The following is a 57,119-nucleotide window of genomic DNA, read 5'->3' on the forward strand; positions in this document are numbered from 1 at the left end:
CTTGTGGGTCCGAAATCGCTCTTCCCAAACAACCCTCCCCAGGGCAGGGCCCCCCCCCCCCCCCCCCCCGGGACTCCACGTCCCGGACGCCCCTCGGTCATGCCGGCCCGAGCCGGCGCTCAGGCGGTGCTCAGCCGGTGCAGTACTGCTGCTCCTTGCCGATGGAGCGATACATGCAATCCGCGTTCTCCAGCAGCTGCAGCACCGCGTCACGGTTACGGCTCGTCTCGCGCTCGATCACCTCGTCGGGCGGGTAGAAACCGCCGCCCGCGAAGCCCCTCGGATACATCTCGAAGGTGTACGCGAAGATCTTCTGGTTGCCCCACAGCCAGTCGTCGATCGACCCGTCCGTGATGTAGAGGTCGCTGGACTGCTCGGCCGTGTAGCCGTTGCTCGCGGCCATCTTCTGGCCGACGGTGGCGAAGGCGTCGCGGTCGTCCTGGGTCAGGCCCGGGGCGGTGTTGGACGTGGTGTAGCCGTACGGCCACAGGACCAGCTCGCTGTAGGTGTGGAAGTCGATGCCGGCCTTGATCTGCTGCTTCCCGCCGACGACGCGGGAGCGTACGAAGTCGGCGACCACCTTCACCTCGGGGGCGGACTCGGCGGACCGGCCACGGTACGTCTCCGAGCCGGGGGAGCCGGAGGAGCCGCCGCAGCAGCCCCACTTGAAGTTCCAGTTGCGGTTCATGTCCGTGCCGACGTACGAAGAACCGGAGTTGGGCTGCCGGTTCTTGCGCCAGCTGCGGTAGGAGCCGGTGGCGATGTCGTACTCGCCGCCGTCCGGGTTGAGGTCCGGGACGATCCAGATCTCGCGGCCGTTGACGGCGTTGGTGACCCGGGAGTCGGTGCCGTAGTCGTCGCCGAGCTCACGCAGCAGATAGAGAGCCATCTCGACGGTGAGGTGCTCGCGGGCGTGCTGGTGGTGGGTGAAGAGGACCTCGGGCTCGTTCTCGTCCGTGGCGACGTTGTCGCTGACCTTGATGGCGACGATGTCCCGGCCCTGGTACGACTTGCCGATCACCCGTTTGCTCATGATGTTCGAGTGGGCCGCGATGCGCTGGTCGATCTCCGCGTTCATCTCGGCGTAGTTGTGGTAGCGCGCGTCGGCGGACGGGAAGTCGAACGGCTTGGCGGCCGTACCCGCCGCCCTGCGCGACGGCGGCGCGGGCAGGGCTTCGAGTACGTGGCCGAGTGCGCGGAGCCGCTTCGCCTGGGCGGCGTTGGCGCTGACGACGACGGTGTGGTCGTGGGCCTCGTCGATCGACACGCCGGTCGCGGCGATGGCATTGCGTTCGGCGACGGTGGACGGGCCGTGGATCTCGTACTGCCTGGTCGGCTCCTCGGTCTCGGCGGAGGCCGTGGGGGCCGTGGGCTCCGGCGCGGGGGAGGCGGTCGCGGTGAAGGGGACCGCCACGGCGAGGGCGAGCAGGGTCGCGAGGGCGGCGGACCGGGTGACGGACCTGCGGCCGCTGCCGCGTTTGCGAAGTCGCATGCTGTCTCCTGGGTAGGGAGTGTGGGGGTGGCTCAGTGCGACGTGAACGGCGTGCTTGTGGTGCGGATGTGACGGGCACATGGTGGGGGTGTGGCATGCACTGGTCAAGGGCGCACTTCGGCCACGAGTTCGATGATGAGGGGAAAGGCGGCCACAACCATGACAGACACGACGGAAGAAGACACAGGATCAGAAAAAGGGACAGTCATGTCCCCGCCCCGCAAGGCGAGCTGGCGGCACATCGGCCCGGGCATCGTCGTAGCAGCGACCGGTGTCGGCGCCGGTGACCTCGTCGCGACGCTGATCGCGGGCAGCAAGTTCGGATACACCCTGCTGTGGGCGGCCGTCATCGGCTGCCTCGTCAAGATCTCGCTGGCCGAGGCGGCCGGCCGCTGGCATCTCGCCACCGGCCGCACCCTCTTCGACGGCTGGCGCAGCCTCGGCTCCTGGACCACGGTCTACTTCGTCGGTTACGTCGTCGTCTGGGGCTTCGTCTACGGCGCCGCCGCCATGTCCTCCAGCGCCCTTCCGCTCGACGCCCTCTTCCCGGACGTCATGGACCTCAAGTGGTGGGCCGTCGCCTGCGGCCTCGTCGGTCTCGTCTTCGTCTGGTTCAACCGCTACGCCGTCTTCGAGAAGGTCATGACGGTCCTGGTCGGCGTGATGTTCGTGGTCACCGTCTATCTGGCGGTCCGCGTCACGCCGCATCTCGGCGACGCCCTCGCCGGCCTCGCGCCCGTCCTCCCCGACGGCTCGCTCGTCTACACCCTCGGCCTGATCGGCGGCGTCGGCGGCACCATCACGCTCGCCGCGTACGGCTACTGGGTCAACGCCAAGGGCTGGACGGACGCGGGCTGGATGAAGGTCATGCGGCTCGACAACCGCGTCGCGTACATCACCACCGGCATCTTCGTCGTCGCGATGCTCTTCGTCGGTGCCGAGCTGCTGCACTCCTCGGGCATCGCGCTCGCCAAGGGCGACAAGGGCCTGCTGGACCTCGGCACGATCCTGGAGGACCGCTACGGCGCCACCACCGCCAAGCTCTTCCTGGTCGGCTTCTTCGCCACGTCCTTCACCTCGCTGATCGGCGTCTGGCACGGAGTGAGCCTGTTGTTCGCGGACTTCGTCGGCCACTACCGGCCGTCCCTCGCCCCGGCCGGGACCGCCCGCGAGAAGTCACCGGCGTTCCGGATGTACCTGCTCTGGCTGACCTTCCCGCCGATCGCCCTGCTCTTCCTCGACCAGCCTTTCGGGCTCGTCATCGTGTACGGCGTGATCGGCGCGTTCTTCATGCCGTTCCTGGCGCTGACGCTGGTGTGGCTGCTCAACTCGTCCCGTACGCCGGCCCAGTGGCGCAACGGCCTGCTGAGCAATGTGATGCTGGCCGCGGCCGGACTGCTGTTCGTCGTGCTCTGCGTGCAGCAGGTGCGCGATCTTCCGTGGTGACGGGCCCGTCATACTGGTGGACATGACATACGGAGGCCATCCCGACCAGCACAGCCAGGGCGCGGCACCGCCCCCGCCTCCCGGCTTCGGCCCCCCGCCTCCGGGCTTCGGTCCTCCGGCACCTGTGCCGGTACAGCCCCCGTACGGCGGACCGGTACAGCCCCCGTACGGCGGGCCGGCGCAGGCCCCGTACGACGGGCCGGAGTTCCTGGTGCACGACCGGGTCAACTCCGTCATCGTCGACGTGAACGGTGTGGCCCTGGAGGTCCAGGGCCACACCATGGAATTCCCCTGGTCGGTGATCCGGACCGTCCACCACGCCCCTGCACCGCACGGCACGGTGCTCATGGTGGCCGTGGCCCATGCCGACGGCATGCTCTACGAGTGCCGGGTCGCCGCCCGCCGCCAGGCCGTGCTGCACCAGTGGCTCGGAGAGCTCGGCTCCGTCCTTCAGTTCTATCTCGCGAACCGCCCGCCGGCGTACTGAGCACCTGCCGGGCAGCACGGCGGCAGCGCCGCCGGTGGGGGCGGCGACGCTGCCTGTCCGTGGATGGTCAGGGCCGGTCGGTCAGGACCGGTCGATCAGGACCGGTCGATCAAGGCCGGTCGGTCACGGCTGGTTGCTCGCGGCCGGTCGGTCACGGCAGGTTGTGGACGTGCGGGCCGACCGCGTTGGACCAGGCGTTGCCGGCCGTCGCGTCCCAGTTCGTCGACCAGGTCATCGCACCGCGCAGGTTCGGGTACGTGCGCGAGGGCTTGAACGAACCGCAGTTGGTCCCGCGAGCCAGACAGTCCAGCGCGTTCTTCACGATCTGCGGATCGACGTAGCCGCTGCCGGCGCCGCGGGTGGACGCCGGGACCCCGAGGCCGACCTGCGACGCGTCGAGGCCGCCCTCCAGCTGGATGCAGGCGAGCGCGGTGAGGAAGTCCACCGAGCCCTGGGAGTAGACCTTCTGGTCGCAGCCGAGCATCGAACCGCTGTTGTAGTACTGCATGTTGACGACCGTCAGGATGTCCTTCACCGCGAGCGCGGTCTTGAAGTACTCGGTGCCGGTGCTCTGCATGTCGATGGTCTGCGGAGCCATCGTCAGGACCAGTGAGGAGCCCGCCTTCTGCGAGAGCCGGCGCAGCGCCTTCGACAGATACGTCGAGTTGATGCCGTGCTCCAGGTCGATGTCGACACCGGTGAAGCCGTACTGCTGCATCAGGGAGTACGCGCTGTCGGCGAAGGCGGTCGCGGAGGCGTCACTGTTGATCGTGACGTTGCCCTTCTCGCCGCCGACCGAGATGATCACGGACTTCCCGGCGCTCTTCTTGGCGCTGATGTCGCTCTTGAACTCGTCCACCGAGCCGTAGCCGACGGCCGGGTCCAGGTTGAAGGTGATCTCGCCGGGCGTCGCGGTCGAGTCGGCGAACGAGACCGCGATGATGTCGTACTGCGACTGAACATCGCGCAGCTTCTGCACGGTGGCGCCGTTGTTGAAGTTCTGCCAGTAGCCGGTCAGTGCGTGCTTCGGCACGGCCGGGTTGCCCGGGTTGCCGGTGCTGGACGTCGTCCCGGTCACCGCCGCGGACTTCGGCGACTCGCCCGCCGCGTTGGTCGCGGTCACCTGGAACTGGTACGAGGTCGACGCGGCCAGGCCGGTCACGGTGGCCGAGGTCCCGGTCACCGACTGGACCTTGGTGCCGTCCCGGTACACGTTGTACCCGGTCGCCCCGGAGGCCCCGTTCCAGCTCAGCGCCACGGACGACGAGGTGACCGCCCCGACGGCGAGCCCGGCCGGAGCCGGCGGAACCACCGGGTCGGGGTCACCGCCGCCGCCCCCGTCCGGCCCGAACACCGAGATGTCGTCGGCGTAGTAGGCGGCCTGGCCGTACCAGCCGTGTGTATAGACGGTCACCGAGGTCGTACTGGCGCCCGTCGTGAAGCTGGTGCTCAGCTGCGACCACGTGGAACCCCCGGGCGTCCAGGTCGACACGTCAGTGGTCCCGGTCCCGCTCGCCCCGAGGTACACGTACGAGCCCTGCACCCAGGCGCTCAGCTGATACGTCGAGTTGGGCTTGACGGCCACGGTCTGCGAACACTTCGCGTTGTCCTGGCCGGCGGGCGTGCCCTTGAGCGCGCCGGCCCCGCCGTGCACGGGCGACGACACGATGGCCCCGGACCCGCCGGAACACGTCCAGTTGGCGAGCCCCGACTCGAACCCGGCGTTCTTCGCCACGTTCACGTCCGCGGCCTGCGCGGTGCCGGCCCCGCCGGCGATCCCGAGCCCGACGCCGACGGCCAGCGCCAGGGCCCCGCCGAGCCATCTTCGTACGCCTGTGGTGCGGTCCACTTGCTGCCTCCGGTAGGGGAGTTGACGGTGTGTGGGGGGAGAAGCTTCGGAGTGCTGGAACGGTGGCCACCGCTGGGCGTACAAGCTGGTCCAGACCAATCAGGTTGTCAAGACCTCTGGGGGGAGGCTGTATACGGAAGGGCCCGGTCCGCACCCGGACCGGGCCCTTCCAACGCTGAGCACACCCCGTCCCGCTCAGCCGTCCTCCTGCAGCCTGTCGGCTGAGAATCCCGCGACGCACCCCACCACCAGCACCGCGTTCGACATCAGTAGGCCCTCGGCGGCGAGGTGCCCCCACTGCACCGCCATGTTCAGCATCTGCGCCGCCACCGGGACGGCGATCGCCGCCGTCAGATGCTGCGGACGGGACTCCCGGTACGGCTCGCGATGGAGCCGGGCCGCGGCCCATGCGGCGAGCGCGATGCACACCACGTTCGGCAGATGGACCAGGAACAGGCGGCCCCCGAAAGTCTCCATCCGTGACGGCGTCGCCACGTAGTCGTAGACGACCGTGGCCTGCAGATACTCGGTGATGAGCAGGACGACGATCCCGGCCGCCCAGGCGCGCATGAGTGCGAACACCGCCGCTCCGCGTCCTTCGTCCCGCCGGGCGGACGCCCCCGGGTAGCCGTACCTCGTCATCGCCACTCGCCTCCGATCGGATCGGTCAGTTCTCCGCGAACAGGAACAGTGCTGTGAAGACGGCCGTGGCCATGCCGCAGCCGGTCACCAGGACCACGCACTGCACCACCGGGGACCAGCTGCCGCGCCCCGCGATCGTCGCCGTGCGCTCGGGGGCCGCCGGGTCGTAGGCCACCATGACCCGCGTACCGGTCCTCATCGACCAGCCCGCCAGGTCCTCGAACTCGATGTCCCGGCCGTCCCGGGTGCGGAAGGCGAAGAAGTGCCGGTAGGCGTCCGAGTCGGTGCCCGGCTCCGACTCGATCCGTACGCACTCGCCCTCCGCGCGCTCACCCCGGCGCACCGAGTGCGCCACGGTGACCAGACGGCGGGCGTACTTCACCGTCAGCCAGCCGAACAGCGCGATCATGCCGCCGAAGAAGATGTAGTGCCCACCCGGGACCTCCATGCCGGCCCCTAACCCTTCAGGACCGTGACCGAGTCGATGATCTTGCTGAGATCGCCGTCGTCGAGCCGGCCCTTCACCGCGTCGATCCGCACCGCGTACGCCTTCTTCTGCGCGTCGAGACCGGCGATGATCACACCCTTGACCCGGTCGCCCTTCTCGGTGAACTCGAAGTCGACACGGCGGGCCTCCTGCTTGCCGTTCGGGCCTGCGACCTGGATCTCCTTCTGGCCCTTGAGGGTGGAACCGAGCGCCACCCCGGCCTCGGCGCCGATCGCGGCCTCCTCGACCGAGTCGGCGTTGGTGAAGTCCAGCTGGACCGTGATGATGCCGACGGTTTTGCCACCCTCGCTCAGCGCTGCGGCGGCTGCGTTGTGCTTGTTGCGGTCGGCGTCGCTCTGCTCCTTGAAGGCGGGAGGGTGGGCGACGGTGACGGAGGGAGTCTTCAAGGTCCCCCAGCCTTCGGGTGTCGTACCGGCCTGGGTGTCCGAACCGCAGCCGGCGGTGGCCAGCACGGCCACGGACGCGATCAGCCAGTGCAACGGCTTCGTCTTGCTGCTCATGGCGTGTGTGCTCCTGTCCCCGGGATCAGTTCGCACAGTAGCTGTACGGGACATAGCTGCGGCTGTCTCCCTGCGGCGCTCCGAGGAATTCGGCGTCATTGAGAATTTCCTCCTTCTTCTCGGTGGAGACCGAGAAGCCGAGGCTCAGTCCCAGGTTGAGCTCGAAGCCGTACTCCGCCGCCTCGGTCTGGCCGGTGTACGTCGTCCGGCTCGACAGCCCCTCGTCGAAGAGCAGCTGCCCGAACTTGTCGTCGTTCCCGGGCCGCTTCGTGGGCGCGTGATCGTCGAACATGTAGGTGAAGGGCGTCCCGTACTGTCCGTTTCCGTCGAGCCATTCCTGCGCGATCGCGCGCTGCTTGGCGCCTTCGTCGCCCGGCGGAATCACGATCGAGTTGGTGATGACCTCGATGCCGGTCTCCTGGTCGCTGCCCTTGACCCCGCCGTTGCCGCCGCGCTTGTCGTCCTTCTCCTTGCCGTTGTCGCCGCCGACCTTGACGCCGTCCTTGGTGGCGCCCTTCTCGACCGTGCGCGTCATGTCGATCCGGAGCAGCTCACCGGTCTTCTTGTCGTGGGTGACGGTGATGGTCCCGGTCTGGGTGGTGGACGCGGACGACTCCCCGCTGATGGGCCCGGCCTCGTAACCGACCTTCGAGCCGTACTCGATGGACGCGCTGTACGTGTACGACTTGGTGCCCTTGTAGTTGTTGTCGGTCCAGGTCCCCTCGGGCGAGAACTTGAAGTTTCCGCCGAGCGTGGCGCTGAGCTTCTTCTCGTCCGCGGCGGAGAGCTTGAGACCGGCTGCCGCGCTCACTTCGAGTCCGACCTTGCCGTAGCTGATGTGCCGGTTTCCGAGCTTCTCGTCGATGCGGTTGCGCAGCTTCTCCTCCTCGGCCATGGGGCCCTTGCCGAAGAGGTAGAGGATGCTGTTCCCGAGCCCGCCGCCCTGGGCGTTGCTGTGCCGGTTGGTCAGCTCGTACGTCTTGAGCAGCTCGATGTCGTCGCGGAAGGCCTTCGCGTCGGCCTCGCTGTCGAACACCCAGGTGTCCCCGTTGGTCACTTTGATGCCGGCGCCCAGCTCGACCTTGTCGGAGCCGAACTTCCCGACTTTGGCGCCCGGCTTCCAGTCCTTCTTGGCGGCGATGGAGGCGGCGTCGGTAAAGGTCATGAAGACCTGCTGGTCGTTCTCGTCGACCTTGCCGTCCTTGTTGATGTCAGTCTTGGCCTGGAAGGTCTGCTGCTGGAAGCCGTACTCCTCGCCCCATTCGATGAAGAGCAGCTTGCCCTTGGCGCCCGCCTTGTCGCTGATCGAGGAGATCTGGCAGAGCGGGGGCTCGTAGTCGGCGTCGGTCTTGGGAGCGGCCTGGTTGCCGCCCGGGGTGCCGCAGGAGCCGCCGAACGTGACCAGGCAGCGCAGCTTGTCGGCGATCGTGCCGTCGATGCCGGTGGTCACGATCGCACCGATGACCGCGGCGGAGACGACGATGACTCCGACGTACTCGGTGGCGGTGGCGCCCCGGTCGCCCGCACCACGGCGGCGCTTCGTCGGTGGTGGCGATATTCGCCCTGCCTGTCTCATCTCGTCCCCCTCGGACCGTCGAGCCCGGTGCTGTCCCTGACCGGATCCGGACGTTACGGAAGGGCAGGCGGTGCGGCGTGGGCCCTGGGGCCCCATTTCGGGCCCAGAAGGCCAGTTGGGCCCCGGGTGGCCAATCGGAGTCCGGGCCCAAAGAGTTGTTATGGGCTCTGGACTGCACCGGAAGGTTTCTGTCCGGCAAGAAACGGAGGGGCGAATACCGAAATCTGGTCGGTGATACAGGAGTTAACCTCTGGAAGATTCGTCCGATTTGATCCGTGAGTATTGCGTGAGGGTTGGGGCACTGCTCCTCGAAAGCTGTTCTCTGCTCTGTAGGACGTGGATAAAGTGCTGGTGCAGGAGGAGCACGGAGCAGTAGGGATCTGCGGTCGCCGCACGTTGCGGCGACCGGAGCTGAACGGGGAATCAGCGTGCCGACCGCAATTGCCGTGACCAGCGCCGACATGGTGCTGCCGCCGACCGACCGGCAGACGCCCACCGCGGCGCTGCTGCATCCGCCGGATGTCCAGCCGCTGGATGCGGCGCTCGCAGACATGCAGGTCCTGGTGGAGCAGAACGGCTACGTGATCGCCCTCTATCCCGCCTCGATCCCGACCGCCCATGAACGCAGACTGCACACGGTCCGCTCCGTACTGGAGAGCGACCGCATCGCCCTGCTGAAGCTCGATCTGCCGCCCCTCGGCGTGTCTGTGCTGGTCCGCCAGCTGCGGCAGCTGTCGATCTGCGACTTCAGCGCCGGCGTCATCGCTTCGGCCGCGCGGCTGCTCTCCCACTACATCTACTCCGGGGCGCTGCTGAACTCGGTCACCAAGCTCGACCGTGTACCGGTCAGCCTCAAGTCCCACGCCAAGTCCTGGGTGCCGGGCTCGCAGTTCGGCGTGGTGGCCAACCCGACCCCCCAGCTGATCAAGATCGGCAGTGGCGAGCTCGCCGGACCCGAGTTCATAACGCAGCTTCTGGTGGCAAAAGGTCAGCTGCAGTCGGAATGGGTGAATTCGACCCTCGCTCCCGCCTGGCGGGTTCAGGGAATGCAGGAGACGGCGCTGCCGGCCGAATCGCCACGGTGGTGGGGCACGGCACGGATGATCGAATTCGCTGCCTTCCTCCCGGACATCTCTGTTATCTATCAACTGGTTTCGTCCGTGAGACGGGAGGTGTGTACCTGGTGCGGCATCGAACTCATCGGTGACCGTTGCGGGTTCTGCTCGGCGCCGCTCGCACTTGCCGAGAACCGAACGCACGCCTCCGGTGTCCTGAATGAAGGAACACCGATGAATCACGGGTCGTAATGCGCCGCCGGGCGGTACGCATGGACCGATGGCGTGCCCGGCCGTACCCGACGCAACCCACCGCACGTACCAGTCCGCTCGTCAGCCCACGTCTCCCACGAGGTTGCCCAGCTCATGAATTCACGCCAACGCCGCGGCGTCATCCTTCTGCTCCTCTCGGTCCTCTGCGCCTTCGGTGCGTTCGCCGGTGTGCTCTCGGTGATCAGCGATGTGAATTCCAAGGTCGGCCCCGAGGTGGACGCCTACCAGGTCAACGTCGATGTGGCTCCGTATCAGGCGCTGCAGCCGAACCAGTTCAAGAAGATCAAGATGCCCAAACGCTGGCTCTCCGAGAACGCGGTGACCGATGTCTCGGTCGTCGACGGCAAGGTGGCCGTCACCCAGCTCAAGAAGGGCTCGCTGCTCCAGGAGGACATGTTCGTCAAGCGGCCCGCCCTCGACACGGACGAGCAGGAGATAGCCATCATGATCGACGCCGCCACGGGTGTGGCGGGCAAGATCAGGGCGGGTGACTCCGTCAACATCTACGCCACGTTCGCCGCGGAGAACGAGGGAGCGAAGGCCCAGTCCCGGGTCATCGTCCCCAACGCCCGGGTGATCGACGTGGGCCGCCTGACCGCGCTGGAGCCCAAGGAGGACGACCGGCGGGGCACGCTGCGCGAAGCCGTGCCGATCACCTTCGCGCTGAAGACCAAGGACGCTCAGCGTGTCGCGTACGCGGAGTCGTTCGCGGTCAACGTGCGACTCGCTCTGCTCGCCGCCGGCGGATCGACGCAGCTGCGGCCCGGAGAGGGCACCTACACCCTCGAAGGAGACAAGTGAGGGCCGAATGACGACCAGAATCCTCCCGGCCGTCGGTGATGCCGACGCCGCCCGATCCATCACCACCCTGCTGAGCCAGCTCCCGGACGCGGAGCCGGCGGGGCCGGTCGGTGACTCGACCTCGCTGATCGACACGCTGGCGCGGCTTGCGACCGAGTCGATCGACGAGCTCCCGGAGGTCGTCCTCGTCCACGAGCGGATCGGGCCGGTACCGGCACTCGAAGTCATCCGGGAGGTGGCCCTCCGCTTTCCCGCGGTCGGCGTCGTTCTGGTCACCGCCGACGCGAGCCCGGGCCTGTACTCGGCGGCCATGGACTCGGGTGCCCGCGGCCTGGTCGGCCTCCCGCTCTCGTACGAGGAGCTGGTGCAGCGCGTACAGGCGGCGGCCACCTGGTCCGTCGGCGTGCGCCGCCATCTCGGCCAGGGCGGGGACGTCTTCACCGGTCCCGGCGGCACCGTCGTCACGGTCAGCGGCGCCAAGGGCGGCGTCGGCACCACCCTCACAGCGGTGCAGCTGGCCCTGGCTGCCAAGGCGTCGGGCATGACCGTCGCCCTTGCCGACCTCGACCTCCAGTCCGGCGATGTCGCCTCGTACCTGGATGTGCAGTTCCGTCGCTCCATCGTCGATCTGGCGGGCATCCAGGACATCTCGCCGCGGGTGCTCCAGGACGCGGTCTACAACCATGACGTCGGGATCGGACTGCTGCTCGCGCCCGGCGAGGGCGAGCGCGGCGAAGAGGTCACCGACCGGTCGGTGCGCCAGATCGTCAGCGCCCTGCGTAACCGGTACGAAGTCGTCGTCATCGACTGCGGCAGCTACATGAACGGCGCCAACGCGGCAGCGATCGAAATGGCCGACACCACGCTGCTGATCACGACACCGGACGTCGTCGCGGTCCGCGCGGCCAAGCGCATGGTCCGGCTCTGGGACCGCCTCCAGATCCGCAAGGCCGAGGAGACGGTGACCGTCGTCAACCGGTACATACGCAATACGGAGATACAGCCTCCGCTGATCGAGCGGATCACGTCCACCCGGGTCTCCCGGGTGGTGATCCCCGCCAACTTCAAGGAACTGCACGCGCTGGTCGACGCCGGCCGGCTGCAGGACCTGGAGGCCAAGTCCTCGGTCAAGCAGGCACTGTGGGGCCTCGCCGGGGAGCTGGGTTTGGTGAAGACGACAGAACCAGCGCAGAAACAGGGCAAGTTGAAGAGCGACCGGGGTGCGCTGGGTATCCGGCGCCGTGGCTGAACGACGAAACGAGGGGGCGAGTTGAAGCGATGGGCATCGCGGCAGTTACCAACTGGAGAGACGACCGCGGACAGACCGCCGTCGAGTTCACCGGGATGGTGCCGATCATCCTGGCGACGCTGATCCTGCTCTGGCAGGCGGCACTGGTCGGATACACGTTCTCGCTGGCGGGGAACTCGGCGGACGAAGGAGCGCGGGCGGGAGCCGCCGCGCGCTGGAACCCCGGGCTGGCCTGCCGTCAGGCGGCGCGCGAGAACCTCCCCGACGCCTGGCAGGTGACGAGGCTCGACTGCGGTGAGGAGGGCGGCCTGTACAAGGTGGAACTCGATCTGAAGGTTCCGGTCCTCTATCCCGGCTTCGTCGACTTCCCGCTGACCGTCCCCGGTCGCGCCTCCGCCACGTGGGAGGGCTGAGCCATGCAGAAGCGCACCTTCCGCAAGCACGGTGACCGGGGCCAGACTGCGATCGAGTACCTCGGCTGGATCCCCATCCTCCTCCTCATCGCGCTCGTCGCGATCCAGCTGGGCATCGCCGCGTACGCCGTGCAGCAGGCGGGCACGGGCGCGCGGGCCGCGGCCCGTACGGCTTCGATCGGGAACGGCGACCCCGTACAGGCGGGCAGGGCGGCGATGAGCGACTGGCTGGCCGACGACGCCATCGTCCAGCCCCGCGGCGACTTCGGCGACGAGGTCACGGTGACCGTCCGTGTCGCGATTCCCTCCCTCGTGCCCGGAGTCGAGTTCGACAGGGCTGTCCGTTCCGCGACCATGCCCGTCACCGACTGACCGGCGACCGACCAGCGACCGATTCACATCCGTAAGGAGTCGAGTACATGAGCCTCCGGGCGCGCATCAGCAATCCCGAGCCGAACAACGAGCAGGGCTCGGACAGCCAGCTCGTCGGGATCTACCGCGCGAAGCTCCTGGAGGAGATCGACCTCGCCGAGATGTCGGCACTGCAGGCCGCGGAGCGCCGCGCCCGCCTGGAGCGGGTCCTCGGGCACATCATCAGCCGCGAGGGGCCGGTCCTCTCCTCGGTCGAGCGCTCGCAGCTCATCCGCCGGGTCGTCGACGAAGCCCTCGGACTCGGCATCCTGGAGCCCCTGCTCGAGGACGCGTCCATCAGCGAGATCATGGTGAACGGCCCCGAGCAGGTCTTCGTCGAGCGCCGCGGCCGGCTGGAGCTGCTGCCGATGCGCTTCAGCTCCAACGAGCAGCTGATGCAGACCATCGAGCGCATCGTCTCCACCGTCAACCGCCGTGTCGACGAGGCGAATCCGATGGTGGACGCCCGGCTGCCCAGCGGTGAGCGTGTCAACGTGATCATTCCGCCGCTCTCCCTGAGCGGCCCGATCCTCACCATCCGGCGCTTCCCCCGCGCCTTCACACTGCGCGAGATGATCGAACTCGGCTCGCTCGACGAGCAGATGACCGTGCTGCTCTCCGGGCTCGTGCGCGCGAAGTTCAACGTGATCGTCTCCGGCGCCACCGGCACCGGAAAGACGACGCTGCTCAACGCCCTGTCCGGGCTCATCCCCGACGGCGAGCGCATCGTCACCATCGAGGACTCGGCGGAGCTCCAGCTCCAGCAGAACCATGTGATCACGCTGGAGAGCCGCCCGGCCAACGTCGAGGGCAAGGGCCAGATCACTATCCGCGACCTGGTGCGCAACTCGCTGCGTATGCGTCCGGACCGCATCATCGTCGGTGAGGTCCGTGGCGGCGAGACGCTTGACATGCTCCAGGCAATGTCGACCGGTCACGACGGCTCGCTCGCCACCGTCCACGCCAACAGCGCCGAGGACGCGCTGATGCGACTGCAGACCCTGGGCTCCATGTCGGAGGTCGAGATCCCGTTCGTGGCGATCAAGGACCAGATCAACAGCGCCGTCGACGTCATCGTCCAGCTCACCCGGCACGCCGACGGATCCCGCCGGATCACCGAGATCGCCATCGTCGACTCCCACGGCCGGGAGGAGTACCGGATCGTGAGCGTCTGCCGGTTCAACGCCCAGCCCATGTCCGCCGACGGCCGGATCCACGGCGAATTCGAATACCTTCCGCTGCCGCGCCGGGTCGCCGAGCGCCTCTACATGAAGAGCGAACCGATCCCGCCCGCCTTCGGGGTGGCCCAGTCGGAGGAACAGCTCGCCCTGCGGAAGGCCGCCGCATGAGCCGCATCAGCTGCGTCAGCCGCATGGGCCGCACGACAGTGACCGTCCCGGCCCCGACCAGGATTCCCGTCCGACGAGAAGGTTCAGCCCGTGGCTAATCTCCCGCTCCTGACGATCGGCGTCACCCTGCTCGCCTGCGTCCTCGGCGTCATCGGCCTGCACATCTACTCCTCGGGGCAGGCCGCGCGGCAGGCGCTCGTCGACCGTATGTCGCAGACCGGTCAGATCGCCGTCCCCGCCGGCCGACGACGCCGCTTCCGACGCGTGGACCGCCGGCTCCGCGGGACCGGCATCGGCAAGCGCATCGAGCGCAAGATCGCCACGACCGGCCTGGACCTGTCCCCGGGCGAGTACTTCGTCTATGTGGTCCTGGCCCTGCTCGCCATCTACTTCACCATCGGCGCGATCTTCGCCCCCTTCTTCGGGGTCCTGGGCGCCGTCGTCGGGCTGTGGGGCGCGAACGCGTTCCTCAACTGGCAGCGCGCCAAGCGCACCGAGGCGTTCATCAACCAACTGCCCGAGTTCACCCGTGTCCTCGCCAACGCCACCCAGGCCGGACTCGCCATGCGGACCGCACTCGCCATGGCGGCCGAGGAGCTCGACGACCCGGCCGGCGAGGAGCTCATGCGCGTCGCCGACCAGCTCGCCGTCGGCCACACGCTGGACGATGCCCTGGGAGAGCTCGCCGATCGGCTGCCGTCCCGCGAACTCGTCGTACTCGTCACCACCCTCGTCCTCTCCAACCGGGCCGGCGGTCAGGTCGTCAGCTCGCTGCGCAACCTCACCGAGACGCTGGAGGAGCGCAAGGAGACCCGCCGAGAGGTGACCACCCTGCTCTCCCAGGTCAAGGTCACCGCACTCGCCGTGCCACTGCTCGGTCTCAGCTTCCTGCTGATGATCAACGCCATGCGCCCGGGTGCGCTGGACAAGATGACCGGCTCGGTGGTCGGCCAGGGCGCCGTCGTCATCGCCTTCGGCATGTACGCCGTCGGCTTCGTCCTCATCCGTCGTATGTCCCGGATCCGGGTCTGAGGCCGAGGACGAGGGGAAGAGGGGAACACACCATGGGACTTCTGCTCGCAGCCGCTTTCGGCCTCGCGGTGTACGGCGCCTTCCACGGCATCCGTATGTACCGGGCCGACGCCAAGCTCCCCGGTGACCTGGCGGTCGCACTCGAAGTGGGCTCCACCCGCACCACCGCCGTAGGCTCCGGCATCGACCGCATGGGCATGCGCTTCGCCCCGACCGTCCTGTCCATGATGGGCCCCAAGCGGGTCGACGCCCTGCGCCGCAGGCTCGACATGGCGGGCAACCCCGGCGGTATGACCGTCGACCGCTACGCCGCACGCCGCGCGGTCTACGGCATCCTCGGCGGCGCTGCCGCCTTCTCCCTCATCGTGCGCGGGCAGACGGTGATCGCGGTGATCGCCCTGCTGTACGGACTCGTCTGGACGGACGTCATCATCCGTGCCGCCATACGCCGCCGCCGGGACGACATCGAACGCACACTCCCCGACTTCCTCGACGTACTCGCCGTCGTCGTCTCCGCCGGCCTCGGCTTCCGCCAGGCCCTGGAGCGCGTCGCGGAGAAGTACAAGGGCCCGTGGTCGGACGAACTGCGGATCACGCTGCGCCAGATGGACATGGGCGTCAGTCGCCGCGAGGCCTTCGAGCAGCTGCGCAAGCGGAACGCCTCGGAGCAGGTGTCGATGTTCGTCACCGCCCTCCAGCAGGGCGAGGAGCTTGGCGCGCCGATCGTCGACACGCTGATCCAGATCGCCACCGACATGCGGCGCACGGACGCGCAGAACGCCCGGCGCTCCGCCTCCAAGGCCGTTCCCAAGACGACGCTCGTCGTCACCATGGTCATGCTCCCCGCGACCATGATCCTCATCGTCATGAGCTTCTACTACGGCTCCGGCGTCGACTTCGGAAACATCCTCAACGGCGGCTGATCCCCGGCAGAGCGACCCGAACAGGAGGTGACCCACATGGCCCCGAGAATCCCCGCCCTCGCCGGCGGAGCCACCAACGGAATCACCGGCGGAATCGGCGACGGACTACCCGGGCAGACGGCAGCCGCGCCCCAGCATGTGCCGTCGCTGCCGATCCAGGTCAACGCCCTGCAGGCACTGTGCAGGCAGGTCTTCGGCTTCCGGCTGGCGGTGATCGCCCTGGCCGCGCCGTTCGCCCTGGACCGCACCGCGTCGGGGCCGGCGACCTGGCTCGTGGGCGCCGCCGTCGTCGTGACGTTCATGGTGTCGTACGTCCTGCTGCGGGACTGGGAGCGTTTCGGGCCCATCCTGCTGCGGCATCCGACACTGCTCGCGGCGGACTCGTTCTTCGGCTCGCTGCTGTTGGCCACGGCCTCCCCGGAATCCATCCTCGCGTACGTCACCCTCTGCACGCCGCTGCTCGCCGGGCTGGTCTACAGCTGGCGCGGCGCCGCGGCCTTCGCCGTGCTCCAGTCACTGATCATCGGCGGGGCGTACGCGGTGAATCCCAACGTGAACGCGGACGTCGGCGATCTGCTCCTCCCCGGCCTGTGCGTCATCGCCGGCGCCGTCGGCAGCACCCTGCGCAACCTCATGCTCGGCTTCGGCACCGCCACGCAGGCCCTCACCGAGGCCCGCGCCCGGCTCGCCGTCAACGAGGCGGTCGAGGAGGAGCGCGCCCGTCTCGCCAGGGAGATGCACGATTCGGTCGCCAAGACCCTGCACGGGCTGGCCCTGGCGGCGGACGGTCTGGCCGGTACGGCCGACCGCATGGACCCCCTCACCATCAAGCACCAGGCGGAGCTGGTGGCCCGCTCCGCACGGCGCGCCGCCGCCGAGTCGCGGGAGCTGCTGTCGGACCTGCGGCGGCAGTCAGGTTTCGACGGCGGATTCGACCTCATCTCCGAACTGTCCGCCCGCACCGAGGACTTCGCACGACGGCACGGCCTGGAGGCGGGCTTCCGCCGCCTGGGCCAGGGCCCCGTCCCCGCAGTACCCCAGATCGTCGCCCGTCAGGCCCTGACCATCGCCTCGGAAGCCATGGAGAACGCCCACCGCCACGCCCAGCCGGGCTACCTCGACGTCTCGGCGGGCGTCGTCGGCGACGTACTGCGCATCAGCGTGTACGACGACGGAAAGGGCCTGCCGCCCGGCACCACCCTGGAAGACCTCCGACGCGCCGGACACTTCGGCCTCGTCGGCATGGTCGAGCGCGCCGCCTCCATCGGAGCCCGCATCCGGATCGGGCGCGGCCGTCACGCGCGCGGTACGGAGGTCAGGCTCGAATTACCGCTGATGGCCATCGCTCCACCGCCACTGAGCGCGGTGCCCCGGCAGCAGCCGGCACCGCTCCTGAACTGATCGCGCTCCACCGTCCCCATCTCCGACCCCGACTCACTCCGAGAGGAGGCCGCAACCATGCCGGACGACATCTCCCGAAGCTCAGGGCAGCAGTGGACGCAGCAGTCCCATGTGTCACAGCACACGTCCTCGCATGCCACACCGCTCACATCCGACCACTCCTCGGGGCCCGCCGGCTCTTCCACCGCCCACGTACCGGCGGCATCCGGTGAATTCCCCGCTCTGCCCATGCCGACGGCACCCGTCCCGACGCTCAGGGTCGTGGTCGCCGACGACAACCCGGTCGTACGAGCAGGCCTGACCGTGCTGCTTCAGGGCCGTCAGGACATCCAGGTCGTCGCCGAGGCCGCCGACGGGCGCGAGGCCTATGACGCGGCCGTCCAGCACAGGCCGGACGTCATCCTGCTGGATGTGCGCATGCCCGGAGTGGACGGCATCTCCGCACTGCCGCACCTCGTACGGCTCGCACCCGTGCTGATGATGACGTACAGCCGCGAGAGCGAAATCGTCCACGAAGCGCTGCGGCGCGGTGCGGGCGGCTACCTGGTGCACGGCGAGTTCACGGCCGACCAGCTCGTGGCGGCCGTCCGGGACATCAAGGAAGGCCGTGCGTCCTTCACGGCCTCGGCGTCCAGCGCACTGCTGGCCGGCGTGCGGGGCGGAGCCGCGCCCGACCAGGGCACGCCACCGCTGCCGGAGGGCCTCGGCACGGCACTCCCCGGACCCGGCTACCAAACCGGGGCGTCTGCAACCGCACACGACACGGGCCATGACTCTTCTTGCGTTCCGTCAATAAACCCGCAGGTGAGCGGGGTTCGGGCGATGCCAGGTCTGCAACAATTCGCGGAAGTCCCTTCGCTTTCGCAAGCGAATATGGCACATTCGTCTACAGGATCGGGCACTCCCGGAGCCGGGGGACTGCTGACCGAGCTGAGCCAACGGGAGGTGGAAGTGATGGACTTGATCGCCTCGGGCATGACCAATCAGCAGATCGCGGCCACCTGCTTCATCAGCCAGAAGACCGTCAAGAACCACATCAACCGCATCTTCGCCAAGCTCAACGCGGGCAGCCGCGGTGAGGCCATCGCCATCTGGCACGCTCTGCCGCGAGGGGGAGTGGCGGGCCATGACTGAGCGAGTCGTACGGGCCGTGGGCCCGATGCGGGCGAGGGCCCAATCTCCGGAATGGGCCCGTGGTTGGGTCCTGAGGCCCATGCTGACGGGACTTGTCCGGGCGTACGTTTCTCATGTCGCCAGCGAGACCGGCCGGGAGGAAGCCGGAAGCGCGAGTGACACCAAAGACTCGTACAAGTCGGCCGGCAAGCGGCCGGCCGAACCCGGAGGGGAACACCATGTCGAACATCACGCTGAAGGCCGCCGCTACGACTCGCGTCTACGTCGGTTCGTGGGCCAAGACGACCGTCGAGGCGATCCAGCGCCGGGGCGACAAGGGTCAGGGTGCCGTCGAGTACGTGGGTGTGATCGTCCTGGTCGCGCTGATCATCGCGGCGCTGGTCGGGTCGGGCGTGGCGGACACCATTGCTCAGGGCCTGACGGACAAGGTCGGCGAGATTCTGGGCGGCTGATGTCGCGCAGCGCTCGCGAGAAAGGGCAGGCCGCTCCCGCCTACGTGGTGGTGGTAGCGGGCCTGCTCTTTCTCGCGCTCGCGTTCTTCGCGGTCGGCCAGGCCGGTGCCACACGTAACGGCGCGCAGACAGGTGCCGACGCCGCCGCACTTGCGGCGGCCAAGGAGTCCCGGGACAAGTTCGCAACGCTGGAACTGCCTGCCAAGCTCAACCCCGCCTTCCTGACGGCGATCTTCAACCTCGGTCAGATCGGCAGCTTCTTCGGATGTCACGCAGCCTTCCCCATGGCGCAGCAGAACGACGCCGTGGTGGATGTGACTGCGTTCGGGGGAGGCTGCAGCCTCACCTTCGACGGACGCTGGGCCTTCCAGGTCCACGTGAAGTCGGAGAAGCCGGTGGGCGACACCGTCCTGCCGGGGACCGAAACGAAGAGGGCCAAGGCGCAGGCGACGGCAGAACTTCAATCCCGGTGCGTCTACACGCCGGTTCCCAAACCCTTGGGGACGCTGACTTGCAAGGGGATCGCTCCGTGGGTGGTGGGTGAAGGTCCGCCGCCGCAGGGTACGGACCTCTTCGACATCCGGCTGGCTGAGAACTGACCGCGAACGAACACAAAGGGAATGACACGCATGGTTATCCGGTACGCAGTGACGACTCGTAGGGCGGGGACCGCCGCTCTCCTGGCGACAACGCTGACACTTTCGCTCACCGCGTGTGGTGGGGACGACGGAGGATCGGCGAAGGACAAGGGGAGCAGTTCCGCCCCCGCTGCCACTGGGAACGGCAAGCCCCAGGACGATGGCGGAAACACCGTGCCGGATACCAGCAAAACGTTGGCCACCATCAACGGCTCCAATGGCTTCCAGTTCGTCATCCACTCCGCTGCTCGTGAGGAAGGCGGCTTCCTCACCGTCACAGGTGTCATCAACAACACCAGTGGCAAGCGGCTGAGTGGTCGTGTCGAGTGGAGCGGGCAGGAGAACCAGGTGAAGCGCACCGGCCCCTCGCTGGCCGGTGTCACTCTGGTGGCGAAGGCGGAGAAGAAGCGCTACTACGTATTGCGGGACACTGAGGGATATCCGCTGACCACCACCGGGATCACGAGCGTCGATGATGGTGAAAAGGTCGCCTTCTTCGCGCAGTTCCCCGCGCCCCAGGAGTCGACGAATCAGGTCGACATCGCTGTGCCGGGCATGCCCGTCGCCACGATTGAGATCTCCTGATGAGGGCCGCCACGAAGCCCCGTACACAGAGGGCAGCAACGTCGGTCCTCGCTGCGGCCGTGCTCATCGTCGGCATGCAGTTCACCGTGGCGGGCGGCGCATGGGCCGATGAGACTCCGGGTGTCCCGCCAGGTACCGAGTCGACGTCACCACCACCCAAGGTCGACGGAAACTCGCAAGGCCTCAAGATCCGTGACGGGGCGACCCTCGCCCCCGCCAAGGTGCTCGACATCGTCTCCGTCGTCGAGTCCGAGGGCGGCGAGGAGCGGCGTGAGGAGACCAGCTCCAACCTGAAGTTCGCGCTCCAGGCCGAGGTCCTCTTCGGCAAGGACAGTGCCAAGCTCTCCGGCGCTGCCAACGCCCGCATCGCCGAAATCGCCGCCGAGATCAAGAAGCAGGGCGCCAAGAAGGTCCGCGTCTTCGGCTTCACCGACAATCTCGGATCCGCGGCGCACGGCGATGTCCTCTCCAAGCAGCGGGCCGACGCCGTGCACAAGGTGCTCTCGCAGCAGCTTTCTGGCGCCGGGATCAGCTACGAGATCCGCGGCTACGGCGAGCAGTACCCCATCGCCGACAACAGCACCGAGGAAGGCCGCAAGAAGAACCGCCGCGTGGAGGTCTCCTTCCCGCGCGCCGAGGGCGGAGGCACGCAGAGCTGACGCCCCCGTCCATCACTTGGGCCGGACCGCAGTTTCCTTGCGGTTCGGCCCTTTTGTGGGCGCAGGTGGCCAGCGTCCACAGGATCGGCAACCGGACCTTGCCGGCGCAACGGTGAGACATCAAACGCAGGTTGGGCCCGAGTTGACGAAAGTTGGGTCCGAGGGCCCAAGCCGCGGCTGGGGTTCCACTCCTACCGTGGGGCTGAATTGCCGTCGGAGCACGGGGGGTTGCGGTCCGCATGTCTTCCATAGGCAGCACACCCGCGTTCGGGGGAGCGTGGCAGCCACCTGCGTCCGGACCGAGAAGCATGCCGCAACTGCTGAACGTGGCACGCATCCTCGTCCATGTCCTGTTCGCCATGACCGTGTTCGGTGGTGTGGGCCTCCTGGTGTCGGCGGCGTCCGTCGGCGCCGTCGACGGGGGTCTGCTCGCGCTGCTGGCGTACGGGGCTGCCCCCGGCGTCATCGGGTGGTTCCTGGCGCGCCAGGTCCGGACCGGTGGCGTGTGGGTGTGGCGGGGGCTCGTCGCCGTACAGGCCTGGCTGGTGCTCGGCGCGTTCTCAAGCATTCAGGAGGGGTCGTTCCGGGGGCTCACCCAGCTTGTCCTGCCCGTGACGATTCTGGTCTTCCTGGCCCGGACGGAGAGCCGCGAATGGTTCCGGCTGGACGTGCGGGAGCGCACGACGCCCCGTGGTCGGCCGCCGTTCTCGCTGTCCCGGATGATCAAGTGGCGACAGGACCGCGCGCAGTCGTCGTTGGAGTACGTCGGTCTGATCACCCTGGTCGCGGCGATCATCGTCGCACTCGTACTCAGCGGCGTAGGCGGCCAGATATCCAACGGCCTCCAGTCGGCGGTGTGCTCGATCACGGGGACCGCCTGCCCGGCGGCAGGGGACGACGGTCAGACGGTCGAGGCCGGCGACGAGGGTACGGACGGGCCGGGTGGGGCCGACACCGGTGGTACGGGCGAGACCGGTGGCACGGACGGGGCCGACGGTGGCACTGGGACCGGCGGGACCGGCGGCCCGGGAGACGGCAGCGGCGACGAGGCCGGCGGCCCCATCGTCACTGTCGGGGATGAGACCGAGGGCGACAAGAACGAGGCCGCCGAGGACGAAGGCGGCTGGGAAGAGGACGAGCAGGCGGCCGAGGAGGGCGACGACGGGGACGGCGGCGGTGACGACGAGGGCTGCTTCTCCGGCTTCGGAGCGTTCTTCGGCTGCGCGGGCGACCAGATCTCGCAGGTCGGTGAGGGCCTTGTTGTCGACGGCATCGGGGGAGACCTCGCCGGTATCTGGGACACGGTCACGGACCTTCCCGGCACCTGGGAAGGGCTCAAGGACTACGGCAGCTCCCTGGGCGATCAGTGGTCTCAGGACTCCAAGGACGCCGGAGACAAGTGGGCGAAGGGCGACTACTTCGACGCGCTGACCGACTGGGGCGGCGCCTCGCTGAACACCGGCGTCACCGTTCTCGACGACATGTTCATCGGCGACGAGGTCCGGGAGCAGTGGAACAACGGCGAGGAGACGCGCGCGGTCAGCAACGTCATCTGGAACGTCGGGTCCCTGTTCATTCCGGGCTACAACGGCGCCAAGTTCGCCGGGAAGCTCGGGAAACTCGGCAAGTTGGGCAAGCTCGGCAAGCTGGGTGAGGCCGCTCAGAAGGCGAGTAAGGCGACCGAGCGGGCGCGCAAGGCCGCCGAGAAGGGCGATGTCGACGGCGCCCAGAAGGCCGCGGAGGAGGCGCAGCAGCACGCCGACGACGCGGCGAAGAAGCTGGCGGAGAAGGGCTGTGTGATCAGCTCCGGACCGCTCCCGGGCCGGCTGCGCCCGCTGCCGCTCGGCGACGGTCCCTCGTACGGCGACAGCCCCTCCGACAGCGGCGGTCCCTCGTACTCCGGCGGCGTGAATGCGGCGGCCCCGTCCAGGACGGTCTATCGCGTCAACGGCGCGCCCGTCCTCCTCATCGCGGCCAAGAAGTGCGAGGACGTCAGCCAGGAAGAGATCGACGCCGCCGAGCAGGCCCAGAAGGACGCCGACGCGGCCAAGGCGGCGGCGAAGGAGGCCGGCCGCAAAAGCGTCGCCAAGTGGAAGAAGCCGTCCTGGTACGGGGATCTGAAGAATCCGCGCAAGGGCTCCAAGGACCTGGGTGACGGCGTCTGGAAGTCGAAGAAGTCGGTCGCGTACGGGCCGCACATGGAGCGCTGGATGCGCTACCAGGAGCAGGTGTCCGGGGTGAAACGCGGCAAGGAGTACGCCGTGAAGGATCCGCAGACGGGTCGGGACGTCGACTTCGACGGCTGGGACTCGGCCAGTCAGACGTACAAAGAGGCTAAGTTCGGGTACGGCAAGAAAGTCCGTGAGGATGGAACTCTCGAGCCGGCGCAGGCGGCGAAGTTCGTCGAGCAGGCGCGTCGGCAGCAGCGAGCCGCCGGCGACAAGCCGGTGGAATGGAACTTCTCCAACCAGAAGGTGGCCGATGCGGCACAGAAGGCATTCGACGACGCCGATGTCGATGTGATCGTGAAGTACAACCCGGTGAAGAAGTGACAGTCGCCCTGCGCCGATGGCGGTAGCGCCGGCAGCGGTAGAAGTACGGAAGTGAAGAGGCAGCGATGTCGAGCGAAGTCGTGGTGAAGGTTTCCTGGGGCCCTCGGCCCGAGTCGCCCCAAGAGCTGGCCGAGCGCTGGCTGGCGCTGCTCGGCCGGCTGGCGGAGCTGTCAGCCGCTGAGCCGGTGGCATGGCACTGGGACGAGGACGGCCGAGCGGTTGGGGAGGGCGCGCCCGTCCCGACGAATTCCGAAGCCTTCGCCGCCGCCATCGAAGTGGGCAACCAGCAGGATGACGTCGACATCGTCGGGCGGACGTCGTTCGTCGTCGGCGCGTGGCGGGACGGTGGCTACGTCCGCATCCGGGCCACGGCCGGCGGGACGGACGGGTACACGCCGTTCACCGCGACGCTCCAGCTGTTCCCGCCTGCCGGGGCGACCACGGTCCCGCTGGCCGACCGCCTGCCCGAGGTGCTCAAGGTCCTGGCCGAGGCCTGGGATGCGGACACGGGGCTCACGTACGACCGGGAGCTGTTCACCGCCGTCAAGGCCGCGTACGGCCTGCGTAACTCCTACCCGCGCTGCGGCTGGGCTCTGTACCTCTCGCACAAGCGCGCGGAGGTGGTTCCGGAGGAGTTCGCCGCACGGCGCATTCCCGCTGCGCACGGTGGTCTCGTCCTGGAGATCGGCGACACCACCGAGGCGGTCGTCGCCGCGCAGAAGGTGCTTGTCGAGGCAGGAGCGCTGAAGCCCCTGCCGGTTCCGGCCGACCGGCCCACATGGTGAAGGAGCCGCTGGAGTTCAAAGCGGCCGTCGACGGCTGTCTCGCGGCAATCGAGGCCCTGCGCACGGGCCCTTACACCCCGCCCTGGGAGGGCTGCGCGGACCAGGGGCGTTCGGCCTCCGGCGACGACTTCGCCATCGTCGCGCTGCGCGTCAGCCAGGACTTCTACGAGGACGACGGGGAAGCCCTGGACGCCGTGAACGAAGAGTTCGCGACCGAATGCTGGGGTGTCGTGCTCGCACTGGACGAGCGGTGGGGGAAACACGGCACGCTGTCCATGGAGGAGTACGCCGATCGCCAGGCGGAGGGTCGGCCCATGCCCCCCTTCTTCTCCGCGCTGTGCGAACTCGGCTACTTCGGCGATCTGCAGGTGTGGGACGTCGGGGAGCGCCGTGTCGCCGTCGGTGTCGGCCAGATGGACCAGGAGGAACCGGTCGTACTGTTCGCCGCCGTGACCGGTTCCCCCGTCGGCTGAGGCAGGACGAGAGATACCTTTGTGCCGGACATCGAGTCTTGTCCTCGACGCCAACAGACGCCTGTGGTCGGCCGGTTCGCTGGAGCCGCTGCCTGTGCCCTTCGACCGGTACACGTGGTGAGGTCGGCAGACGTGCCCTTCGGGATTTGAGCCCGTGTTTGGGCCCGCGGGCCCACGACCGGCCACCCCCGCGAGGGCTAGCGTCGCGAGCATGTCAGCAACGGGGGTCGCGCGCAGGGTTCGCCGATGGGCGCGAGGAGTCGTACCGCGTACGGACGCACGGCTGCTGGGGCTGCGCAAGCCGAATTCGCAGTCGGGGCAGTCGGCACTGGAGTACGTCGGTCTGGTCGTGGTCGTGGCGGCGATCATCGGTGCCCTGGTGGGTACGGGAGTGGGCCCGCAACTGGCCGAGGGGCTCAGTACGCAGGTCTGTCGTATCACCGGAGGAGGCGACTGCGGCGGGGGCGGCGACGACGCCCAGGCGCAGGACGACCAGGGTGGTACCAGCGACGGACAGCCCGCGTCCGACAACGGCGGCAGCACCGGCGAGGACGGCGACGCCCCCAAGTCGCAGGAACAGCTCGACTACGAGAAGGCGCTGAAGGAGCTCCAGGACGCCCAGGCGGCGGAGAAGTCCGACTCCGACAAGGCGAAAGAAGCTGCCAAGGAGCTCGGGAAGATCCTCGCCGAGGAACTCGGTATCACCGACGCCCTGAAGTGCATCACCGAGGGCGACATGGGCGCCTGTACCGAGACGCTCATCAATGTGCTGCTCAGCCTCATCGGTGGTGCGGTGGGCAAGCTCGCCGCGAAGTACGGGGCGCCGTGGAAGTGGAAGAAGGCCTACGAGCTCATCAAGAAGCTCAAGAAGCACGGCGGGGATCTGTACGACGGCCTGAAGGGGCTGTTGAAGAACCGCAAACGGGTCAAGGACGCGGAGAAGGCGCTCGAAGACGCCAAGAAGAAGTGGGATCCGGAGAAACAGAAGAAGCCGGACGAGAAGAAACCGGACGACAAGCCGACCACCTGCCCCGTCCGCCACAGCTTCCTGCCGGGTACTCCGGTCCTGCTCGCCGACGGCCGGCGCGTCGCCATCGAGACCGTACGGCCCGGAACGCGGGTCACGGCCACCGACCCGAGCACTGGGGAGACCGGTCCGCGGCTCGTCACCAGGACGTTCACCACGTACGACGACAAGGACTTCACGCGTCTGACCGTGCGGACCGGATCCGGTACGGCGGTGATCACGGCCACCGACACGCACCCGTTCTGGCTCACCGACCAGCGGCGCTGGGTGGACGCCGGAGACGTGCGGCCCGGAGCCGTGCTGCGCACCGCGACGGGCACTGGCCTGACGGTCCTCGTGGCACGCCACTACACGCAGCTCCGGACGACGCACGACCTCGCCGTCGACGCAGTGCACACCTACTTCGTGGGTGTCGGCGCGGCCAGCGCGCTGGTGCACAACAACGACTGCGACATGTCAGCGGACGAGGTCGAGGCGGCCAGGAATCCGAGTGTCGGCCAGGGCGACCCGAAGAAGTTCAAGGATCACTTCCTGCGTCACAAGAAGCTCATCGAAGACGCCCTGGGCACCAAGTACAAGAAGCTGAAGGAGGACGGCCCGCGCTTCCGGGAGGACATCGCGAAGGCCATCAAGGACGGCACGTTCGAGCTCGTCGGCAAGGGCACGCTGAAACCGAACGAACCGGAGGGCCTGATCTATCGTGGCAAGGGCGTGACGATCGTCCTGCGGGAGAACGGTGACTTCTGGACCGCCCTCACGTCAGGCGAGGGCCTCGACAAGGCGATCCAGATCACCAAGAAGGTGCCGAAGAAGAAGGGCTAGCGGGATGGCCGGGACGGTGGGTACGGCTGGTACGCCGGGGACGAGCGCATGGCAGATCGTGGCCGCGGCGCTCCGGGAACACCGTGTCCGCGACGTCCTCCTCCCGGGCTGGCTCGACCGCGACGACGAGATCCCCGAGTTCCGGCCGCAGCCGCTGGTGCTGTGGCTGCGGCTGGACAACGGGAATCTGCTGAGATTCGTCTCGGTCGGGCAGTACGACCACCTGGCCGCGGAGCCGGTCGCGAAGGCCGACTGGGCGGACGTCGAGCTGCTGCGGGAAGCCGAGGACGAGGTTGTCGTCGCGTCCTGGGGTGAGCAGCTCTTCGGGGACGGACGGGACGAGCTGCGCTGCACGGCCGTACGCGGATACGTGGCCGGCAAAGGTGCGAGTGGCGAAGGCGGCCAGACCACATGCCTGGCCCTCGACTTCGAAGGCGGCCACACGCTCTTTCTCGATCCGACGTGGACCTTCGGCATCAGGACGGGCAACGGGGCCGACGAGAAGCGATGGGTGGAGCAGTACGGCAGTGGTGGCGCCATGGAGAGCGTGGAGCTGTAGGCCGACATGGCGCCGACCGGACTGCTGAACGGGATCGTGCGCGACTTCGCCGACGAGGTGGGAGGCCCTCCGACGCTCGGTGAGCTTCTGGAGATCCTCGGCTGGGCCGTCCCCGCCGAGCTCGCGTCGACAGCGGTGCCCGTACCGCTCAGGTTCCGGGCCCAACTGCTGGGCGATCGGCGCTACGAGAGCCGTCGGCGGTCCCGTACCGGCGAACTGAACGACGGGGTCTTCGTCGCGGCGTCCGACCTGCTCACCGAGGTGGCGGAGACCGCGGCGGCACGCGACGGCATCCCGCTGTCGGTGGTCCGGCTGGGAGCGGAGCTCACGGATCTGCTGCACACGTCGCGGGTGCTGCTCGATGACGTGACGTCCGCGGAGGTCGAGTCGCTGGCAGCCGTCCTGCCGGGGGGCGCACCGCCCCTGCCGGGGCGCGGCGAACTGCTGGCGATCCCGGCCACGGCGGGCGGCTGGCACCTAGCCCTGGTCCTGGAACGAAACCGCTTCGGTACGGCGCTGGGCCTGCTGCGCGGAACAAGGGCCGTCCCCAGGGTGGCTGAGGGCGAGCGGCCGGACGCGATCACCCGGCCCGTCTTCCACACGGACGACGCGCGGACGGTGGCGGGAGTCTGGCGGCCGGCCGGTCGCGCCGATCACCTGCTCGGCCTGTTCCCGGCAGAAGCGGAGATCTATCACGGCACGGAGTTCGACTGGCCGGGCGTCGACCTCGGTGAGTTCGGTGTCGCGGAGACAGCGGAGGGCGGCGGGCTGCGGCTCATCGGGCAGGACGAGGCAAGGGAGGTGGGCCTCCTGGACGGCACCTACCGGCAGTCCTGGATGAGCGAGCACCTTCAGGAACTGCTCGACGAGGGGGCGTCGCCCTGTCCACCTCATACAACTTCCTGACCGTGCACCGGCCCGCACCGGAGGCGATGGCGGCCGCCCTGGCCCGGGTCGTGGGAGTGCCGCTGCCGGCGGTCGACGTCGCCGACCAGGACGGCGACCAGAACGGCCGTGATTGGGAGGCGCCGGTGCTCTGCGGGTACGAAGTGATGCCCGGTGACCTGGCGCTGGCCTGGGACGTCTGGGTCTCGGACGCCGTGGCGGAGCCGCCGGACGAGGCGACGGCGGCGCTGCGGCTCGCGGCTGCCACCGGGACGACCGTGCTGTACCCGGCGCTTGACCTGCAGAACCCCTCGGCGTACTGGGCCGCCACCCCCGAGGGGGTGGTGACCCGCGCGCGCGTGTACGAGTCGGACGACGACGAACCGGGCTGCACCGTCGACGCCGTCCAGGCGCCCACCCCGCAGCTCCCGGGCGCCCGGGTGGAGCTGTTCCCCGAGGTCTTCTACGCCGAGAGGATCGCCATCCCCGCCACCGAGGCCTTCGTGGCGGCCACGGATCCGGACGGCATCGCGCCCGCGCAGAGCCAGGCCGATCGGGCCCGGGAGGTGCTGATGCTCTGGGAGAGACTGGTGCGGCGGGTGGAGGCCGGCTGGGGGCCGTCGGGCCGCTACCCCGAGGGGCTGTACCTGGAGGATCTGCGGACCCGCGACGACCTGGCCGAGCGGCTGGCGGCGGCGCCGCCGGGCCTGCGAGAACCGTTCGCCCGCGCCGCCGGCGAACTCGACGACGTGTTCCGCGCCCACACGGTCGAGGACGGCGGGGAGTGGCTGGGCCGCCTGACCAGGTCGGGGGCGGCGGTGAAGGACCGCGGCTGGTGGTGGCGGCGCCGGCCGGTCCGGCTGCCCTGGGACTGAGCACGGCATCCGCCCGTGCGCGCGTGCGCCGCGCTCCCCGGCGCGCGGTCGCCCGGCCCCTGCCACTCCGAGATCGCCCGGACAGGGCCTCGGCGGCCAGCGGCCATAATCGACCGCATGTCCCAGCCCCCCACCCCCCACCGACAGAGACTCCCGGCCGCCACGCCCGCACTGCTCGGGTACGCGGCCGTACGGCTGGCAGGGATGGCCGTCCTCGCGGTCGTCGCGGCCGTACAGGGGAAGGACGCGCTGCACCGGCTCGACCGGCGCTGGGACTCGGTCTGGTACGTCCGGATCGCGGAGAACGGATACGGGTACGAGGTGACCCTCCCCGACGGGAGCGTCCACTCCGATCTCGCATTCTTCCCGCTGCTGCCCGCGCTGGAACGGGGCGTCTCGGAGGTCCTGCCCGTCGATGCGGCGACGGCGGGGCTGGTGATCGGATGGGTGGCGGCGTTCGCCGCCGCGTGGGGGATCTACGCCGTCGGGACACGGATCGCCGGGCGGCGGGCCGGGGTGCTGCTGGCGGTGTTGTGGGGGGTGTACCCGACCGCGTTCGTCCAGTCGATGGCGTACACGGAGACCCTGTTCACCGCGCTCGCCGCGTGGTCGCTGTACGCCGTGCTGACCGACCGCTGGATCGTCGCCGGAGCGCTGTGCGCGGCCGCCGGGCTCACCAGGCCATCGGCGGCGGCGCTGGTCGCGGCCCTGGGGATCACCGCGGTGGTGAGCGTCTTCAGGAACGGCCGGGACGCGCTGCGGTGGCGGATGGTCGTGGGCGTGCTGCTCGCGCCGCTGGGCTGGTTCGGGTACGTGTGCTTCGTCGCCGTACGCGAAGGAAGCCCCACCGCGTACTTCGAGGTCCAGGCGGCCTGGGGGAACAACATCGACGGCGGGCTCGCGCTCGCCCGCTTCGTCGGCGAACAGCTGACCGGGCCGAACCCGCTCGCCGGAATCGGGCTGATCGCCGCGCTCGGGCTGCTGTTCTGGGTGGTGTGGCTGTGCGTCGAGCGGCGGCAGCCGTTGCCCGTGCTGGTCTACACGATCGCGGTCGTCGTCATCTCGCTGATCGGGGCCGCGTACTTCGGTTCCCGCCCTCGCCTGATCATGCCGGCCTTTCCGCTGCTGCTGCCCGCGGCGGTGGCGCTGGCGCGGTGGCGGGAGCGGTGGGCGGTGCTCGCCGTCGGGCTGCTCGCCCTCGCCTCGGGGCTCTACGGGGCGTTCACGCTGCTCGGCTCGGGTCCGCCGTAGCCCGCGCGGAATGGGCCCGTGGGCCCATGCGCCCTGTGGAACGCCGTTGTTAGCGTGCCCGGAACGACACGATCGAGGTGGGGGGCGGGATGACCACGCGCACCGCGGGTACGGCACGGCGCATCGCGATGGCCGCGACGGCCGCCGCCCTGACGATGGGGCTCGCCACGGCCTGCGAAGGCGACGACGACGGCGACGCGAAGAAGCCCGCCCGGTCGGAGGCGCCCACGAAAGCCGCGCCCGCGGAGACCGCGGAACCCACGCAAACCACAGAACCCGCCGCCCCGCCCGCCCCCGCCACGCCCAGCAGCGGCAAGACGCTCACCAAGGCGGAGCTGACGAAGGTCGTGCTGGCGACCGGTGACGTGCCGGACTATGCGGTCACCCCGATGCAGGGCGGTGAGGAGCCCGGCTCCGAGCAGGCGGACGAGCCGGAGTGCCGGCCGCTGGCCGCGATCATCAACGGGGCACCCGAGCCGGCCGCCACCGCCACCGTGTACCGCACGATCGTGGACAGTACGGAGGAGGGCAAGGAGACCCAGACGGTCCTCACCGAGATCCTCACCTCCCACACGAAGAGCGACGCGGACGGTGTGCTCAAGTCCGTACGTACCGCCGTGGCGGCCTGCGCGGGCGGCTTCACCACCCGAGGCGGCGAGGGCGCCTCGACCTACACCGAGGTGAAGAAGCTGCCGACGCCGCGGGCGGGCGACGACGCCCTCGCGTATCAGGTGACGGGCTCCGTGGACGGGGCCAAGGTGCCGCTCGTCTTCCACGTCGTACGCAGGGGCGCCACGGTCGCCACCTTCTACGCCCCCAACTTCATCGACGCGAAGACACCCGAGGTCCCCGCTGTCCTGATCGGCAAGCAGGTCGCGAAGCTGCCGTAGGGGGTGTCTTGCGGATCAGGCCGGGCTCGAAAGGCCCTGGCCCCGCGCCCGCTCAGCCGACGGCCCGGGTCTCGATCGACAGCCGTACGCCCGGCCGCAGGCCCCACTCCGCCATCGCCCCCGCCTCCGCCTCCAGCACATGGCGGGAGCGCAGGCGCAGCATGCCCAGCCGCCCCGGCTTCATCGTCCGCACGTCGAGGACGCGCAACTCCTTGTCCAGGTAGGCCACATCGATGGTGAAGCGCATCCTGAAGGTGTGGACGCTGTTGCAGGGGGTCAGCATGATCGCGCCGTCGATGCCGTCACGGCCCAGCAAACCGCGGGTCCGTGCCCGGTACGAGGCGGCTATCAGCAGGTCCACCGGATCGTCGCGGCCCGGGATCGTCAACGCGCCCTTGCCGTCGTGCCATCTGCCCATGGGCCAAGACCGTAGCGGCAGGGGAACGGCCACGGGCGGGAGTCGCGACTCTATGGGCCCTGGGGCTCGGAGAGTGGGCCCCTGGACCCATGACCGGAAGTCCGGACGGTCCTAGGGTCGGGCCGTGGACTATGGGTACGTCGCGCTGATCGCCGTCGCCGCCGTATGGGGGGCCGCCGCCGGGGTGCTCGTGCCGCGCGCCGCCTACCGGCTGTCCGTGGAGCCGGAGGAGGGGTGGCGGGACGCGTGTCCGGCCGGGCATCCGATCAACGGACCGGCGCGCGGCTGGCTGGGGGGCGCACGGTGTGCGAGCTGTGCGCTGTCGGTCCCGGTCGCTGCGCCCGCGCCCGTGCCCGCCGGGGATCCGCCGGCCGGTGCCCCGGAGGGGGACGGCCCCGGCGAGCCCGTCCCGTACCGGCCCTCGTTCCTCGTCCCCGCCGTCACCGCGCTCGTCTGCGCCGCGCTCGCGGCGGCGGCCGGACCGCGGCCCGAGCTCGCCGTATGGGTGCTGCTCGCACCCGTCGCCGTGCTGCTCGCGCTCGTCGACCGCAATGTCCACCGCCTGCCGGACCAGTTGACCCTGCCGCTCGCCGGTGCGGCCGCGGTCCTGCTCGGGGGCGCGGCGCTGGTACCCGGCGCCGCCGGGTCCTGGCCGACGGCGCTGCTCGGCGGGCTCGCGCTCGGTGCCGCGTACTTCGTGCTCTTTCTGATCAACCCGAACGGCATGGGCTTCGGCGATGTGAAGCTCGCTCTCTCGCTCGGTGTGGTCCTCGGCTGGTACGGCTGGCTGGTGCTGTTCGTCGGAGCCTTCGCCGGGTTCGTGCTGGGGTCGGTGTACGGGCTCGGGCTGGTCGTCCTGCGCAGGGCCGGGCGCAAGTCGGCGATCCCGTTCGGCCCGTTCATGATCTCGGGGGCGCTGCTCGGGCTGCTGCTGGGAGCACTCGCGGCGTAGGACCGTCCGGGCGTACGGATGCACGCCCGTACGCGCCCGCCCGCACCCGCGTACAAGACACCTCACCCGCGCCGCGCGCACACTCGGGCCATGGACACCGAGCCCGTCAATCTCACCGAAGCACTGGCCTCCTTCGACGACGTCTACAGTCCGCGGATCGTGGCCCGGATGAACGACTACGACGTGCGCGTCGCGCACACCGCGGGGGAGCACGTATGGCACGTCCACGAGGACACCGACGAGTTCTTCCTCGTCCTCGACGGCCGTTTCGACATCGCGCTGCGCGACGCCGACGGCACGGAGACGACGGTCGAGCTCCACAAGGGCGACACCTTCGTGGTACCCAAGGGCACCGAGCACAAGCCGTCGTCGCCGGGCGGCTCGATCCTGATGTTCGAGCCGACCGGGACGAAGTCGACCGGAGACCGCCACGAGGGGGAGATCCCCGGTCATGTGGACAGCACCACCGGTCACTCCCTCTAACATGCGGACGTATGCGGACATTTATTGGCAGTGTGGCGGTACCGCGTACGGAGACGAAGACGATTCCGGCCCCTGCTGACCGCTCCGCCGCCCTCCTCTCCTGGGGATGGGCGGCGGGGCTGTTCCTCCTCTATGCCACCGTCGCCGTACGCCGTCACCAGCTCCTCCGCACCGCCGGCTACGACCTGGGCATCTTCGAGCAGGCCGTACGCGCCTACGCGCAACTCGAGCCGCCCGTCGTCCCGTTGCGCGGGGAGGGCTTCATCCTCCTCGGCGACCACTTCCACCCCCTCATCGCCGTCCTCGCCCCCCTCTACCGGCTCTGGCCGTCCCCGCTCGCCCTGCTCCTCGCCCAGTCGGCGCTCCTCGCCGTCGCCGTCGTACCGCTGGCCGGCTGGGCCGCCCGGGCGCTCGGCCGCCGCGCCGCGCACGTCATCGCCTGCGGATACGGACTGAGCTGGGGCATCACCTCGGCCGCGGCCTTCGACTTCCACGAGGTCGCCCTCGCCGTGCCGCTGCTCGCCTGCGCAATCGAGGCGCTCTCGCGGCGGCGCTGGGGACACGCCGTCGCCTGGGCCGCGCCAGCGCTGCTGATCAAGGAGGACCTGGGGCTGACGCTGGCAGCGCTCGGTGCGTACGTGGCGTGGAAGGGGCCGCGGCGGCTCGGGCTCATGACCGTCGCGGCCGGACTGGCCGGCAGCGCGATCGAGATCAAACTGCTGCTGCCCGCCTTCAACCCGGGCGGCGGATACGCACACGGCGCCCTCGTCGAGGGGCATGGCTCGCTGCTCGCCACGCTCGCCTTCGCCCCGCTCGACGCGCTCAGGCCCGACATCAAGGCCATGACGCTCGTCCTCGTCTTCGCGCCGAGCGCGCTGCTGGCGTTGCGCTCCCCGCTGTCGCTCATCGCGGTACCGACGCTCGCCTGGCGGATGCTCTCGGAGAACGTCTTCCACTGGGGTACGGCCTTCCACTACAGCGCCGTGCTGATGCCGGTCGTCTTCGCCGGGCTCATCGACGCGCTCACCCGCCACCGGCAGACGGACCCCCGGCACGTCCGGGCGTCGCTCGCCACCGTCCTCGCCGTGACCGCCGTCCTGCTGCCGTCGTTCCCGCTCGCGCAGCTCGCCCAGCGCGCGACCTGGCGTACGACGGCGCACATCGAAGCCGCACGCTCACTGCTGCGGCGAATCCCGGACGGCGCGGCGGTCGCCGCGTCCAACCGGCTGGCCCCGCAGCTCACTTCACGCTGCCATGTGGTCCTCTTCCCGACCTACCCGGTGGGCGGCCGGCTCTACGAGTACGACCGGGCGAAGCTGCCCCGTCCCACCACCCAGTGGATCATCCACGACAGCCACCCGCCGGAGGCCTGGCCGTACAAGATCGGCCACTGGCCCTACCCGGCGGAACAGCAGCAGTCCGAGCTGGAGGCCGCGAAGCGCTCGTACGGCTACGAGGTCGTCGCGGAACGGGACGGCATCACGCTGTTGCGGCGTCGCGCCGGCTGACGCGCCGCCTGACGGGCCCGCCGCCTGACGGGCCGCCAGGCGCCGCCCGGGCCCTCGCCCTCGCCGCCGCTCAGGCGTGGAACCCCACTGTCACCTCTCCCACCGTCAGCTCCGCGCTTCCCTCCAGCGCCTCTCCCACCCGCTCGACCTGCTCCTCCAGGGCGTGCCGGCGGGCGGGGGGCAGGGCCTGGGAGCCGATCGGCTCGACCGTGACCGCGATGCGGCGGCCCGACCGGCGCTGGTGCCAGACGCCGGCGACCGTGCCGTCGACCAGCAGGACCGGGACGTTGCCCGCCTGGCCGCCGGCGAGGGCGCGCTCGTACGCGCGGCCCGGGAAGAGCAGCTCGCGCGGCTGCGAGGCGATCGTGAACGCGTCGAAGTAGGGGAGGAGCCGCACCCCGTGCACGGGACCGTCCGGGAAGCCGGTGTCGCCGGCCGCGACCCAGGCCGGCCCGCCCTCGAACAGCACCTCCTCGATCGCCCCCTCCGCCGCCAGCGAGCCGAAGAGGTCGCGTGCCCAGCCCCGAGGTGCCGCGAGCCACTTCGCGAAATGCTGCGGGACGGCGGGACCGTAGGCGTGCAGATAGCGGCGTACCAGCTCGGCGAGCGCGGCCGGGCCGGCCAGCGGGGTGAACCCGGGCAGGGCCCGGTGCGGGTTGGTGTACGTGACCTTGCGGCCGCGGTTGGGGCCGAAGCACAGCAGTCCGCGGTGCGCGGCGGTGTGGGTCACCTGGCGCCAGCGCGGCCACTTGTCCTGGAAGGCCTCCATGACCCGGTCGCCGGCCCAGGCACCCGTGCGCTCCACGATCGCGTCGGTCAGCTCGTCGAGGGTCAGCGCGGAGTGCGCGAGCGCCGCCCCGATCGCCGCGAGCACCTCCTCGGTCTGCTCGCCCGTCATCCGGATGCCGGGCGGCATCGGATTCGCCCCGGCCGGGATCGCCGACAGCGCACCCGTCCACAGCGGCAGGTCCGCGGTGGGCAGCAGATGCACGGTGCCGCGCGGCCCGTACGTCTTCACCAGCGTGCCGTCCGTCCACAGCGCCTCGCGTACGTCCACCCGGGTGGCGCCCTCCAGCCGCAGCGCCACGGACAGCTCGGCGGCGGAGAGCACCTGCGCGTGCGCGCCGACCATGGCGCCGGTGACCGTGGCGGGGGAGGAGTCCTTCGCGGACGCGGGGGCGGAGAGGCCCTGCCGTGCGATCCGGCGGGCGTTGGCTTCGGTCCAGGTCACGCTGCGCGTCGTCGTCATGGACGACCGTAGGGGCCATTCAGGTCGGATCTTGTCCGCATTTTCCATGCAGTACCGTCGAATCGGTAAGTGAACACAACCGGCCGGGCAAACCCAGGAGTTGACGGTGGCCAAGGGAAAGCTCTCCTACACCTGCGGGCTCGACGCGGCCGTGGACGTCGTCGGCGGCAAGTGGAAGCCGATGATCCTCTGGGCCCTGCACGACGCGAGAACGCGGCGTTTCGGGGAGCTGAAGCGGGACGTGCCCGGGGTGAGCGAGAAGGTGCTGATCCAGCAGCTGCGCGAGCTGGAGGCGGACGGGATCGTGCACCGCGAGGTGTACCGGGAGGTGCCGCCCCGCGTCGAGTACTCGCTGACGGAGCTCGGTGATGCGCTGAACACGGCGCTGCTGCCGCTGGGCCAGTGGGGCGACGACTTCATGAGTCAGATCCTGGCGAACAAGGAGCATCCGAAGGTCACCGCCAAGGAGCACCCGGAGGGCACCGCGGCCTGACGCGGACGCCGCGCCGGCCCCACCCGGACGCCGCCGGCTGCGGTGTCAATCGCGCGCCCGGCGCCCCGGGTCCCCCGTGTGGGGTACGGCGCCGAATCCGCCGCGAGCCGTGTTTCCCCCGCGTTTCCGCCTCCGCACCGCAGTCCGCTGATTTCGGAGAGTAGTTGTGGCATGGCGTGGCGCGCGCCAGCACTTACGAAGGGTTATGGTGGAAGCCCCCCCTCGGGCCGGTCCGTATCCCCCCCACGGACCGGCCCGTTTTCTCTGCCCGGGCGCTGCGCCAGGGCGGAGAGTCAGGAGCGGCCCGCCCAGATGTTCGTCCCGGCGGTGTCCACCGCGAAGGTGTCGATCTCCTTCAGCTCCTCGTCGGAGAGCGGCGATGCGGCCAGCGCCGCCACGTTCTCCTCCAGCTGCCCGACATTGCTCGCGCCGATCAGTGCGGACGTCATCCGCTCGTCGCGCAGCACCCAGTTCAGCGCCAGCTGGGCCAGCGACTGGCCGCGGCGCTGCGCGATCTCGTTGAGCCCGCGCAGCCGGCGGAGCACCTCGTCGGAGAGCAGGTCCGGGTCGAGGGACTTGCCCTGCGCGGCCCGCGAGCCCTCCGGGATGCCGGTCAGGTACTTGTTCGTGAGCAGCCCCTGGGCGAGCGGTACGAACGAGATGCAGCCCATGCCCGCCGTCTCCAGCGTGTCGAGGAGGCCGTCGTCCTCGATCCAGCGGTTGATCATCGAGTACGAGGGCTGGTGGATGAGCGCCGGGACACCCATCTCCTTCAGCAGCCGGGCGGCCTCGTCCGTCTGCTCCGCCGTGTACGAGGACACGCCGGCGTACAGCGCCTTGCCCTGCTGGACGGCGGACGCCAGTGCGCCCATCGTCTCCTCCAGCGGGGTGTGCGGGTCGAAGCGGTGCGAGTAGAAGATGTCGACGTAGTCGAGACCCATCCGCTTCAGGGACGCGTCGAGCGACGACATCAGGTACTTGCGGGAGCCCCACTCGCCGTACGGGCCGGGGTGCATGAGATAGCCGGCCTTGGTGGAAATGATCAGCTCGTCCCGGTACGGGGCGAAGTCCTGCGCGAAGATCTTCCCGAAGTTCAGCTCGGCGGAGCCGGGGGGCGGCCCGTAGTTGTTGGCCAGGTCGAAGTGGGTCACGCCGAGATCGAAGGCACGGCGCAGGATCGCGCGCTGCGATCCGAGTGTGCGGTCGTCGCCGAAGTTGTGCCAGAGACCGAGGGAGATCGCGGGGAGCTTGAGACCGCTGCGGCCGGTGCGGCGGTACTCCATCGAGTCGTAGCGGCTCTCGGCGGCACGGTAATAGGGGGAATCATTCACGCTTCCCTCCTTATCACGGACTTGTGACAGGCCGGGTTGGGTGGCCGTGGCCGCCGCGCAGTAATGTGACGGCTTCGGGGGTCAGCCACGCAGCACGGAGGGGTTAGTACGGTGAACCTGCGCGACCTGGTCTACGGGCTCTACGCGCGCCGGGTGGAGGGCCGCCTCGATCACGCCCAGGTGCCCAAGCACATCGGTGTCATCCTGGACGGCAACCGCCGCTGGGCGAAGGCGTCCGGTGGGACGGCCGCGGAGGGACATCAGGCCGGGGCCGACAAGATCTCCGAGCTGCTGGGCTGGTGCGCCGAGACGGATGTCGAGGTGGTCACGCTCTGGATGCTGTCCACGGACAACTTCGACCGCCCCGAGGAGGAGCTGCGCCCGCTCCTCGGCATCATCGAGAACACGGTCCGCAACCTGGCCGCCGACGGCCGGTGGCGCGTGCATCACGTGGGCACGATGGATCTGCTGCCCGCCCGCACCCAGTCCGTCCTCAAGGAGGCGGAGCAGGCGACGGACGGCAATGACGGAATACTCGTCAATTGCGCCGTCGGGTACGGAGGCCGGCAGGAGATCGCGGACGCGGTGCGGTCGCTTCTCCTGGACCACGCGGCGAAGGGCACGAGCTTCGAGGAGCTCGCGGAGATCGTCGACACGGACCTGATCGCGTCGCACCTCTACACCCGGGGCCAGCCGGACCCGGACCTGGTGATCCGTACGAGTGGTGAGCAGCGGCTGTCGGGCTTCATGCTCTGGCAGAGCGCCCACTCCGAGTACTACTTCTGCGAAGTCTTCTGGCCGGCCTTCCGCAAGGTCGACTTCCTCCGCGCGCTCCGCGACTACGCGGCCCGCCACCGCCGCTACGGCTCCTGACGGGGACGGCCGCCCCGTACCCCCGCCACTCGCGTGACGTAGGGCCTGTCTTTCGGATCTTGCCGGGCCCTCCGCGCGCGGCCCCCACCGGCCGGGCTGTGCCCCGCCCCCGCCGGTGCTCCGCTGCGTGGGCCCGCCGCGGACGCCAGCGTCCCCGGACCCGTACTGACGGCGGAATCGCGCCGTGTGCCCACAGGGGCCGGCGGACTCGGCCGCCGCCGGGCCGGCGCGCCGCGGGGCCCGTCGGGGAGCTCCCGGTCATGGTCATCGCCTGTTCATCGACGCGTCGTCATATGCCCTGGCATGGCTGCGCGTGTTCGAGGGAATATCCCTGACAGGTCGACATCCGGACACCGAGCCGGATGCCGTTCTCTATAGCGAGTGGCACCGAGCCGCTCGCCCGGGAGGCCCTTTGCGCCAGGACGACCGTGCGTTCAGCACGGAAGGAACGGAGGGCCGGTGCCCGGCCCGTGCATCGTGGCCGGAGACCGGTCCTACCGCCCGCGACGCCGTCGCACCCCGATCTCAGCCGAGGGGGTACGTCCTTCCGTGGTGAACAGCACAAAGCGCCGCATGCCCGACAGGCGCACCTACGTTCTCGACACCAGCGTCCTGCTGGCCGACCCGCACGCCGTTTCCCGCTTCGACGAGCACGAAGTCGTGCTCCCGATCGTCGTGGTCACGGAGCTGGAGGCCAAGAGGCACCATCCGGAGCTCGGTTACTTCGCCCGGCAGGCGCTGCGCCTGCTGGACGACTACCGCGTCCGGTACGGCCGTCTGGACGCCCCCATCCCGATGGGCGACCTCGGCGGCACGCTGCGCGTCGAGCTCAATCACTCGGACCCCGGCGTGCTTCCCGCCGGCTACCGGCTGGGCGACAACGACTCAAGGATCCTGGCGGTGGCACGCAACCTCCAGGCGGAGGGGTATGACGTCACCGTCGTCTCCAAGGATCTGCCGCTGCGCATCAAGGCCTCCTCCGTCGGTCTCCTCGCCGAGGAGTACCGCGCGGAACTCGCCATCACGGACTCCGGATGGACCGGAATGTCCGAACTGGCCCTTTCTGCCGATCAGGTGGACATCCTCTATGAAGAGGAGAGCCTGTACGTGCCGGAGGTCGCCGACATGCCGGTCCATACCGGGCTCGTCCTCCAGTCCGAGCGCGGCAAGGCGCTCGGCCGGGTCAGCGCTGAGGGAAATGTCCGGCTTGTCCGTGGCGACCGCGAGGCCTTCGGGATCCGCGGCCGCAGCGCCGAGCAGCGCATCGCCCTCGATCTGCTCCTCGACCCGGACGTCGGCATCGTCTCGATGGGTGGCAGGGCCGGCACCGGCAAGTCGGCGCTGGCGCTCTGTGCCGGTCTGGAGGCGGTCCTGGAGCGCCGCCAGCACCAGAAGGTGATGGTCTTCCGGCCGCTGTACGCCGTTGGCGGGCAGGAGCTCGGCTATCTGCCGGGCACCGAGGCCGAGAAGATGAGCCCCTGGGCGCAGGCGGTCTTCGACACGCTCTCCGCGGTGGCCGGCCGTGAGGTCATCGAGGAGGTGCTCGGTCGCGGCATGCTCGAAGTGCTGCCGCTCACCCACATCCGCGGTCGTTCGCTGCATGACGCGTTCGTCATCGTGGACGAGGCCCAGTCCCTGGAGAGGAACGTCCTCCTGACCGTTCTGTCCCGAATCGGGGCAAACTCCAGGGTCGTTCTGACCCATGATGTGGCGCAAAGGGATAATCTGCGCGTGGGTCGGTACGACGGAGTCGTCGCCGTCGTGGAGAAGTTGAAGGGGCATCCGCTCTTCGCGCATGTCACGCTCACCCGCTCCGAGCGTTCGCAGATCGCCGCGCTGGTGACCGAAATGCTGGAGGATGGACCCGTCTGACATCTCAGGCCCGGTATGAGAGTTGGCGCCGCCCGGCGAAGCGCAGGAGCTTAGCCGGGCGGCGTCATGCTGCGCGGCCCTTTCCGCAAAACTCCTGGGACAAACGAGGTGTGAGCTTTCACACGCAACGATGAATTGCCTTGCGGTGTCAGCTTCCGGCAGAGTCTGGTTTCCGTCAGGCCCCGCATACGGCACACCTGCACCCTCAGGGGTGTTGCACCACACAACTCCACACTTGCCGCCGTATGCCGCCCGAGCACCACGCGGCACTCTCCGCAGGGGGAGTTGCCCACCGGGCCCGCGCCTCCCGTGACCTAGACAAGAGGGAGTGCCAGTGCCAGGGGCACGATTGCGTCCGCGAGGTCACCTGTGCGGGCGATGCTGGAAGGAAACCGTGTGAGCCGGATCTCGGTCCGGGGATTCGCCGTGGCGTCTGCCACTGCGGTCACCACTGTCGGCGCCGTCGTCGGTGTTGCCTCGGGCAACACCGCCGCCACGAACGACAACCTGGAGACGACCGCTTCCGACGCGACGCTCCTCGCAGACATCCCGGTCGGCCAGCAGGCCCAGGTTCAGGTCTCGTCCCTGACCCAGCAGGCCGAGGCGCAGGCCGCCGCTGCCGACGCCGCGGCGCGGAAGTCCGCCGAAGAGGCGGCCCGTGTCCAGGCCGCCAAGGACGCCAAGGCGAAGAAGGAAGCCGCCGAGGAGAAGGCCGAGCGCGAGGCCGAGGCCAAGGCGGAGGAGGAGCGGGCGAGCCGCTCCGCCGTCCGTGACGCCTCCACCTTCGCGACCCAGTCGTCGTACAGCGTCGCCGAGGTCCAGGCGATGGCCCGCCAGATGATCCCTGGCGACCAGTTCCAGTGCTTCAGCAACATCGTGGACCACGAGTCCAGCTGGAACTACCAGGCCTCGAACCCCTCCTCCGGCGCGTACGGTCTGGTCCAGGCGCTTCCGGGCTCCAAGATGTCGTCGGCAGGCGACGACTGGCAGACCAACCCGGCCACCCAGATCAAGTGGGGCCTCAACTACATGAACGACCGCTACGGCAGCCCCTGCGGCGCCTGGTCGTTCTGGCAGGCCAACCACTGGTACTAGGACTCACTGGTACTAGGCCCCACCAGAACCAGGCCCCAGCCTGGCGCTCAACTTCGCGGAGCCCCTTGCCGTCCTACGGTGAGGGGCTTCGTGCGTGTACGGTCGGGGCGGACCCGGGGGGAGAGGGAAGCGACATGTCGAAAGCGCCAGGGTGGCTGGACCGGCTGGGGGCCGGACTGACCCGGATGGGAGCACGGTTGGAGGAGCGCCGGGCCGAGGCCGCGAGTGCCGCCGAGGACGAGCCGCCGACCGGTTCCTCACCCGACAAGGTCCCGCCGCCGCCCACGTACGCCCCCGCTGTCGCCGCCAGACCCGATCCGGTCGCCGCGATCCCGTGGGGGATGCGGGTCGCGGCCGAGGCCGGCTGGCGGCTCCTCGTCCTCGCCGGCACGCTCTGGGTGCTGATGAAGGCGATCAGCGCGGTCCAGCTGGTCGTCCTCGCCTTCGTCGCCGCCCTGCTGATCACCGCCCTGCTCCAGCCCACGGTGACCCGGCTGAGGAAGATCGGCTTGCCGCGCGGGCTCGCCACCGCCGTCACCGCGGTCCTGGGCTTCGTCGTCATGGGCCTCGTCGGCTGGTTCGTGGTGTGGCAGGTCCTGGACAATCTGGACAATCTCGCCGACCGGGTCAAGGACGGTATCGAGGAGCTCAAACGCTGGCTCCTGGCCAGTCCGTTCCATGTCACCGAGCAGCAGATCAACGACATCGCCAAGAACCTCAGCGACACGATCGGCACCAACACCGAGGAGATCACCTCGGCCGGACTGCAGGGCGTGACCGTCATGGTCGAGATCCTCACCGGGATACTGCTGGCGATGTTCTCGACCCTCTTCCTGCTGTACGACGGGAAGCGGATCTGGCAGTGGACGCTGAAGCTGGTGCCCGCCCAGGCGAGGCCCGGTGTGGCCGGTGCGGGTCCGCGCGCGTGGCGGACGCTGACCGCCTATGTACGGGGCACGGTGGTGGTGGCCCTCATCGACGCGATCTTCATCGGCCTCGGCATCTACTTCCTCGACGTCCCGCTGGCCGTGCCGCTCGCCGTATTCATCTTCCTCTTCTCCTTCATTCCGCTGGTCGGTGCGGTCGTCTCGGGGGCGCTCGCGGTCGTCGTCGCGCTGGTCACCCAGGGCGTGTTCACCGCGCTGATGGTGCTGCTCGTGGTCCTCGCGGTGCAGCAGATAGAGGGCCATGTGCTGCAGCCGTTCATCCTGGGCCGCGCGGTCCGGGTGCATCCGCTCGCCGTCGTCCTGGCGGTCGCCGCGGGCGGTCTGACCGCCGGCATCGGCGGTGCGGTGGTCGCGGTGCCGCTGGTGGCGGTGACCAACACGGTCGTCGGCTATCTGCGGGCCTACGGGCAGGAACAGGCTGTTCGGATCGGGCCCGCGCCGCACGGCGCGACGGCGTACGAGGTGGCGCCGACGCCCGCGCCGGGAGAGCGACGGCAGTGATCTCGGAGCCGGAACTGGTGGGTGGTGCCGAAGTTCCCGCACCGCGGGCGGGCGAGGCCGCGCTAGGCGACTTCACAGCGGGCGGCGCTTCCGCGGGCGACTTCACGGCGGGCGGCGTCTCCGCCGCCGGTGCCGCGGCTGCCGATGTCCTCGTGGGCGGCGACGACGCGCCGACGAAGCCCCCGAAGCCCCCGCGGCCCCGGCGCGCCTGGCTGTGGGCGCTCGGCGGCGCGGTCGTCGCGTCGGCGCTGTGGGCGGGCGGGCTGTACGCGTACGAGCGGCCCGGCCCCGACCTCCAGGGCTACCGCGTCAGCCGGAATCTGTGTCTGGACGCGGAGTTCACCTCCCTCGGCGGGGCGCTCGGCGCGAGAACGGAAGCCATCGCGTCGGTCGACGAGCACGTGGCGCTCGACCGCGCGCACTGCAACTTCCAGCTCACCGGAACGGGCCAGAACCAGGAGTACCAGGTCACGGTCTCGTACGTGCTGCACAAGAAGACCGATCCGGGGGCGGAGTTCGAGGCGATGCGCCGCCCGTATGCGCCCGACGGCGATCCCCGCGGGGTCGAGCGGGCCGACGGCCTCGGCGAGCGTGCGTATCTGGTGATCCCCACCGAGGGGTACCCGTTGATGGACCTGGCCGTGCTCGACGGGCAGGCCGTGATCCGGGTCGGTGTCTCCGCCGTGTTCACGTACACGGGAGAGGACGACGCCGAGGTGCCGGCACCCGACCTCGACGAGCTGATGTCGCTCAAGGACCACGTCGTCGAGGACACGAGGCAGCTGATGGCCCGGCTCAAGCGCCCCGCGTGAGGGAACAGGCGCACGCAGAATGCTGAACACTTCCGGACGCCTTGGTAAAAGACGTTCACTACTGACCGGAAACCGAACAGCGGATGCCTAGCGTCCGCCTTTATGAAACACATACGCACAGCAGCCGGGCTCGGTCTCGCGCTGCTGTTCCTCGTACTGGGCATCGGCGCCCAGCCCGCGGTCGCGCATGTCTCGCGCGAGCACGCGGAGCTCGTGGTCGCGACCGGTGACAACGTCACCAGCGGCCGTCTCATCGTGCACAGCGACGTGGTGTCCCCCGCACAGGCCGGCGGCTGGGCTGCCGGACTGCTCCCGGCCGGCTGCCCGGCCACCGGCTCCGGAGTGCCCGGGGACAACGGCGGCGTGCCCGGCGGAGTCGTCATCGAGCTGGCGTGGAGCTGCCACGTCGACGCGCTCGACCTGAGCCCGCTGCTGGAGAAGGGCGGACTGACCCAGGTCGTCGTCGAGTTCGACGGCACCGCGGTCGACGCCTCCGCGGCCACCCCGCTCGTCGACGCCAAGGGCGCCCACGCGCCGCCCGTGTTCCCCTGGCTGACCGTCGCGCTCGTCACGGCGGCAGGTGTCGTACTGCTGCTCGCCGCGTCGCGGCTGCCGTCCCTGGTACGCGGGCTGCGCGCCTCTCGGCGCATCCGGCTTGCGACAGCCGGAGCCGTCGCCCTGTCGTTCCTCGCGCCCCAGGCGGCCTTCGCCGAGGACACCGATGCGGCGACCGTCGCCGTCGAGGGAACCGTCTTCAAGGACGCCAACGGAAACGGCAAGCGGGACAAGGGCGAGCGGGCCATGCCCGGCATCGACGTCACCGACGGCGCCGCCTGGACCACGACCGGCGCGGACGGCTCGTACAGCCTCCGGATCGACCCGAAGCGGCGCGAGACCGACCTCGTCAGCATTGTCTCGCCCGACGGCTACACGCCCGCGCTGCGCAAGGACTACATCCCGCAGTTCTTCCACAAGGTGCCCGAGACCGGCGGAACGGGCATCGACTTCGCGCTCGTACCCGACCGCAACGCCTCGAACCCCACCGAGAAGTGGGTCATGAACTCCGACACCGAGGTCGGCAACCGCACCGACGACGAGGCCCGCCGCGCCCTGCCCCAGTGGACCGGCCAGGTCCAGGCGATGTCCGAGGTCGACGGCGCGACGATGCAGATCGCGACCGGCGACCTCACCGTCACCGACTACGCGGCCGAGCCGCGCCGCCAGGGCGGCTACGACCTTTTCAGCAAGGGCCTGGAGGAAGGGCGGCTCGGCCACCCCTTCTACCCGGTGATGGGCAACCACGACTTCGGTGGCACGGCCACGTCCCAGGGCTACGCCGGCAGCATGGAGTACTACCGCCGCAACCTCGCGCCCGAGTGGTACAGCTTCGACCGGAACGGCCGTCACATCGTCGTCCTCGAGGACAACTACGACGCGAGCGGGCTCAGGCCGCAGCTGGAGTGGCTCCGCGAGGACCTCGCCCGCAACGCGGCCGGCAAGCAGGTCTTCGTCTTCGGACACCGCTCGCTGTTCACCCAGTGGGGCCCGGGCGCGGGCATGCAGCCCACGATCGACGAGCTCGCCAAGTACGACGTCCGGATGGTCGCCGCCGGTCACAACCAGCAGGCCGAGTTCCGGCGCGGCGCCTTCAAGCGGTCCGTCGAGATCAACAACCAGGGCACGTACGGCATCGACGGCGCCCACCCCGACTACAAGGTGCTCGACTTCAGCGGCATCACGGACGATCCCCGCACCCGCCGCAACGAGGACTCCGGCCATGTGACCGGCATCCACCGGCAGTTCGACATCGACGACGACTCCGCACTGGTCAGCCCCGCGCAGGGCAGTGTACACGGCGCCAAGGCCGGAGTGCCCGTCGAGGTGTACGCGGAGGACGACGGCCGCACGCCCGCGAAGGCGTCGCTGACCGTGCGCGACAAGCGCGGTTATGTGGTGGAGCGGACCACGGTGCGCTTCGGCCGGGCAGCCGCGCGGCCCGGCATCGAGAACTGCTACACCCCGCCCGGCGGCACGCCCGAGCCCTGCCCGGACGCACGCGGCGCATGGACCCGGGCGAGCGCCCGGCTGAGCGGGCTGCGGCCCGGCACGTACACCGCCGAATCGATCGCGTACGACACCCGGGGCAAGCAGTTCCCCGTGGTCAAGAACGCCTTCGCGGTCGTGCGGGACAGCGAGCTCGCCAGGCCGAGGACCGGTCAGGACTGGCTGCGGCAGGGCGGCGACGAGGCGGGGCGGTCCGCGAGCGGCGACGAGCCGGGCACGAAGCTCGACCTCAAGTGGGCCCGGCAGACCGGCGAGCAGTTCAACCTGAACGGCTCGGTGATCGCGGACGGCAAGCTGATCGTCTCGTCCCGCGCCTTCGACTCGCCGTACAGCATGATGCTCGGCTACGACATCGCATCCGGCCGTGAGATCTGGCGTACGTACCTGGACGGCGACGCCGAGTCGGCGCCGACGCTCCATGGCGGCACGGTCTATCTGACGACCGGTGTCGGACGGGTCTACGCACTGGACGCGGCGAACGGCCGTATCGTCTGGCAGTCGATCGACCGCGAGGAGGCCCACGGGGACACCGCGCGCCGATACGGCCGCGCGGGCGGACCGGTCAGCGTCTTCGGCCTCACCGGCCAGGACCGCACGGTCGCCGTCTACCAGGACGCGGGCATGATCCGCTGCCGGGACGCCGCGACCGGCGGGCTGCTGCCCGGCGGCTTCGGGGCCGCGTTCTCCTGGGGGCAGGCCCACAGCACGGCCATCCGCGAGCCCGGCTCCAACACCGCCTATCTGCACTCCATGTCGAGCAACACCGTCATCGCGATGGACCTCGCGCAGTGCAAGCAGCTGTGGGTGAAGGACACGGCGGGCGGCATCGACAGCCACTCGTCGCCCGTGCTGACCGACCCGAAGGCCCCGGGCGCCTCGGGCGGCGAGGCGAAGCTGGTGACGTTCACGGCGTCCGGCACCCGCGGCCACGACCCGAAGACGGGTGCGGTGACCTGGGAGTCCAAGCTGGGCGGCGGCAGCGTCTGCGAGCCGGGGCCCGCCCCGATCACCAGCCCGGCCGCGTGGGGCGACACCGCCTACCTCGCGGGTCGCGACGGTGTCGTACGCGCCTACGACACGAGTGCGGCCGATCCGTCGAAGCCGGTGTGGGAGTCCAAGTCCGGCTATCTGGCGGGGGAGAGCCCGCTGGACGACAAGTGGCGGGTCGCCATGGGCTGTTCGGCCGGTGCCGGTTCGCCGACGATGCACCCGCTGGTGACGAAGTCCCATGTGTACGTGGGGACCTGGGACGGACGGCTCCTCGTCCTGGACCGGTCGACAGGTACGCAGGTCGCCTCGTACGACCTCGGCGCGGGAGTGGCCTCGGCCCTCTCCGTGAGCGGTGACTGGGTCTTCGCCCTCACGGACGACGGCACCGTCCACGCGCTCGCCGCACGCCGCGACTGAGGGGAAGCACCGCCGTGCGATCACTCCGCACCGGGGTGCTGCTCCTGCTGGCCGCCGTCCCCGCGCTGCTCCTCGGCAGCGCGGGGACGGCGCAGGCGCACCCCTTCGGCACCCCGCCCGTCGTCAAGGTCGAGGCGGCGGGCGCCGCGGTCGACGCGACCTGGTCCGCGCAGCAGGACGACGTCGCCGTACTGAAGAAGGAGTCCGGCGGCGACGAGACGGGCTATCTGCGCTCACACATCGCCGTACGCCAGGACGGCCGCCCCTGTCGCATCGACGGGGCGGACGGGCTGAAGCTCCACTTCGTCTGCCCGCGTCCTGTGGACCGGATCGAGTTGACGGTGACCGCGCTGACGGACATCAATCCGGCCTACCGCACGGTGTCGGTGACGGACGCGGGCGGAGGCGGGCTGCACACGGCGAAGGAGCCGACGCGCACGCTCGCCCTCACATCGGCGGCTGCCGGGGGCGACCCGGTCTCCTCCGGCTGGTCCTGGACCACGGATCTGACGTCACTCCTGGACCAGGGGGGCGCCCTTCCACTGGCGCTCCTGGTGTCCGCCGCCGTGGGCGCGCTCCACGCCTGCGCACCCGGGCACGGCAAGTCGCTGGCCGCCGGATATCTGGTGGGCGGCCGGGGCAGACCGCGTGATGCGGTGTGGCTGGGCGGGATCGTCGCCGTGATGCATACGTTCTCGGTCGCGGCCCTGGCGGTCGGCTGGTGGCTGGCTGCGAACAGCACGCCGGACATCGCGGCGCTGACGGGCTGGCTCCAGCTGATCGCGGCGCTGGTGGTGGCGGGGGTGGGCGTGAGCCTGCTGCGGAGGCATCTGCGCCTCCGTAGCCACCACCATGATCACGGGCACGCGCACGGGCAGGGGCACGGCCAGGGGCATGGGCACGGACACGACCACGATCACGGCCATGGGCATGGACACGACCACGATCATGGGCGCGATCACGGGCACAGCCACCACATCCCGGACGCCCCGTCCCTGCTCACCTGGCGCGGCCTCGTGCTCCTGGGCGCATCGGGCGGTCTGCTGCCCTCGCCGTCCGCCTTCCTCGTGCTGCTCACCGGGCTGCTGACCGGCAAGGTCGGCATCGCCCTGGCGATGGTCGCGGCGTTCGGCCTCGGCATGGCGCTGACGCTCACCGGCGTCGGCCTGATCGTGCTGCGCGGCCGGGACGCGCTGCTGGACCGTGTCTCCCGCTCGTCGACCCTGCGCACGTGGACTCTGCGGATTCCGCTGTTCGCGGCCTCGGCGGTGGTGGCCGGAGGGACGGTGGCCTCGGCGGTGGCGGCCGGGCAGCTGCTTGCCCCGTAGTCGCCGTACGACGGGGGCGGGGGGGGGGGGGGGGGGGGGGGGGGGGGGGGGGGGGGGGGGGGGGGGGGGGGGGGGGGGGGGGGGGGGGGGGGGGGGGTGGGGGGGTGGGGGGGGGGGGGCGGGGGTGCGCAGTACGTGGGGCGTTTGTGGGCGTGGGGGGCGAGGGGGGGGGGGGGCACCCCGCCGGGAACAGGGCGGGGGGGGGCGCCCCGTCATGACTCCGCAGGTCAGCCCGCCATGACGGCTTCCGCTTCCAGCGTCGTACCGACCGCCTGGATCACCGAAGCGACCTTGAAGGCCTCCTGGATGACGTCACGGTCGACGCCCGCCTTGCGCAGGACCTGCTCGTGCGAGTCCAGGCACTGGCCGCAGCCGTTGATCGCGGAGACAGCGAGCGACCAGAGCTCGAAGTCGGTCTTCTCGACGCCCGGGTTGCCGATGACGTTCATCCGCAGACCGGCGCGCAGCGTCCCGTACTCGGGGTCCGACAGCAGGTGCCGGGTCCGGTAGAAGACGTTGTTCATCGCCATGATCGCGGCGGCCGACTTGGCGGCCGTGTACGCCTCGGCGGAGAGGTTGGCCTTGGCCTCCGGCTCCAGCTCGCGCAGCACGATCGGCGAGCGCGAGGCGATCGCGCAGGCCAGAACCGTGCCCCACAGCTGCTGCTGCGGAAGTTCGCTGTTGCCGATCACCGAACCGAGGTTCAGCTTGAGATCCTTGGCATAGTCCGGCAGTGCGGACTTCAGCTCATCGAGGGCCATGCTCACTCACCGGCCAGCAGCTTGACCGGGTCGAGGGTGTTCTCGCCCTTGGTCCAGTTGCAGGGGCAGAGCTCGTCGGTCTGCAGGGCGTCGAGGACCCGCAGGACCTCCTTGGGGTTACGGCCGACGGAGCCGGCGGTCACCATCGTGAACTGGATCTCGTTGTTCGGGTCGACGATGAAGACGGCGCGCTGCGCGAAGCCGTCCTCGCCCTCGATGCCCAGGTCGCGCATCAGCTCGTGCTTGGAGTCGGCCATCATCGGGAAGGGCAGGTCACGCAGGTCGGCGTGGTCCTTGCGCCAGGCGTGGTGGACGAACTCGGAGTCGCCGGAGAAGCCGAGGATCTGGGCGTCGCGGTCGGCGAACTCCTCGTTCAGCTTGCCGAACGCGGCGATCTCGGTGGGGCAGACGAAGGTGAAGTCCTTGGGCCACGCGAAGACGACCTTCCACTTGCCCTCGTAGGACTTGTGGGTGATCTGCTCGAATTCCTTGCCGCTCTCCAGCGAGACGCAGGCGGTCAGTTCGAACGTGGGGAACTGGTCACCAACAGTGAGCACGCGCTCTCCTTGCAGATTGGAAGTACCCCTTGTGAGGGCTTCCGGGGGTTGGACGGACCCTCAGACTGGCACAGAGTGCATTGATCACAGAAATAGCTAGAGTGGGTCATCGTGATCGGAGGTGCTTATCAGTGGCGGCAATGACTGCTGGAACGAATACGGTGAACCGGGGCAAGCAGCCCAGTCTCGCGCAGCTGCGTGCCTTCGCTGCCGTGGCCGAGCATCTGCACTTCCGGGACGCCGCTGCCGCTATCGGGATGAGTCAGCCCGCGCTCTCCGGCGCCGTGTCGGCGCTGGAGGAGGCACTGGGTGTCCAGCTGCTGGAGCGTACGACCCGGAAGGTGCTCCTGTCGCCCGCGGGGGAGCGGCTCGCGGTCCGGGCGAAGGCGGTCCTCGACGCGGTCGCCGAGCTGCTGGAGGAGGCCGAGGCGGTCCGGGCGCCCTTCACCGGAGTGCTCCGGCTCGGCGTGATCCCGACCGTGGCGCCGTATCTGCTTCCCACCGTGCTCCGGCTGGTCCACGAGCGCTATCCGGAGCTGGACCTCCAGGTGCACGAGGAGCAGACCTCGTCCCTGCTGGAGGGACTCTCGGCGGGCCGGCTCGACCTGCTGCTGCTCGCCGTCCCGCTCGGGGTGCCCGGAGTGAACGAACTCCCGCTCTTCGACGAGGACTTCGTGCTCGTGACGCACGGCGACCACTGGCTCGGCGGGCGCCACGACATCCCGCGCGACGCGCTGAAGGAGCTTCCGCTGCTGCTCCTCGACGAGGGGCACTGCCTGCGTGACCAGGCCCTCGACGTCTGCCGGGAGGCGGGCCGCACGGAGGGAGCCCCGGTGACCACGACCGCGGCCGGTCTGTCCACCCTGGTCCAGCTGGTCGCGGGCGGCCTCGGCGTGACGCTGCTCCCGCGCACCGCGGTGCACGTCGAGACCGGACGCGACCCAGCCCTCGTGACCGGCTACTTCGCGGACCCGGCGCCCACCCGCCGCATCGCCCTGGCGATGCGCGCCGGGGCGGCCCGCCAGGGCGAGTTCGAGGAGTTCGCCGACGCACTCCGGGAGGCCCTGGCGGACCTCCCGGTGCGGGTGGTGACCGGCTGACTCACTCCGTGCGCAGACCCTCGGGCCGCATGAGCCGCCACAGCGGCGGCAGGCTGAGCAAGGTCACGAGGAGAACGACACCGGCGCCGACACCGGACATCGAGAGCACCGGGAGCCAGTCGACGGACACCCGGGCGCTCGCCATCTTGAGCAGCACGGTGCCGAGGGCCAGACCCACCGCGGTGGCGAGCAGCAGCCCGAGCGCGATCGGCACCGCGGTCTGCCACAGCACCGACATGCCCAGAGTCGAGCGCCGGGTGCCGAAGGCGACGAGCGCGGACAGCAGCTTCTTGCGCTCGCGCAGCTGCTCCAGCTGGGAGACCAGCAGGCTCGCCCCGATCAGCAGCAGTACGCAGGTCGCCCCGATGAACAGCCCGGTGCGGATCGACGCGAAGCGGCTGGACTGCTCGGTGGCCTTGAGATGCATCGGCGTCAGCAACGGGTCGGCCTTCAGGATCGCCGTACGGGCGTGCTCGATCCCGTCCGGCACCTTCGGATCCAACTGGATGTAGATGGTGGCGAACCGCGTATCGCCGACGTTCCCGGGCGCCGCGCCGGGTGTGGCGAGGACGCCGCTCTGCTTGACGCCGGTCGGGTCCTCACGGCTCGCGACCTGCTTGGCGGTGCTGGGCAGCGTCCAGGCGACGGGCGCGGGCGCGTCCTCGTCGCCGTGGACGTTCCCCGCGTAGAGCTTGCGGCCGGGCTTCGCCACCGACTGCGTTCCCGAGTCGTCGTATCCGCCGTGCAGGACGAAGGCGTCGCCGTCCTTGCAGGAGGGCAGCTGCGCCAGTTCACGCAGCGCGGCACAGGTACCGATGGTGAGGCTGGTCGTCTGCTCCGAGTCGGGTGTGGCGGCGATCGAGACGCTGGTCAGCGGGACGGCCTTGGAAACCCCGTCGGCCTGCTCGATCTGCCGGGCGACGGCGGTGATCCGGGTGGCGGCCTCGCTGCCCTGCGGAACCAGCGCGGAGATCGCGGCGCGTGAGGGGTCCTCACCGGTGTTCCTGGTGTACGTGCCGTCGAGACCGGAGAACATCATCTGCAGCGCGATCGCGCCGGCCACCGCGACGGCGATGCCGTTGACCAGCCGGGCAGCGTTTCCGCTGCTCATCTGGAGCCGCCGGACAGCCAGTTGCCAGGACACTCCGCCACCGCCGAGCCGGGCCACGACCGTCTCGACGAGCCAGGGCAGCAGCGCCGTGATCCCGATCAGCAGCAGGACGACACCGCCGATGACCTGTGCCTGGTTGAAGTACCCGTTGTGGTTGCCCTGCCCGATCATCGGGTAGAGCAGGGCGAGTCCGGCCAGAGGCAGCAGCAGCCGCCACCAGATGCGCCGGCGGGCGGGCTTGGCGGTACGGACCACTCCGAGCGGCTCGATCACCACACTGCGCAGCGCGAACAGCGTCACCGCCACGGCAGCGGCCGGCACGGCGAGCCCGACGAGCGCCGCGAGCCACGGAGTGGGATCGAGGTCGCCGGGGAAGACGCTCAGCCGGTACAGGTCGACTCCGGCCGCCGACTGGCGTACCGCGAAGAACAACCCCGTGCCGATGGCCAGACCGGCCAGGGAACCGGCGAGCGCTTCTCCCGCCGCGATCCGGCGCGCCATCCGGCCGTCGGCGCCGATGAGGCGCAGCGCGGCCAGACGGCGGTCGCGGCGCTCGCCGCCGAAGCGCACGGCGGCCGCGATGAAGACGGCGACGGGCGTCAGCAGGGCGACGAACACCAAGGTGAGCAGGAGAAGGAGTACGGGGTCCTGGGGCTCCGGCTCGGTGGAGTTGTCGAAGCCGGTGACCCGAGGGACCTTCCCGTCGAGCGGCTTCAGGGTGTCGCTGCCCGCGTAGTACGCGAGTTCGCTGGGGCCGACCAGACCCTGGTCGCCGATGATCGCGGTGACCTTCCCGTCCAGCCGCTCGCGCAGGAGCTTGCCGTCCGCGGACTTGAGCAGCTTGTCGAGCGCGGGCGACACGGCCATCTCGCCCGCTGCCGGGAAGGACCGCAGACCGGGCGGAACCGGCGCGTCCGGGCCCTCCGGCCTGAGCAGCCTGCCGTAGATGTCCTCGCCGCGGTAGCGGGTGTCGACCTCGGCGATGAGCAGCGTGTCGTGCCCGGCCTTCTCGGCGGTCGGCGCGGTCTGGTCGCTGCGGGCGCTCGCGCGTGCGTCGCGTCCGCCCAGCGCGCTCGGGATCGCGGTCGTGACCAGCAGCAGCGCCACGCCCAGACCGACGCCGACACCGGTGAGCAGGGTGCGGGTCCACCCCTCCCGGCCGCCGCTCAGCGCGAACCTGGCGCCCATGAGCAGATCGCGCGCCCAGACACGGGCGGTCATATGGCCCGCTCCATGTCCCGGGACCTGCCGTCGCGTACGACGATCTCGCGGTCCGAGTACGCGGCCACCCGAGCCTCGTGCGTGACGAGGACGACGGCGGCGTTCGTGGACCGGGCGGCCTCCGTGAGCAGCTCCATCACCCGCTCGCCGTTGAGGGAGTCGAGCGCGCCGGTCGGCTCGTCGGCGAACAGCACCCGCGGGCCGGTGACCAGGGAACGGGCCACGGCGACACGCTGGCCCTGGCCGCCGGAGACCTCACCGGGGCGCTTGGCGGCGAGGTCGTCGACCTCCAGGCGCTCCATCCACCGCAGCGCGGTGCGCTCGGCCTCCTTGCGCTTGGTGCCGTTCAGCCGCAGCGGCAGCGCCACGTTCTCGACGCAGGTCAGCTCGGGCACGAGCTGGCCGAACTGGAAGACGAAGCCGAACTCGCTGCGGCGCAGCGCGCTGCGCTCCGCGTCGTTCATCGCCGACAGCTCACGGCCGTCGTAGGTGATGGTGCCCGAGTCGGGGGTGACGATCCCGGCGAGGCAGTGCAGGAGCGTCGACTTGCCGGAGCCGGAGGGGCCCATGACGGCGACGACCTCGCCGGGGTGGATGGAGAACTCGGCGCCGTCCAGCGCGTCGGTGGGCCCGTAGGTCTTGCGGAGGTTGTCCGCGACGAGCAGGGAGCCGGCGGGGGTCATGCGGTCACCGCCTTCGCGAGCTGGTCGAGGCGGGCGGCGGCCAGCTCCAGCCAGCGCAGGTCGGCCTCCAGGTGGAAGAGCGCGTGGTCGCAGATGAGCTGGTCGGCGAGGTCGCCGCGGCGCTTGCGATCGGTGAGGATGCGCATCAGCCGCAGATGCTCCGAACGCTGTGTGTCGAGCAGTTCGGCTGCGCTGCGGCCGGTGAGCAGTGCGAGGACGACCTTGGTGTAGAGGGTCGACTGGAGGTACGGCTCCGGCTTCTCGGGCGTGGCGAGCCACTGGGCGACATCGGTGATGCCGGCTTCGGTGATCGCGTACCGCTTGCGCTCGGGGCCGCCTCCCGCCTCAATGCCGTCGACCTCGACGAGGCCGTTCTTCAGCAGCCGGGACATCGTCGAATAGACCTGTCCGTAGTGCAGCGGCCGGTCGTGGCCGAACTTCTCGTCGAAGGTGCGCTTCAGGTCGTAACCGTGGCGGGGTCCGGACTCCAGGAGCCCGAGGAGCGTGTGACCGATTGACATGACGAGGACTCTACACAGTGCGTATACCTCGTGTGTATACGTACTGTGTAGAGTCAGCTCGCGGGCGACTGTCCTTGCAGGTCAGGGCCGATTGTCACGGTTCGGAACGGCGGGATCCGGAGGCTCCCGACCGGGCGGAAGCTGCCGACCGTGCGGAGGCTCCTGGCCCGGCGGAGGCTGCCGACCGTGCGGAGGCTCCTGGCCGGGCGGAGGTTCCTGGCCCGGTGGGACCTTCGGTGGCCGCCCCCGCCGGGGGATCGGCTTGACGCTGCCAGGGAGCCGTCCCGCCTCCGACAAAGCCCGTCGGAGCAGGAACTCGATCTGCGCGTTGGCGCTGCGCAGCTCGTCGGAGGCCCAGCGGGCGAGCGCCTCGTACACCGCCGGGTCCAGCCGCAGCAGTACCTGCTTCCGCTCGGGGGGCGTCACTGGTAGAGCGTGCCCGTGTTGAGGACCGGCTGGGCGGAGCGGTCTCCGCACAGCACCACCATCAGGTTGGACACCATCGCCGCCTTGCGCTCGTCGTCCAGTTCCACGAAGCCCTCCTCCGAGATCCGGGAGAGCGCGGCCTCCACCATGCCGACCGCACCGTCCACGATCTGCCGGCGGGCGGCGACCATCGCGCCCGCCTGCTGGCGCTGGAGCATCGCCGAGGCGATCTCCGGGGCGTAGGCGAGATGCGTGAAGCGGGACTCGATGATGTGGACGCCCGCGGCCTCCACGCGCGCGTGCAGTTCGGCCGCGAGCTTCTCGGTGATCTCCTCGGCGTTGCCGCGCAGCGACAGCCCGTCCTCTTCATGGGCGTCGTAGGGGTACTCGATCGCGATGTGCCGGACCGCCGCCTCGGTCTGCGTGGACACGAACTCCAGGAAGTCGTCCACCTCGAACAGCGCCTGTGCGGTGTCCTCGACCTTCCACACCACCACGGCGGCCAGCTCGATCGGGTTGCCGTACGCGTCGTTGACCTTGAGGATCGCGGTCTCGTGGTTGCGTACCCGGGTCGAGATCTTCTCGCGCGAGGTCAGCGGGTTCACCCAACGCAGCCCGTCCGTGCGGATCGTGCCGCGGTAGCGGCCGAAGAGCTGGACCACCCGGGCCTCGCCCGGCGCCACCATGTTCAGCCCGGACATCGCGAAGAGCGCCGCGACCGCCACGGCGATGCCGCCCAGGATCAGAGTCACCTTCGCCGCGTCCGAACTCCGCGTGGAGCCGGCCACGACCAACGCGACGCCGGCCGCCACGCCGACGAGTCCGAGCAGGAGAGCGAGGCCGCCGCCGATGCTGTGCGCGGCGAACTCGCGGACCCGCGGCGCGGGCATCTCGGGCGTGTCCTCGTGAAGGGATCTGCTGGTCGCAGGCATGTTCCGTCCCCGTTTCCCGGCCGTGCGCGACGGCCGTCTGAGCTAGCAATGTGATTACACATTATCTGACTCAGCAACCCTGCGCACCTCTCGTGAGTCGGTTCCCTAGAGACAGGTGCTGATTCTCACGTCCGGAAAAGGCCGGATCAGTTGTCCTTTGTCGGTACGAGCGGTGTTAGCTTTCTGAGCTGATCTGGCAGCGACCGCCGGCGTACGAGGCGAAGATCAACGCAGAAGCAGCACGCAGCACGCAGAACGCGGAACGCGGTACAGAGAGCGGAGCAACGGAGCGATGGGCCGAGCGGAAGCGCGACGAGCCCGGCAGCGCGGTGCGCGCCGGGCGAAGAAAGCCGGGGGCATACGGCGCTTCTTCACCTGGAAGAAGATGCTGGGCACGTTCTTCACCCTGTGCCTGCTGCTGATGGGCGCGTTCGTCGTGGTCTATCTGCTCGTGCCGGTGCCGAAGGGCAACGCCCAGGCGACGATGCAGAGCAACGTCTACAAGTACAGCGACGGCACCGTCCTGGCCCGCACCGGAGAGATCAACCGCGAGATCGTCGGCCTGGAGAAGATCCCGAAGCCGGTTCAGATGACGTTCGTCGCCGCCGAGAACAAGACCTTCTTCAAGGACTCGGGCGTCGACTTCAAGGGCACTGCCCGTGGTCTCCTCAACACCCTTACCGGCAAGGGCAAGCAAGGTGGCTCGACCATCACCCAGCAGTACGTCAAGAACTACTACCTGAACCAGGACCAGACGGTCACCCGCAAGCTCAAGGAGCTGGTGATCTCCCTGAAGGTGGACCGCGAGAACGAGAAGGACGAGATCCTCGCGGGCTACATCAACACCAGCTACTACGGGCGCGGCGCCTACGGCATCCAGGCCGCGGCGCAGGCGTACTACGGCAAGGACGCAGGGAAGCTCAACGTCGCGGAGGGCGCGTACCTCGCCGCCCTGCTCCAGGCCCCGAGCCAGTACGACTGGGCGGTCGCCTCCCCGACCGGCAGGAAGCTGGTCACCGAGCGCTGGAACTACGTCCTGAACAACATGGTCGAGGAGGACTGGCTGGACTCCGCAGAACGTGCCGGCCTCAAGTTCCCCGTACCCAAGCCCCCGAAGGCCGCCCCCGGCATGGGAGGCCAGACCGGCTATCTCGTCGAGGCGGCCAACGCCGAGCTGGCGGCGCGCCACGACATCAGCGAGGAGGAGATCAAGGCCGGCGGCTGGACCATCACGCTCAACATCGACAAGAAGCGCCAGAAGGCGCTCGTCGAGGCCGTCGACGATCAGCTGGAGAAGAAGCTCGACCGCAAGGCCGACAAGCGCGACGCGACCGTCCAGGCGGGTGCGACCTCCGTCGACCCGAAGACCGGCAAAGTCGTCGCGCTGTACGGCGGCATCGGAGCGACCGAGCACTGGCTGTCCAACGCCACCCGGCGCGACTACCAGCCCGCCTCCACCTTCAAGCCCATCGTGCTCGCC

At 69.7% G+C, this 57,119-nt stretch carries 54 protein-coding genes (1 of these 54 running past the window's edge); 38 read left to right on the plus strand and 16 right to left on the minus strand.

The window, feature by feature from the left end:
- Positions 1-130: 130 nt before the first annotated feature.
- The gene (locus tag AC0699_RS28055; RefSeq protein ID WP_478665505.1) at positions 131-1,492 is read right to left on the minus strand and encodes a M14 family metallopeptidase; all 1,362 of its coding nucleotides are present in this window, start codon (positions 1,490-1,492) and stop codon (positions 131-133) included.
- A gap of 159 nt (positions 1,493-1,651) precedes the next feature.
- Here AC0699_RS28055 and AC0699_RS28060 point away from each other — a divergent pair, with 159 nt between their 5' ends.
- Both AC0699_RS28060 and AC0699_RS28065 read left to right on the plus strand, forming a co-directional pair.
- The gene (locus AC0699_RS28060; protein WP_478665507.1) at positions 1,652-2,938 is read left to right on the plus strand and encodes an Nramp family divalent metal transporter; all 1,287 of its coding nucleotides are present in this window, start codon (positions 1,652-1,654) and stop codon (positions 2,936-2,938) included.
- Between the two features lie 22 nt (positions 2,939-2,960).
- The gene (locus AC0699_RS28065; RefSeq protein WP_478665510.1) at positions 2,961-3,425 is read left to right on the plus strand and encodes a hypothetical protein; all 465 of its coding nucleotides are present in this window, start codon (positions 2,961-2,963) and stop codon (positions 3,423-3,425) included.
- 151 nt (positions 3,426-3,576) lie between these two features.
- On the opposite strand, the gene AC0699_RS28070 is transcribed toward AC0699_RS28065, so the two are convergent.
- From AC0699_RS28070 to AC0699_RS28090, 5 genes are all read right to left on the minus strand, one after another.
- Positions 3,577-5,274, minus strand: a complete 1,698-nt coding sequence (locus tag AC0699_RS28070; RefSeq protein WP_478665512.1) for a chitinase — start codon at positions 5,272-5,274, stop codon at positions 3,577-3,579.
- 195 nt (positions 5,275-5,469) lie between these two features.
- Positions 5,470-5,916 (minus strand): hypothetical protein, encoded by a 447-nt coding sequence (locus AC0699_RS28075; RefSeq protein WP_478665515.1) that lies wholly within the window; start codon positions 5,914-5,916, stop codon positions 5,470-5,472.
- Positions 5,917-5,941: 25 nt separating this feature from the next.
- Complete coding sequence (locus AC0699_RS28080; RefSeq protein ID WP_478665518.1) at positions 5,942-6,364, minus strand: DUF3592 domain-containing protein; 423 nt, start codon at positions 6,362-6,364, stop codon at positions 5,942-5,944.
- Positions 6,365-6,372: 8 nt separating this feature from the next.
- Positions 6,373-6,924, minus strand: a complete 552-nt coding sequence (locus AC0699_RS28085; protein ID WP_478665520.1) for a hypothetical protein — start codon at positions 6,922-6,924, stop codon at positions 6,373-6,375.
- Between the two features lie 25 nt (positions 6,925-6,949).
- Positions 6,950-8,500, minus strand: a complete 1,551-nt coding sequence (locus AC0699_RS28090) for a hypothetical protein (protein ID WP_478665522.1) — start codon at positions 8,498-8,500, stop codon at positions 6,950-6,952.
- A 446-nt stretch (positions 8,501-8,946) separates the two neighbouring features.
- Here AC0699_RS28090 and AC0699_RS28095 point away from each other — a divergent pair, with 446 nt between their 5' ends.
- The 23 genes from AC0699_RS28095 (at position 8,947) to AC0699_RS28205 (ending at position 30,994) form a co-directional block, all read left to right on the plus strand.
- Complete coding sequence (locus tag AC0699_RS28095; protein ID WP_478665641.1) at positions 8,947-9,807, plus strand: hypothetical protein; 861 nt, start codon at positions 8,947-8,949, stop codon at positions 9,805-9,807.
- A gap of 114 nt (positions 9,808-9,921) precedes the next feature.
- Positions 9,922-10,629 (plus strand): Flp pilus assembly protein CpaB, encoded by a 708-nt coding sequence (gene cpaB, locus AC0699_RS28100; protein WP_478665524.1) that lies wholly within the window; start codon positions 9,922-9,924, stop codon positions 10,627-10,629.
- Positions 10,630-10,636: 7 nt separating this feature from the next.
- Positions 10,637-11,878, plus strand: a complete 1,242-nt coding sequence (locus AC0699_RS28105; protein WP_478665526.1) for a CpaE/TadZ family protein — start codon at positions 10,637-10,639, stop codon at positions 11,876-11,878.
- 29 nt (positions 11,879-11,907) lie between these two features.
- Positions 11,908-12,291, plus strand: coding sequence for a TadE/TadG family type IV pilus assembly protein (locus AC0699_RS28110; RefSeq protein ID WP_478665529.1), 384 nt, complete (start codon positions 11,908-11,910; stop codon positions 12,289-12,291).
- 3 nt (positions 12,292-12,294) lie between these two features.
- Positions 12,295-12,663, plus strand: a complete 369-nt coding sequence (locus AC0699_RS28115) for a TadE family protein (RefSeq protein WP_478665531.1) — start codon at positions 12,295-12,297, stop codon at positions 12,661-12,663.
- Between the two features lie 47 nt (positions 12,664-12,710).
- The gene (locus tag AC0699_RS28120; protein ID WP_478665534.1) at positions 12,711-14,051 is read left to right on the plus strand and encodes a CpaF family protein; all 1,341 of its coding nucleotides are present in this window, start codon (positions 12,711-12,713) and stop codon (positions 14,049-14,051) included.
- Between the two features lie 90 nt (positions 14,052-14,141).
- The gene (locus tag AC0699_RS28125) at positions 14,142-15,083 is read left to right on the plus strand and encodes a type II secretion system F family protein (protein ID WP_478665537.1); all 942 of its coding nucleotides are present in this window, start codon (positions 14,142-14,144) and stop codon (positions 15,081-15,083) included.
- A gap of 32 nt (positions 15,084-15,115) precedes the next feature.
- Entirely contained in the window at positions 15,116-16,006 is an 891-nt protein-coding gene (locus AC0699_RS28130) for a DUF5936 domain-containing protein (RefSeq protein WP_478665539.1), read from the plus strand.
- Positions 16,007-16,042: 36 nt separating this feature from the next.
- Entirely contained in the window at positions 16,043-17,407 is a 1,365-nt protein-coding gene (locus tag AC0699_RS28135) for a sensor histidine kinase (RefSeq protein WP_478665542.1), read from the plus strand.
- Positions 17,408-17,464: 57 nt separating this feature from the next.
- Positions 17,465-18,541, plus strand: a complete 1,077-nt coding sequence (locus tag AC0699_RS28140) for a response regulator (protein ID WP_478665543.1) — start codon at positions 17,465-17,467, stop codon at positions 18,539-18,541.
- Positions 18,542-18,759: 218 nt separating this feature from the next.
- The gene (locus AC0699_RS28145; RefSeq protein ID WP_478665546.1) at positions 18,760-18,993 is read left to right on the plus strand and encodes a hypothetical protein; all 234 of its coding nucleotides are present in this window, start codon (positions 18,760-18,762) and stop codon (positions 18,991-18,993) included.
- Positions 18,993-19,592, plus strand: a complete 600-nt coding sequence (locus AC0699_RS28150) for a pilus assembly protein TadG-related protein (protein WP_478665547.1) — start codon at positions 18,993-18,995, stop codon at positions 19,590-19,592. Before AC0699_RS28145 ends, AC0699_RS28150 begins: the two co-directional genes overlap by 1 nt.
- Positions 19,593-19,805: 213 nt before the next feature.
- On the plus strand, positions 19,806-20,216 hold the full coding sequence (locus AC0699_RS28155) for a hypothetical protein (RefSeq protein WP_478665549.1): 411 nt from the start codon (positions 19,806-19,808) through the stop codon (positions 20,214-20,216).
- Positions 20,216-20,875, plus strand: coding sequence for an OmpA family protein (locus AC0699_RS28160; protein WP_478665551.1), 660 nt, complete (start codon positions 20,216-20,218; stop codon positions 20,873-20,875). Before AC0699_RS28155 ends, AC0699_RS28160 begins: the two co-directional genes overlap by 1 nt.
- A 308-nt stretch (positions 20,876-21,183) precedes the next feature.
- Positions 21,184-23,427 carry a Tox-REase-5 domain-containing protein gene (locus AC0699_RS28165; protein WP_478665554.1) on the plus strand — a complete coding sequence of 748 codons (2,244 nt, stop codon included), beginning with the start codon at positions 21,184-21,186 and terminating at the stop codon, positions 23,425-23,427.
- A 65-nt stretch (positions 23,428-23,492) separates the two neighbouring features.
- Positions 23,493-24,212 (plus strand): Imm52 family immunity protein, encoded by a 720-nt coding sequence (locus AC0699_RS28170; RefSeq protein WP_478665556.1) that lies wholly within the window; start codon positions 23,493-23,495, stop codon positions 24,210-24,212.
- A complete protein-coding gene (locus AC0699_RS28175; RefSeq protein WP_478665559.1) occupies positions 24,206-24,685 on the plus strand; it encodes a hypothetical protein in 480 nt (159 codons plus the stop codon). Before AC0699_RS28170 ends, AC0699_RS28175 begins: the two co-directional genes overlap by 7 nt.
- A gap of 211 nt (positions 24,686-24,896) precedes the next feature.
- The gene (locus AC0699_RS28180; protein WP_478665563.1) at positions 24,897-26,534 is read left to right on the plus strand and encodes a polymorphic toxin-type HINT domain-containing protein; all 1,638 of its coding nucleotides are present in this window, start codon (positions 24,897-24,899) and stop codon (positions 26,532-26,534) included.
- 4 nt (positions 26,535-26,538) lie between these two features.
- Positions 26,539-27,093: a hypothetical protein gene (locus tag AC0699_RS28185; protein ID WP_478665567.1), complete on the plus strand. Its 555-nt coding sequence runs from the start codon at positions 26,539-26,541 to the stop codon at positions 27,091-27,093.
- A gap of 6 nt (positions 27,094-27,099) precedes the next feature.
- A complete protein-coding gene (locus tag AC0699_RS28190; protein WP_478665569.1) occupies positions 27,100-27,999 on the plus strand; it encodes a hypothetical protein in 900 nt (299 codons plus the stop codon).
- Between the two features lie 2 nt (positions 28,000-28,001).
- Positions 28,002-28,853, plus strand: a complete 852-nt coding sequence (locus AC0699_RS28195; RefSeq protein ID WP_478665571.1) for a hypothetical protein — start codon at positions 28,002-28,004, stop codon at positions 28,851-28,853.
- 117 nt (positions 28,854-28,970) lie between these two features.
- The gene (locus tag AC0699_RS28200) at positions 28,971-30,104 is read left to right on the plus strand and encodes a hypothetical protein (protein ID WP_478665575.1); all 1,134 of its coding nucleotides are present in this window, start codon (positions 28,971-28,973) and stop codon (positions 30,102-30,104) included.
- 89 nt (positions 30,105-30,193) lie between these two features.
- Positions 30,194-30,994 carry a hypothetical protein gene (locus AC0699_RS28205; RefSeq protein ID WP_478665578.1) on the plus strand — a complete coding sequence of 267 codons (801 nt, stop codon included), beginning with the start codon at positions 30,194-30,196 and terminating at the stop codon, positions 30,992-30,994.
- A 52-nt stretch (positions 30,995-31,046) separates the two neighbouring features.
- Here AC0699_RS28205 and AC0699_RS28210 read toward each other — a convergent pair whose 3' ends face one another.
- Positions 31,047-31,412: a DUF192 domain-containing protein gene (locus AC0699_RS28210; RefSeq protein WP_478665581.1), complete on the minus strand. Its 366-nt coding sequence runs from the start codon at positions 31,410-31,412 to the stop codon at positions 31,047-31,049.
- Between the two features lie 124 nt (positions 31,413-31,536).
- Here AC0699_RS28210 and AC0699_RS28215 point away from each other — a divergent pair, with 124 nt between their 5' ends.
- From AC0699_RS28215 to AC0699_RS28225, 3 genes are all read left to right on the plus strand, one after another.
- Complete coding sequence (locus tag AC0699_RS28215) at positions 31,537-32,364, plus strand: prepilin peptidase (protein WP_478665584.1); 828 nt, start codon at positions 31,537-31,539, stop codon at positions 32,362-32,364.
- Positions 32,365-32,454: 90 nt separating this feature from the next.
- Positions 32,455-32,847: a cupin domain-containing protein gene (locus tag AC0699_RS28220; protein ID WP_478665587.1), complete on the plus strand. Its 393-nt coding sequence runs from the start codon at positions 32,455-32,457 to the stop codon at positions 32,845-32,847.
- Positions 32,848-32,858: 11 nt separating this feature from the next.
- Entirely contained in the window at positions 32,859-34,355 is a 1,497-nt protein-coding gene (locus AC0699_RS28225) for a DUF2079 domain-containing protein (protein ID WP_478665589.1), read from the plus strand.
- A gap of 70 nt (positions 34,356-34,425) precedes the next feature.
- On the opposite strand, the gene AC0699_RS28230 is transcribed toward AC0699_RS28225, so the two are convergent.
- Positions 34,426-35,604, minus strand: a complete 1,179-nt coding sequence (locus AC0699_RS28230; RefSeq protein WP_478665592.1) for a winged helix DNA-binding domain-containing protein — start codon at positions 35,602-35,604, stop codon at positions 34,426-34,428.
- A gap of 106 nt (positions 35,605-35,710) precedes the next feature.
- Between AC0699_RS28230 and AC0699_RS28235 the strand changes: the two genes are divergently transcribed.
- Entirely contained in the window at positions 35,711-36,097 is a 387-nt protein-coding gene (locus tag AC0699_RS28235) for a winged helix-turn-helix transcriptional regulator (protein ID WP_478665596.1), read from the plus strand.
- A gap of 293 nt (positions 36,098-36,390) precedes the next feature.
- Here the strand turns inward: AC0699_RS28235 and mgrA are convergent, their stop codons facing one another.
- Positions 36,391-37,428 (minus strand): L-glyceraldehyde 3-phosphate reductase, encoded by a 1,038-nt coding sequence (gene mgrA, locus AC0699_RS28240; RefSeq protein WP_478665599.1) that lies wholly within the window; start codon positions 37,426-37,428, stop codon positions 36,391-36,393.
- A 111-nt stretch (positions 37,429-37,539) separates the two neighbouring features.
- Between mgrA and AC0699_RS28245 the strand changes: the two genes are divergently transcribed.
- From AC0699_RS28245 to AC0699_RS28275, 7 genes are all read left to right on the plus strand, one after another.
- Positions 37,540-38,301: an isoprenyl transferase gene (locus tag AC0699_RS28245; protein ID WP_478665600.1), complete on the plus strand. Its 762-nt coding sequence runs from the start codon at positions 37,540-37,542 to the stop codon at positions 38,299-38,301.
- Between the two features lie 549 nt (positions 38,302-38,850).
- Positions 38,851-40,173 carry a PhoH family protein gene (locus AC0699_RS28250; RefSeq protein WP_478665602.1) on the plus strand — a complete coding sequence of 441 codons (1,323 nt, stop codon included), beginning with the start codon at positions 38,851-38,853 and terminating at the stop codon, positions 40,171-40,173.
- A 396-nt stretch (positions 40,174-40,569) separates the two neighbouring features.
- On the plus strand, positions 40,570-41,268 hold the full coding sequence (locus tag AC0699_RS28255; RefSeq protein WP_478665604.1) for an aggregation-promoting factor C-terminal-like domain-containing protein: 699 nt from the start codon (positions 40,570-40,572) through the stop codon (positions 41,266-41,268).
- Between the two features lie 134 nt (positions 41,269-41,402).
- Positions 41,403-42,716 (plus strand): AI-2E family transporter, encoded by a 1,314-nt coding sequence (locus AC0699_RS28260; RefSeq protein ID WP_478665607.1) that lies wholly within the window; start codon positions 41,403-41,405, stop codon positions 42,714-42,716.
- Complete coding sequence (locus tag AC0699_RS28265) at positions 42,713-43,528, plus strand: hypothetical protein (RefSeq protein WP_478665609.1); 816 nt, start codon at positions 42,713-42,715, stop codon at positions 43,526-43,528. Before AC0699_RS28260 ends, AC0699_RS28265 begins: the two co-directional genes overlap by 4 nt.
- A gap of 102 nt (positions 43,529-43,630) precedes the next feature.
- A complete protein-coding gene (locus AC0699_RS28270) occupies positions 43,631-46,999 on the plus strand; it encodes an outer membrane protein assembly factor BamB family protein (protein ID WP_478665612.1) in 3,369 nt (1,122 codons plus the stop codon).
- Between the two features lie 14 nt (positions 47,000-47,013).
- Positions 47,014-48,327, plus strand: coding sequence for a hypothetical protein (locus tag AC0699_RS28275; RefSeq protein ID WP_478665614.1), 1,314 nt, complete (start codon positions 47,014-47,016; stop codon positions 48,325-48,327).
- A 227-nt stretch (positions 48,328-48,554) separates the two neighbouring features.
- On the opposite strand, the gene AC0699_RS28280 is transcribed toward AC0699_RS28275, so the two are convergent.
- Together AC0699_RS28280 and AC0699_RS28285 are read right to left on the minus strand one after the other, a co-directional pair.
- Positions 48,555-49,088: an alkyl hydroperoxide reductase gene (locus tag AC0699_RS28280; protein ID WP_478665617.1), complete on the minus strand. Its 534-nt coding sequence runs from the start codon at positions 49,086-49,088 to the stop codon at positions 48,555-48,557.
- Between the two features lie 2 nt (positions 49,089-49,090).
- On the minus strand, positions 49,091-49,645 hold the full coding sequence (locus AC0699_RS28285) for a peroxiredoxin (RefSeq protein WP_469769094.1): 555 nt from the start codon (positions 49,643-49,645) through the stop codon (positions 49,091-49,093).
- Between the two features lie 140 nt (positions 49,646-49,785).
- Between AC0699_RS28285 and AC0699_RS28290 the strand changes: the two genes are divergently transcribed.
- A complete protein-coding gene (locus AC0699_RS28290) occupies positions 49,786-50,745 on the plus strand; it encodes a hydrogen peroxide-inducible genes activator (RefSeq protein WP_478665618.1) in 960 nt (319 codons plus the stop codon).
- A gap of 1 nt (position 50,746) precedes the next feature.
- On the opposite strand, the gene AC0699_RS28295 is transcribed toward AC0699_RS28290, so the two are convergent.
- From AC0699_RS28295 to AC0699_RS28315, 5 genes are all read right to left on the minus strand, one after another.
- Positions 50,747-53,077, minus strand: coding sequence for an ABC transporter permease (locus AC0699_RS28295; protein WP_478665621.1), 2,331 nt, complete (start codon positions 53,075-53,077; stop codon positions 50,747-50,749).
- On the minus strand, positions 53,074-53,760 hold the full coding sequence (locus AC0699_RS28300) for an ABC transporter ATP-binding protein (RefSeq protein ID WP_478665623.1): 687 nt from the start codon (positions 53,758-53,760) through the stop codon (positions 53,074-53,076). The genes AC0699_RS28295 and AC0699_RS28300 overlap by 4 nt, the downstream gene beginning before the upstream one ends.
- Positions 53,757-54,281, minus strand: a complete 525-nt coding sequence (locus AC0699_RS28305) for a PadR family transcriptional regulator (RefSeq protein ID WP_453666149.1) — start codon at positions 54,279-54,281, stop codon at positions 53,757-53,759. The genes AC0699_RS28300 and AC0699_RS28305 overlap by 4 nt, the downstream gene beginning before the upstream one ends.
- Before the next feature lie 81 nt (positions 54,282-54,362).
- Positions 54,363-54,707: a type II toxin-antitoxin system antitoxin gene (locus AC0699_RS28310; RefSeq protein ID WP_478665626.1), complete on the minus strand. Its 345-nt coding sequence runs from the start codon at positions 54,705-54,707 to the stop codon at positions 54,363-54,365.
- Positions 54,704-55,639, minus strand: coding sequence for an SPFH domain-containing protein (locus AC0699_RS28315; RefSeq protein ID WP_478665627.1), 936 nt, complete (start codon positions 55,637-55,639; stop codon positions 54,704-54,706). The genes AC0699_RS28310 and AC0699_RS28315 overlap by 4 nt, the downstream gene beginning before the upstream one ends.
- Positions 55,640-55,931: 292 nt before the next feature.
- Here AC0699_RS28315 and AC0699_RS28320 point away from each other — a divergent pair, with 292 nt between their 5' ends.
- On the plus strand, positions 55,932-57,119 hold the 5' portion of the coding sequence (locus tag AC0699_RS28320; protein ID WP_478665631.1) for a transglycosylase domain-containing protein. The gene runs 1,107 nt beyond the window's last position; the window shows 1,188 of its 2,295 coding nt (coding positions 1-1,188); the start codon lies at positions 55,932-55,934; the stop codon falls past the right edge of the window.

It is taken from the genome of Streptomyces sp. NPDC043870, from assembly GCF_056435785.1.

Excerpts from the sequence above, each read along its gene's own strand:
- AC0699_RS28220 (WP_478665587.1), top strand. The coding sequence starts at position 32,455 with ATGGACACCGAGCCCGTCAATCTCACCGAAGCACTGGCCTCCTTCGAC.
- AC0699_RS28130 (WP_478665539.1), top strand. The coding sequence starts at position 15,116 with ATGGGACTTCTGCTCGCAGCCGCTTTCGGCCTCGCGGTGTACGGCGCC.
- cpaB (WP_478665524.1), top strand. The coding sequence starts at position 9,922 with ATGAATTCACGCCAACGCCGCGGCGTCATCCTTCTGCTCCTCTCGGTC.
- AC0699_RS28150 (WP_478665547.1), top strand. The coding sequence starts at position 18,993 with ATGTCGCGCAGCGCTCGCGAGAAAGGGCAGGCCGCTCCCGCCTACGTG.
- AC0699_RS28200 (WP_478665575.1), top strand. The coding sequence starts at position 28,971 with ATGTCCCAGCCCCCCACCCCCCACCGACAGAGACTCCCGGCCGCCACG.
- AC0699_RS28105 (WP_478665526.1), top strand. The coding sequence starts at position 10,637 with ATGACGACCAGAATCCTCCCGGCCGTCGGTGATGCCGACGCCGCCCGA.
- AC0699_RS28135 (WP_478665542.1), top strand. The coding sequence starts at position 16,043 with ATGGCCCCGAGAATCCCCGCCCTCGCCGGCGGAGCCACCAACGGAATC.
- AC0699_RS28180 (WP_478665563.1), top strand. The coding sequence starts at position 24,897 with ATGTCAGCAACGGGGGTCGCGCGCAGGGTTCGCCGATGGGCGCGAGGA.
- AC0699_RS28090 (WP_478665522.1), bottom strand. The coding sequence starts at position 8,500 with ATGAGACAGGCAGGGCGAATATCGCCACCACCGACGAAGCGCCGCCGT.
- AC0699_RS28190 (WP_478665569.1), top strand. The coding sequence starts at position 27,100 with ATGGCGCCGACCGGACTGCTGAACGGGATCGTGCGCGACTTCGCCGAC.
- AC0699_RS28120 (WP_478665534.1), top strand. The coding sequence starts at position 12,711 with ATGAGCCTCCGGGCGCGCATCAGCAATCCCGAGCCGAACAACGAGCAG.
- AC0699_RS28115 (WP_478665531.1), top strand. The coding sequence starts at position 12,295 with ATGCAGAAGCGCACCTTCCGCAAGCACGGTGACCGGGGCCAGACTGCG.
- AC0699_RS28055 (WP_478665505.1), bottom strand. The coding sequence starts at position 1,492 with ATGCGACTTCGCAAACGCGGCAGCGGCCGCAGGTCCGTCACCCGGTCC.
- AC0699_RS28165 (WP_478665554.1), top strand. The coding sequence starts at position 21,184 with ATGCCGCAACTGCTGAACGTGGCACGCATCCTCGTCCATGTCCTGTTC.
- AC0699_RS28290 (WP_478665618.1), top strand. The coding sequence starts at position 49,786 with ATGACTGCTGGAACGAATACGGTGAACCGGGGCAAGCAGCCCAGTCTC.
- AC0699_RS28225 (WP_478665589.1), top strand. The coding sequence starts at position 32,859 with ATGCGGACATTTATTGGCAGTGTGGCGGTACCGCGTACGGAGACGAAG.
- AC0699_RS28140 (WP_478665543.1), top strand. The coding sequence starts at position 17,465 with ATGCCGGACGACATCTCCCGAAGCTCAGGGCAGCAGTGGACGCAGCAG.
- AC0699_RS28060 (WP_478665507.1), top strand. The coding sequence starts at position 1,652 with ATGACAGACACGACGGAAGAAGACACAGGATCAGAAAAAGGGACAGTC.
- AC0699_RS28145 (WP_478665546.1), top strand. The coding sequence starts at position 18,760 with ATGTCGAACATCACGCTGAAGGCCGCCGCTACGACTCGCGTCTACGTC.
- AC0699_RS28280 (WP_478665617.1), bottom strand. The coding sequence starts at position 49,088 with ATGGCCCTCGATGAGCTGAAGTCCGCACTGCCGGACTATGCCAAGGAT.
- AC0699_RS28175 (WP_478665559.1), top strand. The coding sequence starts at position 24,206 with ATGGTGAAGGAGCCGCTGGAGTTCAAAGCGGCCGTCGACGGCTGTCTC.
- AC0699_RS28230 (WP_478665592.1), bottom strand. The coding sequence starts at position 35,604 with ATGACGACGACGCGCAGCGTGACCTGGACCGAAGCCAACGCCCGCCGG.
- AC0699_RS28205 (WP_478665578.1), top strand. The coding sequence starts at position 30,194 with ATGACCACGCGCACCGCGGGTACGGCACGGCGCATCGCGATGGCCGCG.
- AC0699_RS28270 (WP_478665612.1), top strand. The coding sequence starts at position 43,631 with ATGAAACACATACGCACAGCAGCCGGGCTCGGTCTCGCGCTGCTGTTC.
- AC0699_RS28160 (WP_478665551.1), top strand. The coding sequence starts at position 20,216 with ATGAGGGCCGCCACGAAGCCCCGTACACAGAGGGCAGCAACGTCGGTC.
- AC0699_RS28065 (WP_478665510.1), top strand. The coding sequence starts at position 2,961 with ATGACATACGGAGGCCATCCCGACCAGCACAGCCAGGGCGCGGCACCG.
- AC0699_RS28260 (WP_478665607.1), top strand. The coding sequence starts at position 41,403 with ATGTCGAAAGCGCCAGGGTGGCTGGACCGGCTGGGGGCCGGACTGACC.
- AC0699_RS28085 (WP_478665520.1), bottom strand. The coding sequence starts at position 6,924 with ATGAGCAGCAAGACGAAGCCGTTGCACTGGCTGATCGCGTCCGTGGCC.
- AC0699_RS28110 (WP_478665529.1), top strand. The coding sequence starts at position 11,908 with ATGGGCATCGCGGCAGTTACCAACTGGAGAGACGACCGCGGACAGACC.
- AC0699_RS28170 (WP_478665556.1), top strand. The coding sequence starts at position 23,493 with ATGTCGAGCGAAGTCGTGGTGAAGGTTTCCTGGGGCCCTCGGCCCGAG.
- AC0699_RS28185 (WP_478665567.1), top strand. The coding sequence starts at position 26,539 with ATGGCCGGGACGGTGGGTACGGCTGGTACGCCGGGGACGAGCGCATGG.
- AC0699_RS28075 (WP_478665515.1), bottom strand. The coding sequence starts at position 5,916 with ATGACGAGGTACGGCTACCCGGGGGCGTCCGCCCGGCGGGACGAAGGA.
- AC0699_RS28295 (WP_478665621.1), bottom strand. The coding sequence starts at position 53,077 with ATGACCGCCCGTGTCTGGGCGCGCGATCTGCTCATGGGCGCCAGGTTC.
- AC0699_RS28305 (WP_453666149.1), bottom strand. The coding sequence starts at position 54,281 with ATGTCAATCGGTCACACGCTCCTCGGGCTCCTGGAGTCCGGACCCCGC.
- AC0699_RS28210 (WP_478665581.1), bottom strand. The coding sequence starts at position 31,412 with ATGGGCAGATGGCACGACGGCAAGGGCGCGTTGACGATCCCGGGCCGC.
- AC0699_RS28300 (WP_478665623.1), bottom strand. The coding sequence starts at position 53,760 with ATGACCCCCGCCGGCTCCCTGCTCGTCGCGGACAACCTCCGCAAGACC.
- AC0699_RS28315 (WP_478665627.1), bottom strand. The coding sequence starts at position 55,639 with ATGCCTGCGACCAGCAGATCCCTTCACGAGGACACGCCCGAGATGCCC.
- AC0699_RS28080 (WP_478665518.1), bottom strand. The coding sequence starts at position 6,364 with ATGGAGGTCCCGGGTGGGCACTACATCTTCTTCGGCGGCATGATCGCG.